Genomic DNA, 48,803 nt, shown 5'->3' with positions numbered 1-48,803 from the left:
GGGGATAGATTGTGTCCCACACTGTCACTTTCCGCAGCAGGACCGCTGCGGTCGTGGCGGTGATCGAGAGTTGGCCTGGCCGAGGGCAGTGGCGTGCCGGCGGGTGGCGGTCTGCATGGGTGACGCGGTGGCGCAGCCGCGCCGGGACGGCCCGGCGGGCGGCCCGGACGCGCAGGTATCCGCTCCGAGCGCGGCTGGACCGAGCGCGGCTGGCGCGCCTGTGCGCAACGAGATATCCGGCCGGACGGGCAGAGACGTCGTGCAGGCCCGCGATATCGGTGAGATCCACTTCCACGGGGCCGCGGTGCCCGCCGCGGGCGTGCCCGGACAGCTCCCCGCCGCGACGGCCGTCTTCGTGAACCGGGCGGCCGAGCGGGCGGTGTTCCACGACGTCGTCGGGCGGTTCGAGGAAGTGCCGAGCCCCCGGGTTGTCGTGCTCAGTGGCATACGCGGGGTGGGCAAGTCCGCGGCGGCGGCCCGGTGGGCGCACGAGATCCGGGACAGGTTCGACGGCGGCCAGCTCTACGTCGACCTCGGCCGGCAGTCGCGGCGCGGCGCCGTCGACGTCAGCGAGGTACTCGAGCAGTTCATCGAGGCGCTGGGCGGCGACCCGCACGACCATGGCGGGCGGCGGCGGGCGGACGGCTCGCCGGGCGTGGGTGCGGGCGAGGCGGCCCGGCTCAGCCGGTTGCAGGGCGAGTTCCTGCACCGTAGCGCCGGGCGGCGCCTGCTGATCCTGCTCGACGACGTGACGACGGCGGCGCAGGTGACGGCGGTCCTGCCCGCGTCCGCCGAGAGCGTGGTGGTCGTGACCAGCCACCGGCGGCTGGAGGGCCTGCTGCGGGACGGCGCCGAGCTGGTGACGCTCGGCCCGCTGGACGCCGACCACGGGGCCGAGCTGATCGGTGCGATGGTCGGCGCCGACCGGGTGAGCCGGGAGCCGGACGCCGTCGCCGAGGTGGTGCGGCTGTGCGGGGGCCTGCCGATCGCGCTGAGGGTGCTCGGTGCCCAGCTCAGGGCGCGGCCGCGGCGGCGGATAGCGGCCGTGGCCGAGCGCCTGCGCGACGAACGGCACCGCCTTGATCATTTCTCGATGGACGGGGAACGAGTGATCGAGGCCGCCTTCGAGGTCGTCTACGGAGACCTTCCCGAGGACGCCCAGGTGCTGTACCGCGTGCTGGGCGTCCATCCGGGGCCGGAGTTCGACGGCACGCTCCTTGCGGCGGCGCTGGGGCAGCCGATCGCCACGCTGGAGGAGACGCTCGATCTGCTCGTGCTGGCCAACCTCGTCGACGCGGACGAGACCGAGGGGCGTTACCGCCTGCCCGAACTGGTGCGGGTGCACGCGCTGCGCCGCGCCGAGATCGACGATCCCGCGCAGGACCGCGACGGCCTGCTGCGCCGGATGGTCGAGGTGTATCTGCGCCGCGCCGTGCTCGCTGATCGGGCGGTGCTCGGGCCGCGGCTGCGGCTGGCGGATCATCCGTGGCTGGCGGAGGCGGCGGCCGAGTTCGGCTGGTTCGCCGACCCGGCGGCCGCGCTGCGCTGGTTCGAGGCCGAACGACGCAACCTGCTGGGCTGCGTGCGGGCGGCGGCAAGGCGCGGCTGGGATACCGCCGTCTGGGTCCTGTGCGAGGCGCTGTGGGCCTTCTACTACAACCGCAAGCATTACGGCGACTGGATCGAGTCCCACGAACTGGCGGTCGAGTCGGCGTGCCGCCTCGGCCACACCGCCGCCGAGGCCAGGATGCGCAGCCAGCTCGGCCGGGCCCTCGTCGAGCTGGAGCGCTACGACGAGGCGCACGCCCAGTTCGACGCAGCGTTGCCGCTGACCCGCGCCGCGGCGGATCGGCGACTGGAGGCGTCGGTCGTGGAGTTCAGCGGGCGGGCCCGGTTCGAGCAGGGCGAGTATCCGGCGGCGATCGCGTCGTTCGAACGCTCCAGGGCGGTGAACGCCGAGATCGGCAACGCGCGCGGAGTCGCCCTGCAGACGCATCACCTGGGCCGGGCGCTCAGCCGGTCGGGCCGCCAGGACGAGGCGGTCGACGTCCTCACCGAGGCCCTTGCCGGCTTCGCGGCGGTGGGTGACGAGCGCAACCAGGCGCGGGTGCTGATCAGTCTCGGCGAGACCCACCGCGACCTCGGACGTTACCCGCAGGCCGAGCGGGCGCTGACCGAGGCGTCGTCGATCATGCGGCGGCGGGACATCCCGTTCCAGGTCGCGCTCGCGCAGGAACTGCTCGCGGACGTCGCGCGCCGCGCCGGCGACGAGACGGGGTGGCGGGCGTACCTCGAGGCCGCGTTCGCGACGTTCGCCGAGGCTGGGAGCCCGCGCGCGGAGCACGTGTGGCGGCTGCTCCACGGGGAGCAGCCCGGATCCTGACCTTGTCGTCACGTCCGGTCAGGACGTTCGGCGCGGCGGGTCGGCGTCATCGTCGCGCGGGCCGGCGGTGATCCGCGTGCGCAGCGCGCCGACGCGGACGTCGACCCCCCGGGCCAGGGCGTCGAGCGGCCGACCGCCGACCACCCAGGCGTAGACCGCGGATACGAGCGTCTCGGCTGCCACCGGGCCCGCCGACCACGCCAGCGGCCCGCCCGGCTGGTCGACCTGCCTAACCTCGTACACCTGCCCGTCGTGCTGGGCGGGTCCGACCTGGGGCGCCGGGCGGTGGCGCAGCCGTAACAGGCAGCGGCCCGCGGCGGTGACGTCGGCGGCGACGCGGCAACCCGGGTAGTCGGCCAGGACGCTCGCCGTCCACTCCTCGGCGGGGAAGCCCGCTGTCGGGGTGCGCCGCAGCAGCACGTCGGCGCTCTCGAGCATCCCGAGGTCGGACTCGGCGACGTCCACCGCCAGATGCACGTCCGCGTCCGGCCGACCAGAGTGCCCCGCCATGTCTGCGACCGGGAACCGGGATACTGCGACAGCCAGGTCGCCGGTGGCCGCCTGCGCCCGTATCTCGGTCGACACCAGCGCGGCGGTCGGGGCCCGCCCCTCCGGTGTGGGCGGATCAACGCTTCTGATCCGAACCGTCCGACGAGGCTCCGGCAGCCGCATCAGCCTGTACAGCAGGGAGCGCAGCGCTGCCAGGGACTCGCCCGGCAGGGCGAACGTGTCAGCGGCGAGCTCGGCGTAGCGGCCCGGGTCGTGCCCGCCGATCGCGTCGTCGATCTGCCGCCGCAGCGGGTAGGCCGGCGCAAGCACGGGCGCGAGGCGAAGCAGCCGGGCCGTGGATCCGGCCGGGTCCACCTCGGCGGGATCACCCGCGGCGAGTAGGACCGGCCGGTCCAGCGCCGCGGCGTACACACCGACCGACCCGTGGTCGCCGACGACCAGGTCGGCGGCGACGATCGCGGCGCGCCAGCCCTCCCGCGGCGGCAGCAGGAGCAGCCCGGCCTGCATCGCCTCGGCCAGCCAGCGCCGCACCTCGAACGCGCCGTGATGGACCCAGACGTTGGGATGGACTGCCGCGACCACCCGGTACTCGTCCATCGGCAGATCGGTGACGATGCGCGCCGGCAGCTCCACCGCCTGCTCCAGCAGCGACCCCTGCCCCCAGGTCGACGTCAGGACGATCAGCTTCTGGTCGGAGTGGACGCCCAGCACGGCACGGTACTCGCGGCGGCGGTGTCGGCTGGCCAGCATCCGGTCATAGCAGGGATCGCCGGCAACGACCGCGACGGGAAGGGCCTGCGGGCAGCTGCGGCCCAGCCGGTTCAGCTGCTCGGCGTGGGAGAGCACGATCGCGGTCGGCACGACGCGCCCGTCATGGACGAGCTGATCGTGCGCGAACCCGTAAACCTGTTTCCTGTTTCCTGTTTCCTGTTTCCTGTTTCCTGTTTCCTGTTTCCTGTACTTATTGTATCCCGCACCGTGTGGAATGACGACCAGGGGAGTGGACAGTAGATGCAGGTCGCCGCTGCGGCCCGCGGCCACCGCCAGGTCGAAACGGTTGGCCACCGCGCTTTCCCAGGGGATTACCCGGGCGCCGATGTCGGCCAGGAACTCCGCCGCACCGGGCCCGAACGGAGACCCGTCGATGATCGTGTACAGAATTCGCAGGCGAGTGTCGCCGAGAAAGGCCGGGAGAACGTCCAGCAGTCGGGTGAGCGCTGTGACGGTGTGCACGACGACCAGCACTGTGTGGGAGGCGACCCGCGTGGACCGGGAGACTCCCTCCGGTCCGAGGAGGACTTGGAGCCACCGCTGATCTATGGAGATCACCTCTCCTTGACGCAGTCCGGCCGGCCGGTGCGACCTGCCGGCCGGGGACTGCGTGCCGTCCGTGTTCGGCATACTCCCGGTGGCCAATCTATGCCGCCCGGGCGGGTGCCTTGTTGCTGGCCCGGGACATCTGGCCCCGGCCGAGAGCCGGGCGTAGGGGCTGTTCCCCCCGCGGTGGGCCGATCCGGCGGCGACGGGGCCGCTACCCCCGATTGCCGAAGGTGATGGGCCCGGAGATGTCGCGGGCCTGGACCACGTCGCCCTCGACGAGGGCCTCGCCACCGATCTGATTGGTCACGCTGTCGTTCTTTCCGGTGAAGGCGGACGCCTCGGCCGACCAGCGCCGCAGCGCCGCGGCGAACGTCGGATCGGAACCGGCCCGCTCGGACAGTTCCCGTGCTAGCACGTCGACGTCGGCGGAATTCAGATCATCGCGAACTATCCGTTCCTGAACCGGGCCCATACCGAACGAGCGGCGAACCAGACCGATCAGTGCGCGCCAGGCGGCGCTGCCCGCCTCGCTCGTCGTCCCCGCCAGTACGGCGGAGAGCACCGCGGCCAGTGCGGGCACGCTCAACGGATCGAGATCCATCGCCGCACCATATCGCCGGCGGGCGCCGGCGAACCGGACATTCCGGGACTGGGCCGTCTCGGCGTTGTGCCGGCGGCGAGGACGCACTTTGCTAGGCCGGGCGACCCCAGCCGTCGTGGTAGGTGATGTCCTCGACCGGGGGCCAGACGGCGGGGCGAAAGGTGTTGGTGGTCGTGTATGCGACGGCCAGCATCGAGATCTGGGTGACGTCGGCGGGGATGCCGAGAATGTCGGCTACCTCCTGCTCGCGGCCGATCAGGTGGTAGCCGACCATGGTGCTGCCGAGGCCGCGGGTGCGCAGGGCGAGCTGGAAGCTCCAGATCGCCGGGTAGGCCGAGCCGTAGTAGGCGCTCAGCTCCCCGTTGTCGCCGGTGGGGCGGCCCTGCATGCACGGCACGACCAGCACCGGGACGCGGTGCAGCGTGTCGATCAGGTACTCGCCCGAGGCGAGCGTCCGGGCGTCCACCAGGTGCCCGTATTTCGCCTGGGACTCGCGGCCCACCTCGCGGATCGGCGCCGCGATCTTCTCCCGCAGGGCCTGGTCGCGAACCACGATCCAGCGCAGATTCGAGCGCAGCATGCCGGCGGCCGGGGCCTGCTGGGCGATGCGCAGGCAGTCCGTCAGGACCTCGGGTTCCACCGGGCGGTCCAGATCGAGCTTGCGGCGGACCGAACGGGTGGTGGTGAGCAGGGTTTCGGCGTCCACGGAATCCTCCACTGAAGCCAGTACTTATCCCGTAAGCTTACAGGGTAAGTACTGTAATATCACGCCCGCCGACCAATGCCCTGCCAACCTCTTTTCGGAGGCGATCCGTGCCGCGTCAGACCCTGAGCCGGCGGACGGTTCTCGACGCCGCCCTGCGGCTTGCCGACGAGCGCGGCCTGGCCGATCTGACGATGCGCCGGCTCGCGGCCGAGCTCGGGGTGGAGGCGATGTCGCTGTACAACCACGTCGCGAACAAGCGTGACCTGCTCGACGGCATCGCGGCGCGCGTCTACGAGTCCGTCCCGTTGCCCGATCCCACGCTTGCCTGGGACGAGCGGTTGCGGTTGCTGGGTAATGGCACGTTCGCGGCGTTCGCGGCCCATCCGGTCGTGGCCCGGGCGGTGGTCGCCAACCAGGCCGACCCGCGTTCGGTCCGGGCGCTGCGCGTCATCGACGCGTTCTTCGGCGCGCTTCTCGACGCCGGGCTCGACGAGCCGACCGCCGTGCGCCGTTTCCGGTCACTGTCCGGGCTGCTGTTCGGCGCGGTCCTGGTCCAGACGGCGAGCCCGGCCGGAGTGCAGACGCACCAGGCCGACCTGATCGACGACTGGTTGCGCACGGCGGCGCACAGCGAGGAACTACCGCACCTGCGGCTCATCCTGCCCGTCATGGCGGCCGACGAATGCCGGCCGGACTTCGGCCCCGAGCTCGACCTCTTCATTGCCGGCCTGCGCCCGGCGCGCCCGGCCGCCCCCGCGCGCGGGCTCTGACGCGACATGCCGCTGTCGACCGATTCCCCTGGACGACCATTAGCGTAAGGCTTACGCTAAGCGCTTCCACTCTCCGGACGACGATGGGATGACGCCATGGACGGATCGGTAACGACGAGGGCCGCCAACCGCCGGCCGCCCCGCGATCGGGTCGCGGCATGACAGGCCTGGTGCAGGGCGTGCGGCGTGCCTCGGTTGCACGGACCGTCGCCGAGCTCGCCGCGATGCTGGGCAGCGAGGGCGGCACGCTCGCCCTCAGTGCGGTCGACGAGCGCACCGGCACGGTGGACCTGTCGTTCAGCCTCGACGACGCGGACTGCGGGGACAACTGCGCCCTCCCACCCGACCAGTTACGGCAGGTGGTCGAGACCCGGCTGCGCAGCGCCCTGCCGGGCCTCACGGCGGTGCGCATCGACGACTCCCGCCGGCCGGTCCGGGCCGGTGACGGCGCCGCTGTGCCCGCCGGCCCCGAGGCTCGGTCGATCACCGTGCTGGACCCCACCGGCGGCGTCGTTCCCGGTGACCCCGACCCGGGGCCGGATCTCGGCCCGCTGCGGGGCCGGCGTATCGGGGTGCGGATCGACGTGCTGTGGCAGGCGTGGGACCAGACCGTCGACGAGTGGATCGCCGAGCTGGAGCGGGCCGGTGCGATCGTCACGATGTGGCGGCGGGCCCAGGGGCTCAAGGGCGCCGAGGGCGAGAGCAAGCAGGCGGAGTACGACGCCTTCGTCGGCGGCGTCGACGCCGTCATCTCAGGCCTGGCGAACTGCGGCTCGTGCACCTCGTGGAGCGTCAGGGACGGGCTGAACGCCCTGAACCGCGGGCTACCCGCCGTGGTCGGGGTCACCGAACACTTCGTCGGCCTCGCGCGCACCCTCGCCGCGGACAACGGCCGGCCGGGGCTTCGCCTGGTAGAGCTGCCCGCGTCCCTGAACACCCTGACCGAGGAGCAGGTGCGTGCGCACGCCCGCGCCTCCTTCCCGGCCCTGCTCGACGCCATCGGGGCGGTCGTCCGATGACCACCACCACCCCGGCCACCCCGGCCGGCGCGGCGACGGCCGCCGCCCCCGCGCTGTCGAGCGTCGTTCACGAGGTCCCCGCCGATCAGGAGGCCTTCGACGTCCTCGCGCGTGAGCGGGGCTGGAGCGACGGGCTGCCACTGGTGCCGCCCACCGCGGAGCGGGTGGCGCGCTACCTCACCGAGTGGGGGACCCCGCCGGACGAAGTGATCGGCGTGCTGCCGCCGTCCAGGGCCGCCGTCACTGCGGAGAAACTCGCCGTCAACGCGGTGATGGCCGGCGCGCCGGCCGCCGCGCTGCCGCTGCTGCGCGCCGCCGTGGAGGCCGTCGCCGACCCCGGCTACGAGCTGCACGCCCTGAACGCCACGACCGGGTCGGTGACGACCGCCCTGATCGTCAACGGTGCGCAGCGGCATGCGCTGGGCATCCCGTTCGGCGCCGGCTGCCTCGGTGGGGCGGACGGGCGGGCGGCGTCGATCGGGCGCGCGTTGCAGCTGGTCATGCGCAACGTCGCCGGTCAGCGGGTCGGCGTCACCTCGCAGAGCACGTTCGGCCAGCCCGGCCGGGTCAGCGGCATCGTCTTCGGGGAATGGGAGGAACGCTCGCCGTGGGCGCCGCTCGCCGAGCGCCGCGGCGCGCCGGGCGACGCGGTGACGGCGTTCGGCACGATGGGGACGGCCAACATCTGCGAGGTGGTGGCCACCGACGCCGACGTGCTGCTCGAGTTCGTCGGGCGCGCGCTGGCCCATCCCGGCGCCAACGGCTACCTCGTCCAGCTCTCGTTCGCCGAGGTCGTCATCGCGCTCAACCCGGTCTGGGCGGCGCTGATCGGCAAGGCCTACCCGGACATCGACGACGTGCGCCGCATCCTGTGGGAGAACGCCTCGATCCCGCTGTCGGAGTTCCCCCGCCAGCATCAGCGCCAGTATGAGGACATCGGCTGGGTCGACGCACGCGGCCGGGTCCCGCTCACCCGCCGGCCCGAAGACGTCATTGTGATGGTCGCGGGCGGTCTCGGTGGCCTGCACGGGGCCGCGCTGCACAGCTGGGGCACGACGATCACCCAGACCCGGCCCGTCCGTCCGTGACGTCCGGCCCCGCCCGCAGCGCGCCCGCCCGACGTAGCTGTCGGGCGCGTCGCAGTCCTCGGGCGGGGCCGTGACAATGGCGGTTGTGCGTGAATCTGCCGAGAACACCCAGCCGCCGACCGTCGGGCGACGCCGGCGGGCGCGCGGCTCGCTGAGCAGCGGTGAGATTCTCGCGGCCGCGCGGGATCTCGCCGCGCAGGACGGCCTCGCCCGGCTGAGCATGCCGGTGCTGGCCCGGCGCCTCGGCTGCGGCGTGATGAGCGTCTACCGGTATTTCGACACCAAGGACGACCTGCTCGCGGCCCTGGCGGACCAGGTGATGTCCGACCTGCACCGCCAGCTTCCGCCCGCGGGGGACGGCCCCTGGCGCGACGAACTCATCACCTATTTCACCGCCTACCGGGATCTGATGGAGAGCTTCCCCGTCTACCGCGAGGTGGTGCTCTACGCCCCCACCTTCGTGATCCGGGCGGCCCTCACCCCGGCCCAGCTCCGCCGGCTCGACACCGGAATCGGGTTGCTGCTGCGTGCCGGCCTGCCCTTGGCCGACGCCGGCGAGGTCTACAACGTCTGCTTCAACTACACCCGTTCCTTCGTCGCCTTCGAGCACACGGTGCGGGCCACCGCCACCACCACTGGGGTCAGCGGGGTCAGCGCGGTCAGCGCGGTCAGCGGGGTCGGTGCCCCGGCCACGGCGCCGGTCCCCGGCAGGCGGTTTTCCGCAGACGAGTACCCACAGCTCAGCCGGCTGGCCGACATCGACGGCGTCCTGGGCATCGACGAGCGGGGATTCCGGCTGGGTCTGGAGCTGCTCGCCACCGGGATCGCCGGCCGCTATGACGTGGCCGACCGGTAATCCAGATTCGCGGGCCCGTCACGGTCCGGAGCTCGCGCGACGCGTCGGCTTCTTGCTCGGGAACGACGCACCGAACTACGGTGCGGGTGGGAGCAAGTGCCGACAACGCCTCGTCGGTCACGATCGACGCGGGCGGCCCTCGGTGCACGGACGGGGTGGGTTGCTGCCGTGGTCTCCTGGTCCCAGGCCGAGCCGCCCCCGGCGCCCGAGGATGGGCTGTCCCAGCTCGAGAGGACGAAGCCGGCATGACGCAGCAGGCAGATTTAGCGAGGCCCGCGCCCCCTGAAATGGTGATCGACGCGCTGAGCGCGCCGTTCTGGGCCGCGGCGCGGGAACGCAGGCTGGAGCTTCAGCGCTGTCAGGACTGCGGTCTGTTCATCCACCTCCCGCGGCCGGTCTGCCGGCGCTGCGGCTCCTTCCGCCTGGCGTTCGAGCCGGTGTCCGGGCGGGGTTCGGTGTACAGCTACACCGAGACGCGCCGGGTGTTCCATCCGTTCTTCGCCGACCGGGTCCCCTACCTGCTCGCGTCGATCGAGCTGGCCGAGCAGGCCGACCTGCGGATCCTGTCCAACCTGGTGGGGATCGCCGAGCCCGACGTCCAGTTCGGGATGGCGGTCGAGGTCACGTTCGAGGATCTCTCGCCGGACCTCACGATCCCGGTGTTCGTGCCCGCGGGGAGCCTCGCGTGAGGGGCGGGCGCCGGGTCGCCATCGTCGGTGTCGGCTACTCCGACGCCGGGCGGCGCACCGGGCTGAGTGAACGTCACCACGCCGCCCAGGCGGCCCGAGCGGCCCTCGCGGACGCCGGTCTCGAGTCGGCCGACATCGACGGGCTGACCACCTGGGGCGGCAACCCGATCGACTTCGCGCACATGCTCGGTTTCTCGCCGCTGCGCTGGCACCTCGACGTCGGCATCTCGCCGGCCTTCATCAGCCCGGCCATCCATGCCGCCCACGCAGTCGCCAGCGGCCAGGCCGACACGGTGGTGGCCATGCGGGTGATCCTGCAGCAGCCGAGCCGGGCCAACCTGTGGGCCGGCGGAACCGGGATGGCCTTCGACGCGCAGTTCCAGCACCCGTTCGGCGACCTGATGCCGGCGCAGTGGGCCGGTCTGCTGACCAACCGCTACCTGCACGAGTCCGACGCGACCGAGGAGGATTTCGCGAACTTCGCCGTCACCCAGCGCGGCTACGCCGCGCGCAATCCCGAGGCGCTGATGCGGGAGCCGATGACGGTCGAGGATTACCTCGCCGCGCCGTACATCAGCAAGCCGCTGCGGCTGCTCGACTGCGACTACCCCTGCGACTCGGGCGCGGCCGTCATCTTCACCACCGAGGAACGGGCCCGCGACCTGCGCCAGAAGCCGGTGTTCGTCGAGGCGACCGGGCTCTCGGCGAACCACGACATGACCTTCGAGCTGCTGCCCGACATGGTCCGGACGTCGCCGGTGCACTGCCTGCAGCAGCTGTGGTCCAACACCGACCTCAGCGCCGCCGACCTCGACTGCGCCCAGCTCTACGACGGCTTCAGCGTCATCACCCTGCAGTGGCTGGAAGCACTGGGGGTGTGCGAGCCGGGGCAGGCCGGTCCGTTCGTCAGCAGCGGCGGGACGAGCCTGACCGGCGCGCTGCCCACGAACACCGACGGCGGCGCGTGCAACGTGGGCCGCCGCCACGGCGCGAACTTCTGCATCGAGGCGACCCGGCAACTGCGCGGCGGCCAGTCGGGCGAACGCCAGGTCGCCGACGCCGAGGTCGCGATCTGGGCCAACGCGGTCGGCCCCTTCAGCGGCGCGATGCTGCTCACCGGCTCGTAAGCAGCAGCTCCGCCGGCCCCGGGCTCCCCGGGCTCCCCGGGCTCGCCCGCCGCGGGCGCCAGCTACATCTCCTGGCGCTCGCGGCGGATGGCAACCCGACGACCCTTGATGGTGGTTCCCCGCAGCGACGCGATCACCTCGTCGGCCGCGCCGTCGGGAACCTCGACAAGCGAGAATCGCTGAGCGATCTCGATGGCGCCGATGTCGCGGCCCGACAACTGGGTCTCCCCGGTGATCGCGCCGACGAGGTCCTGCGGCCGGACGCCGGCACCGCGGCCCGCGCCGACGAACAGCCGGGCCATGCCACCGCTCGTCGGCCGTGGCCGCCGGTCGCGGCGGCCGGCGTTGTCGCGGCCGGCGTTGTCGCGGCCGGCCCGTTCGCCGCGCCCGCCGGTCGTGGGTGGCAGGTCGGGGATGTCGTCGTCGCCGTCCGGCACGTGGCTGGCGTCGTGGGCGAGCTTCACCGCGGCGAGCGCGATCTCCATGGGATCGAACTCGTCGGTGAGCGTCTCGACGACGACCCGGAACCGCTCCAGGTCGTCCTCGAGCAGGCTCTCCTGCAGCGCCGCACGGGTCATTTCCAGCCGTCGGGCGTGCAGATCGGCGACGGTGGGCACCTTCTCGACGGCGATCCGCTGCCGGGTGACCCGCTCGATCGTCTTGAGCATCCGGTGCTCGCGCGGCTCCGCCAGGGTGATGGCCACCCCCTCGCGGCCGGCCCGCCCGACCCGGCCGATCCGGTGGACGTAGGAGTCGGGCGCCGACGGGACGCTGTAGTTCACCACGTGCGTGAGCTGCTCGAAGTCCAGGCCGCGGGCGGCGACGTCGGTCGCGACGAGCAGGTCGGCCGTTCCTGTGCGCAGGCGCTCCATCACGCGCTCCCGCTGCTCCTGGCTCATCCCGCCGTGCAGCGACTCGGCCCGGTAGCCGCGGCCGTTGAGCGAGTCGGCGAGCTGGTCGACCTCCTCCCGGGTGCGGCAGAACACGATCGCCGATCGGGGTGCCTCGACGTCGAGGATGCGGCCCAGCGCCGCCGTCTTGTACGCCCGCGGGACGACGTAGGAGACCTGCCGGACGAGCGGCGCCGCGCCTGGCTCCGGCGCCGCTCGTCCGATCTGGATGCGGACCGGATCGCGCAGGTGACGGCGGGCGATCTCGTTCATGCGTGGCGGTAACGTCGCCGAGAACAGCACGGTCTGGCGGCCCGGCGGGGCCTGCTCCAGGATCGCCTCGATGTCCTCGGCGAAGCCCATGTCGAGCATCTCGTCGGCCTCGTCCAGGACGACGGTGTGGAGGTTGTCGAGGCGGAGCGTCCCGCGACCCATGTGATCGAGCGCGCGCCCAGGCGTGGCGACCACCACGTCGATCCCCTGCACCAACGCGCGTACCTGCCGGCCGATCGGAGCCCCGCCGTACACCGGCAGGACCCGGGCACCAAGATCCCGGCCATACCGGTGGATCGCCTCGGACACCTGGACGGCGAGTTCCCGGGTCGGGACGAGGACGAGGGCCTGCGGGCCGTTGTTGCCGTCGCGGTCGTCCGTCAGGCGGTGCAACAGGGGGAGCGCGAACGCGGCCGTCTTCCCAGTGCCGGTCGCAGCCTGGCCGAGCAGGTCACGACCCGCGAGCAGAGGTGGAACGGCCTCCCGCTGGATCGGCGTCGGCTCCTCGTAGCCGAGGGCGGCGAGGCTGCGCAACAGTGCGGGCCGCAGTGCCAGCTCGGCGAAGCCGACCACGTCAGTGGTCGCCTCGGCGGCCGCGACGGCGGCCTGGTCGGCGGTCACGTCAGCCGTCACGACGGCGGCCTGGCCCGGGTCCGGGTTCCTCACCTCGGCAAGATTCCCGGCGTCGTCCGGGTTACCCACCTGGTCCGGGTTCCCGGCGTCGGCCAGCTCCGTTGCGTGGTCAGATCCAGTGGTCGAGTTCATCCGCATCCCCCTACAGCGCCCGGACTGTCCGGGCATCGGCCCTGGTGCCAAGCGGGGGCCTGGGTCCGACGGTAGTCGCTCGTCGCAGGTGGCTGCGCTCCGATCGACCGTCGAGGTCACCTGGCCGCGCTGCCGGGGCCCGATTCGTCGCCGCGGACCGCGGCGAATCGATGCTCGAACGTGCCGTGCACTTCCGTCATGACCAGGCTCCTCCGCCATAGGCGCTGCGTCTCGCTGCACGGAACCCAGGAGTCGTCGCGCGGCCAATCGGCGGCCGTGGCCATCCGGCGACGGCGCCCCCCGCGTACATCCGCTGCGCCATGCTCGGACCGTCACACCGAGGCGAAGGCCAGGCCTCGACGGGCCGATGGTCGCATTCTACTGTGGCAGGCGCAGGCTTCATATATAACTCAGTCAGCTATCAACGTCACGGATGGAGATCGTCTTCGGAACCCCGTGACGTCGCGCCAGCGCGGGTCCGCGGCGGGCGGCACCCGCAACGGTTGGGAGGTCAGACGTGGAACGCACCCTGTACGGGGAAGATCACGAGTTGTTCCGGGAGTCGGTGCGCGCATTCGTCGAGCGGTTCGTCCGGCCCGGCTACAGCCAGTTCATCGCTGACCGGGTCATCACGCGTGACGTGTGGCATGAGGCGGGGCGCGCGGGCTTCCTCGGTCTTGGCGTCGCCGACGAGCACGGCGGCAGCGGCGTCCACGACTACCGCTTCAACGCCGTATGGGTCGAGGAGCTGTCCAAGGTCAGCGCTGGTGTCGCGTCGTCCTTCAGCGTCCACACCGACATCGTCGCGCCCTATGTGGCGGATCTGACCACGCAGGAGCAGAAGAAGCGCTGGCTGCCCGCGTTCTGCTCGGGTGAGATGGTCGCCGCGATCGGGATGACCGAGCCGGCGGCCGGCTCCGACCTGGCCGCGTTACGGACGACCGCGCTTCCGGATGGCCCGGACTGGATCATCAATGGGTCGAAGACCTTCATCACCAACGGCTACTCGGCCGACTTCGTGGTGCTCGCCGCGCGGACCGATCCAGCCGCGAAGGCCGCCCGCGGCATCACCCTGTTCGGTGTCACGGCGGACACCCCGGGGTTCTCTCGGGGCCGCAAACTGCAGAAGGTCGGCCAGCCCGAATCCGACACGGCTGAGCTCTTCTTCACCGACATGCGGGTGCCCGGGGACGCGGTGATCGGCGAGGTCAACCACGGATTCCCGCTCATGATGCAGCGGCTGCCGCAGGAACGCATCAGCGTCGCGGTCTCCAGCATCGCCCACGCCACCCAGATCTTCGGCGAAACGCTCGATTACGTCACTGAGCGCAAAGCCTTCGGCGCTTCCATCGGCAGCTTTCAGCACAACAAGTTTCTGCTGGCGGAGCTCGTCACGAAGATCGATGTCACCCAGGCATTCGTCGACTCCTGTGTCGCCGCCCACAGCCAGGGAAAACTGTCTGCCGTGGACGCGGCGAAGGCGAAATGGTGGTCTTCCGAGGTCCAGAACGCCGTCCTGGACGCCTGCGTACAACTCCACGGCGGGTACGGCTACATGACCGAGTACCGCGCCGCTCAGGCCTGGATGGACGGACGGGTCACGAAGATCTGGGCCGGCACTAACGAGATCATGAAAGAGATCGTCGGGCGCAGCCTCGGCTTCTGAGCCCCGGACGGGCCCGGCGCGAACACGGCGTTGACCGGAGACCCCTCCCCGCCCGTTTTCCACAGGCTGGGAGGGGCTTCGCACGTACGTGGCCGTCCGGGCCGTGTCAGCGGACCGCCTGTCCGTGTTGAGCAGCCCGCGGACTCGGCCGCAGTGCTCGGCGGGGTGAATCCTCAGGCGTTCCGGTACACCAGGTAGATGTACTTGCCGCCGGCGCCCTTGTTCAGGTCGACGTCGATGCGTTGCCACGGCGCCTGCGGCTGAATTCCGCTGTTGTCGCCGAGGATGACATCCAGATCCTCGATCGGGCTGCCCAGATGGGCCTCACGGCTGAAGGCGGCGTAGATGTAGGCGCCGCCGGCGCCCTTGTTCAGGTCGACATCGATACGGTGATAGCTCGACGGAGCCGGCTCGTCCTTGCTCAGTAGGAAGATAATGTTGGTGATAGGCGCGCCGGCACCCTTCTCGTAGGCGAAATACAGGTAGGCGCCACCGGCGCCTGCGTTGAGGTCCTTGCCGATCTTGGTCCAACCATTCGGTGCCGGCTCGTCGTCGACGAGTACGGTCAGATTCGTGACACCACTCATGTGAACGTCCCCCTGCCTATCGGAAGATCCGGTACCGACATCGTTGCACAGAGAATCGGACCCCGTCCCCGGGAGAAGGGATATCGAGAGCTATTGGCAGTGGTCCGGCCTCGGTATTTCACGGTTGGGTAACAAAGATGCGCTGTACAGCCCGGGTCGGTCTTGAGGCCATGCGTCAGAAGAGGGTCAGTGGCTCGGCCGGCATCGGCTGCGGCAGGGGATCCAGCTCGGGTAGGCGTGCCCGCACGTCGTCGTGGAAGCGGCGGGCGAGTTCCGGCGCGTCGGCGTTGTCCGGGGTGTGGATGAAGACGGTGGGGGAGCGGCCCTCGCGCAGCCACCCGACGCTGATGTCGATCCAGCGCTGCCAGCCTTCGACCGTCCGCGCACAGGCGTCGCGGCCGAGGTAGCGGATGATGGGCCGGTCGGTCAACGCGACCGATCGCAGCGGCACGCGCGGCTTCTTGGCCCAGGCGTCTCGTTCGGCGTCGCTGGTCGGCGGGCTCCGGAAGAAGGCGGTGGTGTCGAAGGGAATCCATTCGGCGGCCGCGACGGCAAGTGCCGCTTCAAGCATCCGCACCGCACGAGGGTCGTCGAAGAATGCGGGGTGGCGGACCTCGACGGCGTACCGGTGGGACCCGGGGAGCCGGCCCAGAAAACGGGCCAACGCGGGGACGTCGGTGGGGGCGAAGGCTCCTGGGAGCTGTATCCAGAGGGCATGGATCCGCGGACCGAGCGGCTCGATCGCCGCCAGAAAGTCGTGCAGGGCCTCGTCGACGTCGGTCAGCCGGCGTTCGTGCGTGATGACCTTCGGCAGCTTGAGTACGAACCGGAAGTCGGAATCGGTCTGCCGTGCCCACGAGGCCACGGTGTCCCGAGCCGGGGTCGCGTAGAACGTCGTGTTCCCTTCGACCGCGTTGCACCAGCCCGCATAGTGCCGCAGCCGTTCGTGCGCCGGGAGCGGATGCGCAAGGAAACGCCCCTGCCACGACTTGTGCGTCCACATCGCGCATCCCACGTGCAGACGCATGACCCAGTCCCTCCGTCGCCGACCACATCCGGGGCAGCCGGGCCCGAGTTCGCCCACCAGGTCGCGACCGCCCGGGCTGCACTGTATTCGGAGCGTCGAGTCCGCTCTGACCACCAGCTCGGCCGGCTCACCGGGCAGGCGGATCCGTGGGACATTCCGAGCCGGGCAGGCGGCCGGGCGCGGAGGGCGAGGGCATCCGACGCTTGACAGGACGATCCACCAACACCATAATCGAATGTATGTTCGGTCTCCTTGGAGTCCGGCCACGCCGTCGCAGTACCTCGCCCCACTTCAGGCGGGCAGCGAGCAGGCAAGACGATGAGCTACGGACTCGGGTGCGCCAAGACCGACGACGACAACGGTGAGCATGCGGCGCGCTGCCTGGTGATCCGGGCCGGCGGCACCGGCCACCGCGGTGACCAGGGCCAGGACCTCGTTCCAGCGTAGCGAGGAGCGGACGAGGCCGCGGTCGCGTGCTCGCGTGAAGAGCGGCTTGGCAGCGGCATCGATACGCACGTGCCACTCGTTCACCTCGGCGGTCAGTTCCTCCGACGCGAGGGCGTAAGCGGCAACGAGTGCCTCGCGCAGACCCCGACTGGTCTGCATGTGGGCCATGACGACGCCGAGCCAGTCGAACAGTGCGTCGTCGTCGTCGCCTTCGACTCGAGCGGTGGCCTCGGCGCACAGCGCGTCGATGGCCTGCGCGTAGACGGCGCTGAGCAGCAGCCCACGGGTCGGAAAATGTCGGTACAACGTTGCGTTCGCGACTCCGGCCCGCGCCGCGATCAGGTCGAGGGGTGCGTCGGAACCCGCGTCACGGAAGACATCTGCCGCCGTCTCCAGCAACCTCGCCCGGTTGCGCTGCGCGTCCTGGCGGCCCGGTCGGTCTGCCATCGACCCTCCTTGCGTATTCGGGGAGTCTCCCCGTATCGTGCAACGACAGCCATCCGGGGAGTCTCCCCGTTTTAGGGAGTTGACTACGCATGACATCTTCCAGCCCGGCCGAGGTGGTAGGGGCGATCAACGCCCTCCGGGCCGCCGGGGACTTCGACGCTGCGCTGCAGCACATCGCGCCGCGATCGCTGGACCAGGGTGTCGAGTCCGACCATGAGCAGTGGCGCAGCAAGTGGGAGGCCATCGTCGCCGGCGCCCCGGACTTCACGGTCACGATCTTGCAGAGCATCGAGAACGGCGAATGGGTGGCGACCCGATACCGAGCCACCGGTACCCACACCGGGGATTTCTTCGGCAAGCCCCCGACCGGGCAGGGGTTCGAGGTTTCGGGCATGGACATGGTGCGGGTCGTCGCCGGCCGCCTGGTCGAACACTGGATGGTCGCCGAGCCCTTCTGACTGTCGGCTACCGTCGTTTTTCCGGGGCTCCGGTCGCACCCGGCGTTCGCTTTCCTGTGACCATCTTGCTCGGCTCGTCTCCGAGTTCAAGTACCTTCCCGACGGCCTCCCGGGCGGGCTGAGCGCTGTCGGGAAGGTGTTCTCTCGACCATCCCGCTCATGCTGCGATTGATCGCCGATCGCCCGTGCTGCCGACATCTGGACCCCGTAGACCGGGACCAGGCCTTGCCGCGGGGTGCCGTCTGTGTCATCCCGCCCCGCCGGCATGGGAGAACAAAGCTGAGATGGTGGCGATGAGCCGGCGGTCCTGTCCCTCGGCGTCGACGTCGACGTCGACGCCGTACCACCTGCCGTCGCGGCTCGGTCGCACGGTCGCCCTGGCGCGGAACGGGCCGACCGAGCCGGGCTTGATGAACTGGACCGTCCAGTGGTGGACCTGGAAGTCGGCGGTGCCCGTCATCCGTTGTAGGCCCGCCATCGCGGCCGCCTCGGCGATGACGTTGATCGGAGCCTGGTGCAGGGACCGGTTCGGTGCGCCCAACGCGGGCGAGAGCTCGGTGATCACCACGGAGCCGTCGACGTCGAGGTGTCCGCCGAAGGCCTCGTGCAGCGGGGGCAGCACCATCTCGTCGTCGAACTCGTCCACGGGGTTGTCGATGGGTTCGAACCCGTCGGGGACGACGCCGAGGTCGAATCCGCTCCCCGTCGTCATCGCGATCAGCCGCCCGGGATCATCGGCATCGACGACGACGGATCGGCTGAAGCCCATCCGCCGCCCGACGGCCAGGACCTCACGGCGGCATTCGAGCCGGGTCACGCCATGGGCCGCGTCCAGCACCGAGTAGGTCATCGTGACCGGTGCCACCATCGCGGCGATTCCCTGATAGTCGAGCCACCAGGGTTCCACCGCGAGCACGCACAGCGGCGCGGCCATGATTCCCCCCGCGCTGTTCCGCATGTCACGACGCAGCGGCATCGTCTCGCGGGTCACCCCACGGTCAAGATGGGGATTGACCTTCCCCAGGTACCGATAGCTCATCAGCGCCTGATAGGACTGCTCGAACAGTCGCGTTGCCTCCGTCTTGTTCAAGGTCATCGCATCGTCGCCTTTGCTCGCACGGTCAATTCCCGATTGCCACGCCCAGGAGAAGTGCGGGTGCGCTCCCGTTCGCCCCGATGCTCGACGTCGCCTGAGCCGAATATCACCAGTTCCGTCGTTCCCGGGCAAGGATTTCATCGGCAGACGCCGATTCAGGCCGTGCCGGCGCGTCCTACCGGAAGGCGGCGATGTGGCCCTGGATCCAGTCGGCAAAGGTGCGTGGCGCTCGACCGAGCACCTGCTCGACGACGGGGCTGATCCGCCGCTCGGCGGGGGTCGGCTCGCCGAGGACGGCGAGTGTCGTGTCCACCGCCCACGCGGGCATGAACCGCAGCATCTGCGCGTGGGCATCCTCGCGGGTCTGCTCGCAGAACCGGACGGGCTCGCCGAGTGCGTCGCCGATCGCGTCAGCGCGCTGTCGCGGCGTGGTGAGCGCCGGCCCGGTCAGCTCGTAGATCTGCCCGGCGTGACCATCCTCGCGCAACGTCGCAGCCGCCATCTCGGCGACGTCGGCGGGATCGATTGTCGGCATGCCGACGTTGCCGAACGGTGCGACGACCATCCGACGGGTACGGACCGATTCGGCCCAGGCGTACATGTTGGAGTTGAAACCACCTGGCCGCAGAACCGTCCAGTTCAGGCCCGACTGCCGCACGGCGTCCTCGAGGGACCGCATCAGCACGCCGTGGGAACGGGATTCCGGCCTGGTACCGACTCCCTGGGAGGACAGCAATACCACCCTGCTCGCTCCTGCGGACCTGGCCAGGTCCAGAATTTTCCGTGGCCGCAACGTCTCGGCATTGGCCCCGCCGTCGTGGAGGAACAGCGCGTCGGCGCCTTCGAGGGCGGGCCGCAGCCCCTCCGGTTCAGTCAGATCCGCCGCCACGGTCTGCACACCGTCCGGCACGGCTGCTTCGCTGACCCGGCGCGATACCGCCACCACCTTCTCGCCGGATGCCGCGAGTGCTCGGACGAGCGGTCGGCCAACGTTCCCGGTCGCCCCGGTAATCACAATCATTGAATTACTCCCCGGTCAGGTCATCGAATCCACGGCCCGCGGCCGGGAACAACGCGACGCTAACATCGCTGATATAGTAGGTACCTAGAGGAAAGTAGCTATACCCAGGGGATGTGGCGAGGTGGAGAGGAACACATGGCCGGCAAGCCGACCCGAACCGCCCGCATGCCGACCAGTCCCGGGAGCGCCTGCCCGATAAGCCCGGTCGTGGACATCGTGTTCAGCCGGTGGACCACGCCGATCCTGTGGACCCTGAACGAGCACGGCCGGCAACGCTTCGTCGAGCTGGAGCGGCGGATAGCCACGATCACGCCGAAGGTGCTGACCCAGCGGCTGCGCCAACTCGAACGGGACGGTCTGATCGTGCGCACCTACCACCCCGAGGTCCCGCCCCGGGTTGAGTACGAGATCAGCGACCTCGGTCGCAGCCTCGCCCCGCTCTTCGCGCACCTGGCCGACTGGGTCACCACCAACCTCGACACGGTCGAGCAGGCCAGACACGACTACGACGTCAGGGCGGCCCGGTAGCCAGCCGCACCGAGGCGCGTGTGGACCTGGCATGGTTCCCGCGGATGCGGCGCGGCGCGTGCGGCCAGCTCCGCCGCTGCACCGGCGAGAATGCCCACATCGTCGACTTCTACCTGTGCCTCTCCGCCACCTTCGTCACCATCCGTAGCCCCTGATGCGGGAGGGCGCTCACCTTGTCGCGCCGTGGAAGAAAGGCCGCGCCGGGTTGATGCAACGAGCGACGGCCATGCCGACCCGCTGCATGGTGGCCACGTCGGCAGGTTCCAGCGCGTCCATGAAGTAGTCGCGTACCGCGGCCACATGGTCGGGCGCGGCAGCGACCACCTTGGCGTGTCCGGCGTCGGTGAGCGTGGCATTGGTCCGTCGACCTGAACCCGGCACCCGGGAGCGGCACAGCAGGCCCTGCTTCTCCAACTTCGCCACGACGTGCGACAGTCGGGACAGCGACGCCGAGACCCCGGCCGCGATGTCGCTCATCTGCATGGTCCGGTCGTCGCGCTCGGCCAGCACGGCCAGCACCATGTACTCGAAGAACGTCAGGTTCGCTTCTTGCTGCAGCCGCGCGTCCAGCGCCGCCGGCAGCGTGATCATGATCGCCGCGGTGGCGAGCCACGCCTTGCGTTCCTCATCGCTGAGCCACCGCGGCTCTTCCGGGGCTGCCACCGTCGTCGTCTCGGAGTCGCGCCGTGGCGCCCCTGCTTCACGTCGCTCCGTCCGTGCCATCTGCCGAGCATACTTGTTGAAGCTACAACCTTGCCCTATAGTTGAAGCGTCAAGTTCAACGAGCTTCGAATCCTGGAGACACCATGCGTGCTCTTGTCCTTCCCGCCTCTGGCGAGCAGCCCACGTTCGCGGAGCTGCCTGTCCCGACACCCGGGGCCGGGGAGGTCCTGCTGCGCGTTCGCGCCGCAGCGCTCAATCCGCTGGACAACCACATCGCCGCGGGGGCGCTTGAGCAGATGTTCGAGCACCGGTACCCACTCGTGCTGGGTCGCGACGCCTCGGGCGTCGTCGAGGCGGTCGGCGAGGGTGTCGATGATGTCGCGGTCGGCGACGAGGTCCTCGGACACGTGCTGTTCGAGCCGCCGTTCCAGGCCGGCACGGTCGCCGAGTACGCGATCGTGCCCGCCAGGACGGTCGTGCCCAAGCCCGCCGATCTGGACCATGTCACCGCGGCGGCGCTGCCGTTGGCCGGGGGCGCGGCCCGGATGGTCGTCGACGCGATCAACCCGCAGCCAGGACAGGTCGTGCTCGTGAACGGCGCGTCGGGTGGCGTCGGCCGGTATGCGGTGCAGCTGCTCAGTCAGCTCGGACTCACAGTGGTGGCCACCGCCGCGCCCGCCGACGCCGAGCGGCTACGGGAGCTGGGCGCGACCGAGGTCGTCGACTTCACCGCCGGCTCGGTCGCCGAGCAGGTCCGCACCGCACACCCCGACGGGGTGGACGCACTGATCAACCTTGCCGGGTACACCCTGGCGGAGGTTCCGCTCGACGCCGTGCGATCAGCCGGCGTGGTCTGCACGACGACGCAGGTACCGGATGCAGACACTCTCGCCGCGCGGCAGCTGTCCGGCGGAGGCGTCATCGCCTCCCCGACACGCGACGTCATCGCCCCCCTGGCCGAGCAGGCCGCCAAGGGCGAGCTCCAGGTCGACGTCTACCGCGTCCTCCCGCTCGACCAGGCCCCGGACGGGCTGGCCGAGCTCGCCGCCGGACGCGCCCGCGGCAAGATCGTCGTCGATCTGTCCCTGTGACCGACTGACCCGGTGGCGGATGCCGACCTTGTCGATCACGTGGGACATGCGGTGAACCCTCAGGTCGGCACCATGTGACCGAGCCTGCCCGGCACTGTTGCGTTCCGAAGAGGCGAGGCATGCCAGCGGCCATGGTGACCGTCGGTCAGACGGCGGCGGCGAGTTCGGTGAACGCGGCGGCCAGCCGCAGATGCGGATCGGTGTGGGTGGCGGGGTCGTAGTGGCCGCGGCGAATGTTCTGGACGAGGGCGTGTCCGGCGCTGACAGTCCGGGCGGAGCGTAGCCGTTTCAGTCCGCGCATCGGCCGGAGCCGGGCTTTGAGCCGGCCGTGGTCGGCTTCGATCCGGTTGTTCCCCCGCGCGGCGTCGGCATGGCAGGCTTCGGGGAGCAGCTCGTCGAGGCCTCCACCACACGCTGGAGGAGGCGGGGCGATCAGCTCCCCGCGGCGGAGCGCGGACCCGGCGACGCGGTCGGGAGATCGGCTCGGCGCGCCGCTTCGAGAAGGCGCCTGTCGTAGGTGACGAACGCCTCCAGCCGGGTGTCGTGCGCGTCGGTCAGCCGAAGGGCGGTGGCGAGGTGAATGGCGTCAAGAAATCGCAGGAGTGGGTCATCGAAGGCGGCTGCGACGGTGCGCACGCGAGCATCGATGTCCAGGCGGTACATCCCGGTCCAGTACCCGCGGCACGCGTCCTGATGCTTCCGGGGCCGCTCGCCTGATCGCGCGCGCGACCTCCACCTCCGCCAGCGTGGAGGTGAACCATGGTAGGTCGCCGTGGGCGTTGAGCCAGTCGACGAGTGCGGGGCTTTCGGGCTCGGCCACGACCAGCTTCACCACGGCCGCCGAGTCCAAGTAGATCACCGGCGCTCCTCGTCGCGCATTGCCGTCAACTCGTCGGTTGCGTTTACGGAGGGGGCGCCGGGAAGAGGCGGCATGGGCAGAGGCCCACCTGCCGCCGGCGGGATCGCGCGCCCCTCGGCCACCAGCTGGTCAAGTGCCGCTGTGCCACGGCTGACGGGCACCAGCCGTGCGACCGGACGCCCGCGGTCGGTCACCTCGATGGTCTCGCCGCGCCGGACGCGGTCGATGACCTGGCTGGTGTTCTGATTGAGTTCCCGCACACCGACCCTGTCGGTACGTCAAATGTAGAACATAATTTTCTACATTGGGGGCGGGGGGGTCGTTCTCCCAACCGGGCAGCGTGTCATGCGGCGGTGCGGGTGCCTCCCGGCGTCCGTCGCTCTCGACACCGAAGAACAATCCTGGTTGTGTCGCCGAGGATGGCAATGACGAGCCGGTCGTCGATCTCCTGGGCCTTGCCCGTGCAGGCGCGGTGCGCCTGGTGGCGGGCCCGCTCTCACTCGGCCGCGTCGGCGCACCGGCGCGGCCACGATGCACGCTTTCACCAGCCGCGGCTTTCCCAACCTGTTCTTCGTCTCGCACATCTGGTCCGGGTTCTCCGACGACTTCCCACCCATGCTCGCCGGGCAGGCCCGCCACCTCGCCCACATCATGGCGCAGGCGAAGGAAACCCTGAACGCCCGCAACAACCCGTACGGAGGCGGACCGCAGCTCTTCGTCGACACGCTCCGCAGGTGGCGCGCCGCGGGTGACCTGGCTGGACTGGAAGTCACCCGAAGCCGAGTCGCAGGACACCGACAGTTACAGCCGCGATCCGCCGGCGCGACCGGTGTCCTCCGGAACCTCGCCTTTGCCGCCGCGACCCCAGGCCATATTAGCGGCCTCTCACGGATGCTCCGGGTACCGTGAGGGCTGACAGCCGGATCGGGGGATCGGGATGAAGGCGCAGGCTTGGAGAGTTTTCCTCAGCCATACCAGTGAGCTACGGGAACTACCCGCCGAGAGGTCGTTCGTACAGGCGTCCGAGGATGCGGTGAAGCGCCTCGAACACGCCCCCGTGGACATGGACTATTTCCCTGCCGAGGACGACGACCCGGAGCAGGTGTGCCGGCGGCGAGTGGGCAACTGTGACCTCTACGTCGGGATAATCGGGTTCCGCTACGGCTCACCGGTCGCGGGCCGGCCGGACGTCTCCTATACGGAACTGGAGTTCGACACGGCGACCGAGCTGGGAATCGAAAGGCTGGTTTTCCTGCTCGACGAGGCCCGCACGGTCGGGCTCCGTCGGCTGTTTCACGATCCGCTGTACTCGTATCGGCAGGAGGCGTTTCGGCGGCGCCTGCTCGCGGAGTCCCGCATCACCATCAAGGTGGTGGCCTCCCCGGAGGAGCTCGAGAAGGAGCTGCTGTTTTCGCTGGGTGAGGTGGCCAGGCGGCGGCAGGCGGTGCCGCCCACCCCCCGCGCCGACGCCGCCGCAGTTTTCTGGATTCCCGATCTGACCAGTCGGGTCGTGGACCGCCCCAAGCTGCTCACCCAGCTCCTCGATGCGTTGACCAGCTCGGCCGCGGGCGTGGTCGCTGTGCACGGATCCGGCGGGTTCGGCAAGACGACGCTGGCGCTTATCGCCTCCCGACACGACGATCTACGGCCGCACTTTCCGGACGGGGTGCTGTGGACCGACATCGGTCAGGATCTCGCGGACGCCCGACTGGCCGAGAAGATCAATGGTCTGTGCCGGCGTCTGGGCGATACACATCCCGGTCCCTCCGATCCCATGCAGGCCGGCATGCGGCTGGGAGAACTGCTCGCCGGCCGGCGGATGCTTCTGGTCGTCGACGACGTCTGGTCACCGGAGCAGCTGACTCCCTTCCTGCAGGGCGGCCCGAACTGCCAGCGGCTCGTCACCACCCGAGACCGGGCGACGCTGCCGCTCGGCTGCCCGACCATCGCCGTGGACCTGATGGAGCTCGACCAGGCCGTGCGGCTGCTGCTTGACCGGATACCGGATCTGGACGTGGGCGGCGCACATGCACTGGCCGAGCGGTGTGGCCGGTGGCCGGTACTGCTGCGCCTTGTCGCCGGGCACATCTATCTGCGGACCGAGGCCGGCATGCCGATCGTTGCCGCGCTCGAGGAAACCACCCGGGACCTGGACGAAGCCGGCCCCGCCGCGTTCGACGATCAGGGCAGGGCCCGGGCGGTCGCCGCGACGGTGGAGGGCAGCCTGCGGCTTCTGCACGAACCTGGCGCCGACGACGGCAGCCCGCTCGCCCGCTATCTGGAACTGGTCGTCTTTCCGCAGGGCACGATCATCCCGCGCGAGGTCCTCGAGGTCATGTGGCGGCACACCGCCGGGTGGTCCCGGCGAAGGACCGACCGCTTCTGCGACCGCCTCGCCGAACTGTCACTGATCCGCACGGTCCGCGGCGACGCCTTGGGAGTGCCGGGTGTACGCCTGCACGACGTGATGCACCGGTACATCCGGGAACGCGTGGGCCCGGAGCTGCGGTCGGCGCACGCCCGCCTGCTCGCGGCGTACCGGAGCGAACTCGTCGCGGCGACAGGCGAGGGCACGTCGTCCGCGCCACCGTCGGGCCGGGACGCCGAGCCGGGCCGCAGTCCCGTGCCATGGTGGCGGCTGTCGCCGTCGAACGGCTACTTCTGGGCGAACCTCGCCCTGCACCTGCACGAGGCCGGTGACCGGGCCGAGCTCGCCGCACTCGTGCATGATCTGCGCTGGGCGGCGATGAAGATCCAGGTCGCGGGCTCGGTGAGTCTCGAGGCGGACCTGGCCCTGTTGCCGAACGACTCCGCCGCGCAGGCGTTGGGGCGCCTCGCCCGCCAGATCGCCAACCTGCACCAGGCCACGGATTCGCCCGCGGTTACCACGACGACGTTGGCCGCCTACGCGGCCGGGGTGGACGTGCTCGCCGAGGCGGCGGGCAGAGTCTTCGCCCAGGTGCCCCGCCCCTTTCTGCGGCCCACTGTGCCGCCGTTGCCAGACCAGCCCGATCCGGCGCTCACCCGCAGCCTCACCGGCCACCTCTCGCCGGTGGCGGCACTGGTCCTCGCCCCCGACTCGTCCTGGCTCGCCTCGGGTGGCGGTGGGGAGTTCTTCGGCGGCGGTGACGGTTCCGTGCGGATCTGGAGCCCGGCCGCGGGAGTGGAACGAGCGGCGCTGCCCGGCCACCCGGGCGGGGTATCCGCCCTGGTCGCGGCACCGGACGGGACATGGTTGGCCTCGGCGGGGCGGGACGGCTCGGTGCGGGCGTGGGATGTGGCCGCAGGCACGCAGACCCTGGTGGGCACGCACGAAGGCCGGGTGTCGGCGTTGGTGATCGCGCCCGGCGGTTCGTGGCTGGCCTCCGGCGGGCTCGACGCCACCGTCCGCCTGTGGGATCCCACCGGCGGAGAACTGGCGGCGTTGACCGGGCACGAGGGGTGGGTGTCGGCCCTCGCGGTGGCGCCGGACGGCAGCTGGCTCGCTTCCGGCGGCTCGGACGGCACGGTGCGAATCTGGAGCCCCACCGACCGGACGCAGCTCGCGGTGCTGGCCGCGCACGCCAGATGGGTCCCGGCGCTCGCCGTGGCGCCCGACGGGTCGTGGCTGGCATCCGCGGGCGATGACCGCATCGTGCGCGTCTGGGATCCGGCAAACGGCGACGAGATAGCGGTGCTGACCGGTCACACCGGCCCGGTGTTGGCACTCGTCGCGGCACCGGATGGCAGTTGGCTCGCCTCCGGCGGCGGGGACGGATCGGTGCGGATCTGGGATCCCCTGCGGGGTACGGCCCAGGCCGTCCTCGAAGGCCACGCCGGGCGGGTTTCGACCCTGGCCCCCTCGCCCGACTCGTCGTGGCTCGCATCGGCGGGACCGGACGGGTCCGTGCGGGTGTGGGATCCGGCCTCCGGTGAGCAGCGCGCGATTCTCACCGGGCACTCCGCGGGTTTCGTCGCCCTAGCCGTCTCCGACCGGGGTGGATTCATGGCGTCGGCCGGCGGGGACGGCACGATCCGAATCTGGAATCCGGCCGTGGGAAGGGCCGCGCCGACCGGTCCGGCCAGCGGCATCGTCGATGTGGCGGTGCTCGCCACCGCGATCGACGGATCGTGGGTGGCCGCGGGCACCCACACCGGTGAGATCCGTCTCTGCGACCCGCGGACCGGCGCCGAGTACGCCTCGCTGGCCGGCCACACCGGTCACATCGACGTGCTCGCGGTCGCCCCGGACTCCTCCTGGATGGCGTCCGCCGACGGGGAGGGCACGCTGCGGATCTGGGACGTGCCCACCGGGTCGCCTCGGGCGACGCGAGACGGCGTGACCGGGCGTTCCCCCGCGCTCGCGGTGGCACCGGACTCATCCTGGCTGGCGACGGCCGCGGCGGATGGCACGGTCAGGATCCTGGATCCCGCGGTGGGCGGCGAGCTGGCAGTGCTGAGTGGTCACACCGGATGGGTGTCGGCACTGGTGGTCGCACCCGACGCCGCCTGGCTGGCCACCGGCGCGACGGATGGCACCGTGCGGATCTGGGATCCGGTGGGCGGACGGGAGCTGCGGGCGCTGGCGGGTCACATCAGCCGGGTGTCGGCGCTGGTAGTCGCGCCGGACGCCGCCTGGCTGGCCACCGGCGCCGTCGACGCGACCGTCCGGATCTGGGACCCCCTCACCGGGCAGCAGCGCGCCACCCTGCGCGGCCATACCGACGGTGTGGTCGGGCTGGTCGTCGCACCGGACGGCTCCTGGGTCGTGTCCGTCGGCCGGGACCGGACCCTGCGGGTGTGGGATCCCGTTGCCTGCGTCGAGCGCGCCGTGCTGGCCGGCCACACCGACGAGATATCGGCTGTGGCCGTGAGCCCGGACGGTTGTTGGATTGCGGCCGCCGGCCGTGACGGCACCGTCCGGATCTGGGCGCCGGCCGGTGGCGAGCCGGCGACGATGATCCGTCTTGGTGGACCCCTGCACGCGTGCGTGTGGACCCCGGGGAGCAGCCAGGTGATCGTCGGTGGCTCCCGCGGGCTCTACCTGCTCGATCTGGCGGCTGCTCCGCCCGCCTAGTGGCTGGCGCTGGAAGTTTGTCGAGGATCAGTGATCGCCGGGGTTCGGGGTCAGGAATCACCCAGGCGGAAGCGGAGGTGTTCCAGGGTGGCTGCCACCTCGGCGTCCTCGGCGGTCGCCGGACGCAGCCGGATCGCGTTCGCCAGGTCCTCGAGCGCCGCGGCCGGATCTCCGGACCGGGCGGTGATCAGACCGCGCAGGACGAGCGCATCGACATGCACGGGAAGGATCGTCAGCGCGATGTTGAGGAACGCCGTCGCGGCGTGGTTGTCGCCCACCGTCCGGTACGCGCGGGCCACGTCCACCCAGAGGTCGACGTCGCCGGGAAGCCTGGAGGACGCCGCCGTCAGCTCGACCAGCGCGGCCGAGGATCGCCTCGCCGCCAGCAGGAACCGGCCGTGGGTCGCCTGCACCCGGCCGACGGCAGTCGCGTCTCCGAGCATGTCGAACAGGGCGGCGGCCGCCCGGAACCGGCCCTCCGCCTCGTCGAACCGGCCCTGCATGGCGGCGAGCCGGCCGAGGAACGCCTCGGCTTCGGCGCGGGTGCGCGGATCGGCGCTGTCGCCGCCGAACTCGATCGCGTCACCGGCGTACTCCTCGGCGAGTCCGAGGTCGCCGTCGGCCAGGGCGCCTTCTGCCGTGCGCAGGTAGACCGCGGGACTGGGCTTGGGCACGGTCTGGACCGACCAGGGGCGGTTACCGCGGCGGACCGGGTCGATCAGACGGTCGTGGAGCAGCTCGTACCACAGGGAACCGGTCCTTTCCTCGGTCTTGAGGATGTGCCGCTCCTCAAGAGCCCGGGCGACCGCGTTCGGCATGTCACCGGTGGTACTGATCCCTTCGTAGACGGTTCCCCTGGTACCCAGATCCGTGATGAACACCCGGGTGAGCCAGTCCCAGACCTCCGGCTCGGGCACCCCGTGCTGGGCTGCCACCTCCGCGACCGACCGCGTACAGAAGTCGGTCAGGGCGCGCTCGATGTTGCCGTGGTCGCGCAGGTGCAGGAACGAGATCTCCTGCACCTGTTCGGGTAATGCGTCCCACAACGCCGAGCACACGACCTGTAGGTGGACCGGTTCGACCGTGTCAGTGACGGTCTCGCGGACCTCGCCGAGGCTGGTGGTGATCGTCATCGTGCGCAGGTCGTCGACAAGCCGCTCCGCCACCCCGGGAGCGAAGTGCCGCCGGGTGGACCGAAGCGGCCTGGTCACCGCCTCGAGCGCGGCCTCCCGGCGCAGCGGCCGGACCGAGAACCGCGCCCGGTCGTGCAGCCCCAGCGTGGTCTCGTAGGGCAGCAACTGGGCGATGAAGTCCTCCCGGATCGAGATGAGCAGCCGCAGCCGGGGCACCGCCTCGACCGCCTCGGCCAGTTGCCGGACGAACTCCTCCCGGTAGGACCGGCGGTGCGGCAGGTCACTGAAAAGCTCCTCGAACTGGTCGATCGCGGCGAGCATCGGCAACGGCGTGTCGTAGCGGTCGATCGTCTCGGGCAGACTCCGCAGGAAGGCCGAGATGGTCATCCCGGCCAGCGAGGCCGGGGAGCTCGCCTGCGACCAGGCGGACAGCAACGCGAACGTGTAGGGATTGTGGTGCGGCACCACCGCGGTGGGGAAGGCCGAGCCCTGCGACACCCGGCTGACCGGCAGGACGTCGGCGTCGCGCGTACCGATCCGCGGGATGACCCCGGCACGCATGAGCGAGGTCTTCCCGACGCCGGACTGACCGTAGAGAACCAGCAGGCGACTGCTCAGCCACAGCGCGCACACCTTCTGGGACTCCTGGTCCCGGCCGTAGAAAAGATCCCGATCCTCGGTCTCGTAGTAACGCAGACCGATGAAGGGGGAGATGCCCGCCATCACGACCAGCCCAGATGATCTGCCAGCTTCGCGCAGAAGTCGGCAGTACTGCCCCAGAACACGGCGACGTTCCACCGCCCGAAGTACTCGGCGACGTACTCCTCGGCCCGGCGGCGTTCCTCCCGCGGAGCGCCGGCTGCGGGCAGGGCCAGCTGTATGCTCGCGTGCCGCCTGGGCTGGACCGCGGCCACCGTGTGCAGCAGTCCACGGAAGAGCAGGCGGAAGGTCCAGTCATGGAGGCTGTAGCCGAGGAACAGCAGCGGCCGGGTGGTCAGCGCGGGCAGGATGTAGGTGGGGATGATCTGCTGGTCGTCGGCGCCGCGGTCCATCGCGAGATTCATGACGAAGTCGAGGTGGTCGTCCTCCGTCAACACCAGGGAACCGGGATCCTCCACCGTGCCGTGCAGGTGGAAGACGACTGGTTCCTCGGGGTTCGGAAAGGCTTCGGCAGGGTCGTGGTCACCACCGGCCGACGCGTTCCTGTACCAGTGACACACCGTCCGGCGCGGCCGTTTTCCCGCCTGCCGCAGTGCCTGCCCCATGAACCCGTCGGGGTTTGTCGTGAGATAGACCGGCAACGGCAGGCGAGCGAGCAGCGCGTGCGGCTCCGTCGGAACGGCGAAGTCCGGTGTGGGGCTCGCCCGGACCGCCCCGGCGACCTGGCGTCGCACGGAACCCGGCCGGCTGTCCGTGACATCGGCGTACTGCATGACACGTGGGAGATCCGCCCGATCAGCAAAAGGATATTCGACTGTTCTGGCCCAGGCCTCGCTCAGCTCCGAACCGGCAGGTCGGCCATTGCCCACGGCACCCGGGCCGACGAGTGGCGTGCAGTCACCGTTCTTGAGCTGGTCGACGAGGCGTACCCAGTCCCTGTCGTTCATCGCTGCCCCACATACGTACAAGAGGTCGGTTTACGACTTTTCCAAAGCATCGCCCCGCATCCTCCGCGTCGGGTACGTCTGGCGGGCCGGACGCTCACCTGTGCCAGCAGATGCCAGAAATGAACATACTTGTCCTTTTGGTGCGGCGTGGTCGCTCCTGCCGGGTCAGGCCCGTCGCCACGCCGGGAGATCGCCGCCGGTCCGGGGAGGAGTGGTCGATCCTCGCCTTCTGGTCGCGTCGGCCCACCACTTCATCGTGCGGGTAGAAACCATCGGCCGATACCATATTTCGACGGTTTTTCGGGATGACCGATCCTCGGCAGCCCGGCTTCGGCCACGAACAGGGGAGGCCCCGACTCGGCAGCAGGCCGGATTGCGCGTGGCCGCGACACGGTCGGGAAGGTTTCCCCGGCCCATCCCGGTCCTACACCCGGGCCGGACTACCTGCCACCCCGGACGACGATTTATGTGCGAAGATATGGGCGATACTTCGGTATGAGGCCACCAGTAAGAGGCCGGGCAGGGGTGATGGTGACATCCATACAGGTGGCGAGCACCGCGGGCCAGAACCGAGCGGTGCCGGTCGTATGGGGTAGTGTCCCGCAGCGGAACAAGAACTTCACCGGGCGGGATAGTCTGCTTGGCGAGCTGCGAAACCGAGTCACCTCGGAGGTGACGGCTGTTCTCCCCCACGCACTGCAGGGGCTCGGTGGCGTCGGCAAGACCCAGCTCGCCATCGAGTACGCCTACCGGTTCGCAGGTGATTACCAGGTCGTCTGGTGGGTCCCCGCCGACCAGGTCGCACTGGCACGCTCGGCGCTGGCGGCTCTCGCTCCGCGGCTCGGCCTGAGTGTCACCCCCGGTCGCATCGACGACGCCGTGGCGGACGTGCTCGACGCGTTGCGCCGCGGTGAGCCGTACTACCACTGGCTACTGATCTTCGACAACGCCGACCAACCGGAGATGATCAAAGAATTCCTGCCCCACGGCACCGGGCACGTTCTTGTCACCTCACGCAACCACCGTTGGCAGAGTATGGCGGACACGGTGGAGGTCGACGTCTTCAGCCGGGCCGAGAGCCTGGCGTTCCTGCACCGCCGGGTTCCCGGCATCACCGCGCCGGAGGCCGACCGGCTGGCCGAGGAGCTGGGCGACCTGCCGCTCGCTCTCGAGCAGGCCGGCGCGCTGCAGGCGGAGACCGGCATGGCGGTGGCGGACTACCTGGAGCTGTTGAGCCAGAAGGCCGTCAAGCTCCTGGCCGAGAACCCGCCCTCCGACTACCCGGTCCCCGTTGCCGCCGCGTGGAGCCTCTCGGTGACGAGGCTGCGCGAACAGATGCCCTTCGCGATGGAGCTGCTGCGCCGCTGCGCCTTCTTCGGGCCGGAGCCGATCTCCCGGGATCTGCTCATCCTCGGCCGCTACGTACTCGAATCACCGCTGCGCGAGGCGCTCGCGGATCCGATCATGGTCAGCCGTGCGATGCGCGAGCTGGGACGGTACGCCCTCGCCCGCATTGACAACAACCGCAAGACGCTCCAGGTCCACCGCCTGATCCAGAAACTCATCCGGGACGAGTTGAACGCCACCGAAAGCGTACAGATCCGGAACGAGGTCCACCGCCTGTTGCGGGCAGCGGACCCCGACGACCCGGACGACGTCCTGAAGTGGCCGGCCTACGAGACCCTGCTGCCCCACGTGGAGCCGTCCTCGGTGGTGGAAAGCACGGACCCGGATATTCGTCGGCTCTTCAACAACATCGCGTCGTATCTCTACAACGTCGGTGACACCCGGGGGTGTCTCGCCACCGCGAACAAGGCTCTCGAGGTGTGGGAGGCGGCGGCCGGTGAAGGGGTTCGCGACCGCGCCATCCTGATTGCCGGCCGCCGTAAGGCCGACGCGCTGTGGAGCCTGGGTGAGTACCAGGATGCCTACGAGATGCGCCGGACGACCATGAAGAACATGCGTCAGGTGCTGGGGGAGAATGACCAGGAGACCATTCTCGTCACGGTGGGGCACAGCGCGGACCTGCGTGTCCGGGGTGATTTCGCCGGGGCACGCGCGCTCGACGAGGACATCCTGGTCAGGACACGTGACGTGCTGGGCGAGGACCACACGGTCTCGTTTATCGCCGCCAACAATCTGGCGCTGGACTTCGAGCTGACCGGTGATTACGACCGGGCCCGTACACTCGACGAGAAGACACTGCAGGATCGTCGCGACTTCTACGGCCGGGACGACGATCCGAACGTCATATTCTCCCTCAACGCGGTGGCCCGCGACACCCGGCAGGCCGGCAAGTACCGGCAGGCCCGGAGCCTGGCCGAGCAGGCTTACCATCTGTATCAGCAGGTTACCGCGCAGATGCTGCCCAAGAACCACTCCTGGGTCCTGCTCCAGGCAAAGGACCTCTCCGTGGCCCGGCGGTTGGACGGCGACTTCAACGACGCGCTCAGTCTGGCGCGGGAGACCCACCGCCTGTATGTGGACAACTTCCTGAGCGACCATCCGGATACCCTCGCCGCGGCGATCAACCTGGGTAACTCACTGCGCCGCGTCGGCGACCTGGAAGCGGCGGCGGACCTCATCGAGAGGACTGTGGAGGGGTACCGGCGAGTTCTCATCGCGGACCATCCGTACACGCATGCCAGTATTCTGAACCTCGCCGTCATACGCCGTCAGATCGGCCGCGACACCGGCGACATGAGTCTCATCGAGGAGGCGAAGGACAAACTCGAGGACGCACTCGCCGGGCTCGACCGTACGCTCGGTTCCGCGCACCACTTCACCCTCACCTGCCAGTCGAGCCTGGCCGCCGCGGTGGCGGACCTCGGTGACGCCGAGCGGGCTCTGGAGCTGGACCAGGCCGTCCTGCCACGGCTGACCGAGGTTCTCGGCCCCGAGCATCCGCACACGTTGATGTGTGCGGCTAATCTCGCCCTCGACCTGCGGGCGGTCAAGCTTGAACGACAGGCGGATGTCCTGGCGAGCGAGACGTTGGCGCGATACCGCCAGGCACTGGGCGCGGAGCACACCGATGTACTGGAGATGGCGAAGGGCAATCGGCTCGACTTCGTCTTCGAGCCCTCACCGTTCTGACCGGGAACGGGTCCGGGCCGGTCGGTGCAGCGGGAAGATCAGTTGACCGTCCCAGCCCCCTGCGCGGCGAGCCAGGCCGCAAGACGCAGCGGATCGGGCGCGGTGCCCGACCGCCGCGCGATCTCGACCGTCAGGGCGAAGATCTCCTCAGGCAACGCGTCCAGCGGGTCGGCCTCGCCCTGCCCGGCGAGATCGCGGCGGGCGAGCGCCAGGCCTGTCCACGAGTTGATCCGGTTCGGGTCCCGGGCGATCTCCTCCCGGTATGCCTGCAAAGCCCCGCGCACATCGCCGGACACATAGCGGGCATCGGCCACCGTCGCGGGGGGCACCAGGGCGGCCAACCGGGCCGGGTCGTCGCGCAACCGATCGAAACGGCCGGGATCGAGGGCGCCCATTCGGGCGAGCCGGATGCGGCCGGTCATGTGGAACGCCGCCTCGCCGGGCACCAGCCGGGAGGGCGCGGCCCCGGGAGCCGGGCAGGCGCGCCCCGCCAGCCAGGCGTCGGCCCGCTGCGCAACGATCTCAGGTTCGGGACGCATGTTGCGCAGTCGCCACGTCATCTGATGATCGGCGGAGGCGAGCCGGGCGAAGGCCGCTGGCCGATCGGGAACCTTCACCTGGCGCAGCACTGCCGCCTGGCTCCGCATGCCGCTGACGAATCGCGTCCCCTCCGCGGTGAGATCGCCGGACGCCTCCAGTGCAGGCAGTGCCCGCCACACCTGTTCGCGCCACCGGGCGAACTCGAACTGGGCCAACGGGGCGCCGTTCTCGGTGGGCGCCGCGCGGTGGACCTGCCAGAAGTCGCACAGACCGAGGTAGGCGTATGCCCCCTGCAGGAGTCCTCGTAGCGGTCGCGGGTCGCTGCGCCACGGCGCGTAGAACAGCTGGCTGCTCGATCTACCGTGCAACGGCACCAGATCCAACAAGGCCGAGAGCTTGGCGTGTTGGAACTCGTGTACGAGAGCGCCCGCCATCGTCAGGCCGTCCGTGGGGTAGGTCAGGGCCACCGCCCCGAAGGTGTCCCTGGAGCTGGCGGACAGCTCGGGCGCGCTCTCGGTCGCCTGGAGAGGCACGAAGGCCACCACCCCATGGGCGATCGCCTCGGCCCGCATCCGATGGTCCCGGGCCAGGATGGTCCACGCCTCGTGCAACCGTGCCTGCCAGGCTGCCGCCTCCGAGCTGCTCAGCCGGCCCGCCACCGACAGGCCCTGGTGGTCACGATAAGGATCCAGATCGTCGAGAACAACGCTGATCCGCTGATCGCCGACCGTGCTGGTCAGCCGGCGCAGCGGACGCCACAGCCGGGTGTCGGGACCGTCCGTCTGGACAACGGGAATCGTTCCGACGCCGTCCAGCTCGACGCTGCCGCTGCCGGCGCGATGGCGCGCGCGCAGCGGCCCGGCATCCCGTGGCACCGTGGCCATGCCGAAGGTCGGGAACATCAGCCCGTGCGCAGTGGCACGCAACGTGATCTCGAAGTCGAGGCGCGCACGTATCGCGGCGCCAGCCGCCAGGCCGACCAGATAGGCGAGGTCGTCCTCGATCGGGGTGGTCGCGACGGTCACCCCGCGCAGCCGGCGCAGGCAGTGCGTGGCCCAGGCGCCGACGTGCGGGGAGAGCAGGACCGTCTCGGTCGCGACGCGGTCACGGCGCTGCGCGGCCGAAAGCAGGGTCAGCGCACCGCGCAGATCTGCCTGGAGCGGCGCACCCCGCTCCACTCCGTTGTCAACGACCGAACGCAGCAGCAGGACCCGCTTGCTGAGCTGGCCGCCCCGCAGCGCGCCGTGGGCACGGCCCGCTCCCGCGGCAAGCGTGTCGAACTCCGCCAGGGTGAGCACATGCTGGCGTGGCGTGTGCTCGTTCTGGTCCGCCACGGCCGGATGGTGCTGGGTCACCGGCCTGGTCAGATACTGGACTGGAACCCGGCCAGCGCCTCCTCGGGATGCTCGATGTCCCGCATGAGCCGGCGCAGCGAGCGGGACAGGACCGAACCGGGTTCACTCGTCACGACGAGGTCATCCAGATTCGCGTGAGTCAGGTCCGTCATCTCACACACGATGCCATCCGACGTCTCCACTGCTGATCCCCCTACCGCTACTGCCTGCGGCCCATGCTGCATGCCGATACCGACGAGGCCATTCAACCGGCCCGTGCCCCCGGAAGGCAAGCTCTCGGGGACTAGAGGACAACTTTTTGCGTCAGCCCGGCCAATACAAGAGGTTGGCACATTGAGGCCACCCCAGACGGAACAATTACGATGCCCCCGCCCCGAGAAGGCGGTTCTTCACATCAGGCGTCATTTTCGGCGTCAAGCCTTTCGAGATCGCCGCGGAGTCGGGTCTGTATGTGCTGTACAAGACGCAGAAGATCCGGGCAGTAGACCGACGGGTTACGAAAGCCCGAACCACGCCGATATCGGTGGGGATAGTAGCCGCCACCGCAGATCTTCACCACCGGGCAGCGCCGGCAGACCGGCGCGAGGGCGTCCAGGCCCAGTTGCCGGGCGACGATCGAGGGGTGCCGCAGGGCCTCGTTCAGCGGATGTTCCAGCACGTTGAGACCCGTCTCCGGCGCCCCCTCGTAGGTCGATTTCAGAGTGTCCACCTGCTCCATCGAGCCGTCGGTCTCGATGACGAGCAGACTCGACGGCGTGAGACCGACGGCCTCGGTGTTGCTGGCGCCCCCCAGAATCAGGTAAATGATTTCCTGAAAAAGGCGCACCTCGGGAGGATCCGGCGAGGAGTACCAGCGGTCGAAGACCGCTATCAGCCAGTCGGCATACGGCGTGCTGTCCGCTCCCGCCGCGCGCCCGGGCGGTGGGCCAGACCAGTGCCCGTGCGGCAGGAGGAGATCGATCGCGGGCGGCTCGTGGGAGAGTAGCTCCGTATACGTTGCTATCGGATCCGCGTCGAGACTCACCGTGCACAGCAGCCCGCCGAACAGGTGCCGATAGGCCGGCGACGTCACCAGCTTCACGCCCCGGACGACCTCGTCGTAGCTGCCCCGGCCGTCGGCATGGACACGGCGCCGGTCGTGCACGACGGACGCCCCGTCAAGACTGACACCGACCCGTATCCCATGCTCCAAGAAGATCTTCAGGAAGCTCTCGGTGAGCAGTACGGCATTTGTCTGAATACTGAACTGCACCGTCACGTCCGGCGGCATCACATCCTTGAACGTGGCCGCCATGTGGCCGAAGTACTCCTTCCCGGCCAGGAGCGGCTCTCCGCCGTGCAGGACCACCCGGACTACCGGAAGTCCGTGCTCCTCGGCATGCTCGGCGATACGGTGGACCGTCGCCGCCAGGGTCTCCCGGGACATAACCGTGGGCTGGCCGCGCCAACTGCTGTCGGCCATGTGGTAAACATAGCAGTAAGTGCAGGAAAGATTACAACGACTGTGCACTTTGAGTATAAACTGACGGAAGGGCCGTGGCCGCCAGCCGTTTTTCAGCATAACCTCTACGTCGATGGCCCCGTCCGGCCACTCACGTATTCGACGTACTGGCGGCGAGAGAACCTCGCCGAGTTCAGAGGCCACGAGGATCATTATCCACCATGCTCGCCGGGTCATGGTGACCGGCCCGCAGGCGGACCTCCGATCAACCGGGTCCGGCCGGGCACGGTGGGGTGGTCGGACGACCAGGTGGCCACATCGCGCGGACCGGACCGCCGACGGGATCCGGTCCGCGCGCCGCAGCGCCCGCAACGGGCCGTTGGGTTACCGCTGCGACGGCACGACGGGCCCAGAGCCCCGGTGAGGCAGTGGACGAGGTGCTGGCACGCTGAGCGCGGCAAGCTGCCCCGACCCACGAAAGCGGCGCCTTCCTCCGGGAAGACGCCGCTTTTACCGATCGATGCCGACCCCCGGAACCGGCTGGCGGCCGCCTTCACCAGGATCACCCTGGCCATCTGACCGCCCGCCCGAGACGGCTCCACCACGCGCCACCTCCGCCCAATGCAACAGCGCCGTGGATATCACCCTGGTGTCCAGGCGGCGCGGTCATGCCTCTCCTGCGATCACCGGTCGGTTGTCCGCGCACCTGTTGCGGTCGGCGGGGCGCGAGGTGGCGCAGACCACGGCGAATGTGGTTCCGCGCCGTGTGGTGCGACCGGCGCGGCCACACGACGGCCACACGACGGCCACACGGTCAATAGTCGTGATCCGAGCGGGTAGAAAATACCAACTGTGCAGGTCATGATGACTGGCTCGTTCGGGCCTATTCGAGTCCTACCGGCGGTGCGGGCGCAGGTCGACCGGGCAGCGCTGGAGCCCGAGGCCGAACTAGCCGATTTCCTCGATCATGTCGGCAAGCTGATCGAGCACACGAGTCAGTACACCGCAGATCCCGATATCGCCGCGTTGTTGTAACGAGCACGGATTGACGATGAGCAGGTAGTGGACGCCTCGGTGGTGTTACGAGGTGGTGCCGTTGGGTGGGCGGTGGGGCGGGCCGTGTGTGATGCTGACGCGGCGTGCTCGGTCGGTGGCTGATGGAGGGCGGAGATGGAGATCAGGCCGCAGGCGGTCGCTATCCCGAAGGAAACCGACCATCTGGAACAGGGGAAGTACGGTCCGGTTTTTCCGAAGACGCCGGCGTGCTACGGGTTCACGATCATCGCGCCGGTCAAGGCGGGCTGTGGTCCGACGATACGTGCGCACGGCAGGACCCTCGCTCGGGCGTTGGAGCAGGATCCCTCTCTTCTTGCGCCGCTGAAGCTGCACTATCTGCGATGGGTGCTGTTCGACGATGACACGCGTTTCATGTATCAGGGGATCTTCGACACCGATTTCGACAAGTACACCGAAGACGCGGTGGCGCTTTTCAGCAAGTCGGGTGTGACTACGACCTTCGAGAATCTTGAAGGCTTCCCTGAGGACTGGCGTACGAACCCCGAGGCCTTCGTCAGGTATGTGCGTGCGCACCAGTGCCCGAGCTTCATCGAGTACGGCGAGTATCCGTACGTGACCGCTGACGAGATCAAGAAGGCCCTGCGGGTCAGGAGCGCTCTGTCGGAAGTTCTCGACCAGATGCAATGACCACTCCCCGGCACCCGCGCGGGACCCGAGAGGACATGGCGAGACGGCCGCTGACCAGGCTCCATGGCGCGGATCGGAGAGGTTCATGAACGAGCCGCGCACGGCGCGCACGTACAACCAGAACCACGCGCGGCGCCCGTATGCCGCGGGCAGACGGCGGGTGAGCATCTACGTGGCGTGGAGCTATCCCGCCGAGGCGGGGCGGAACCCGGCGGAGCTGGACAACCGGTTCTCCACAATGACCGAAGTCCGGCGTGTCGCGTGGCCCGCCTACGAGGAACCGAGATGGTCGGACCCGGGTCAGTTTCAGCAGGGCATCGCGGGGTCGCTGGAGTTGTTCTTCCTGAACTGGCTTCCTTTCCAAGCGTTCGTCGAGGAGATCACCGGGTTTGTGGTGCCGGTGTACCAGCGGGTCGACCAGGCAGGGCGACGGACGGTGCTGGACGAGCGGGTGCTGGGCGACACCGACACCCTGTTCGTGTTCGGGCTGGACCACACGCTTACCGGCCAGCACGCCGAGCCCGCGGAGGTTGAGGCGTTGCAGTGGTTCCTGGGCCGCGAGGACGCCCGTCTCGTCCTGGGGCCTCATCACGACGTCGGGGCGTCCGATGACCTGGCCGTGCGAGACGTCGAATATCACCATCACCGGGATCCGCTGGTTCCGCGCCAGCAGCGGTTCGGCGGGTACGTCCGGAGCCTGATGGACGGGGTTGGGATTCCCGTCGAGAACCGCTACGGGCTGCGCCCGGCGGTCGGGGACCAGGACCAGACGACGAGTGCTCCGTTGGCCGCGGTCCGGGACCTGGACACCAGGGGATGGTTGGACGGGGTCGACCACTTCAACTTCCACCCGCATCTGCCGCACTACGCGGTGACGACCGACCAGCCGGACGTGGTGCACGTGCTGGCCAGGCAGCCGGTCGACCTTGCCAGGCCGCACCCGTTCACCGACGCCGGTGACACCGAGTTCAACGCGTTCCTGTGGATGCCGCCGGCAGGCGAGCGGGCCGGCGATGTGCTGCTGGCCGACTCCACGGTCTTCAGCTCCCTGTTCGGCGGCGACGAGAGCTTGCGGAACTTCTGGCGGAACGTTGCCTAGGCGTCGGCGCCTACAGGCGGCGAGACGATGAGCGGGCACACGCCGGGCGCGCTGGAGCTCGACGACATTCAGCGCGGCGTGCTCAGCCCCCGCCCGACCCCCTACGCCGCGACATACCTCGTGTTCCGCATCGATGACCGCGAGCACGGACGGGAAGTGATGCGCCGGTTGGCCGCGGTCGTGACGTCCGCGGCCGATCCGGCCGGCGCGCTGGGAGAGACGTGGGTCAGCGTCGCGGTGACCTGTCACGGGCTGCGGGCACTGGGCGTGCCGGAGGCGTCGCTGGCCACGTTCGCCTGGGAGTTCCAGCAGGGGATGGCCGCTCGCGCCAAGACGTTGAGCGACGTCGGCGACAGCGACCCGCGGCACTGGGAGGCGCCGCTGGGCTCCTCCGACATCCACGTCGTGCTCGCGGCCGTCGCACCCGACGCCCAGCGGCTCCAGGCTGCCATCGAACGGGCGCGGCCCGTCTACGACGAGCTTCCCGGCGTCACCGCGATCTGGCGGCAGGACTGCCACGCACTGCCGACGGAAACCGAGCACTTCGGCTATCGCGATGGCATCAGCCAGCCGGCCGTCGAGGGCAGCGGCATCGCCGGGTCAAACCAGCTGGAGACGCCGTTGAAGGCCGGGGAGTTCGTGCTCGGCTACCCCGACGAACTCGGCGGCGTTCAAACCCCACAACCGCACGTACTGGGACGCAACGGCAGCTACGTCACCTTCCGCAAGCTTCACCAGCGGGTCGCCGTCTTCCGCCGCTACCTACGAGACAACGCCCACGATCCGGACGACGAGGAACTGCTGGCAGCGAAGATCATGGGCCGGTGGCGCAGCGGCGCACCGCTCGCGCTCAGTCCGCTGCGCGACGACCCCGCCCTCGGGGCCGACCCCGCACGCCGCAACACCTTCGGCTACGAGCACGACGACCCGGCCGGATTCGTCACCCCCGGCGGCTGCCACATCCGCCGGGCCAACCCCCGCGACGCCGCGGTCGCCGGCGACGTACGGCTGCACCGCATGATCAGACGCGGTGCCGTCTACGGTCCGCCGCTACCACCCGGCGTTCTCGACGACGACGGCGCTGACCGCGGCCTGATGTTCACCTTCATCGGCGCCCATCTCGGCCGGCAGTTCGAGTTCGTCCAGTCCGAATGGATGAACAACGGCGTCTTCTTCGGCGCGAGCGACACCCGAGACCCCGTCCTCGGAGCCCACGACGGCACCGCCGAGCTGATCATCCCCCGACGGCCGCTACGGCGGCGCCTGTCACCCTTGTCGCGGTTCGTCACCACCCGCGGCGGCGAGTACTGCTTCCTGCCAGGGCTGCGCGCACTGCGCTGGCTCGGCGACCTGACCGACTAACGCACACGGCGAACGCCAACCCACCGTCCCCGACCCGGCGCCACCCACATCGAGGCCGCATGGACACCCTGCAACTGCTGTTCAACGCCGTGACGGTCGTCTTCATCGCGGTCACCATGTTCGCCGCCGGCCTGGGCGCCACCACCGCAGCGCTGCGCGCCGTCTTCACCGACGTCCCTCTGCTGCTGTTGGCGCTGCTCACCAACCTGGTCGTGATCCCGCTGCTCGGATGGGGGGTCGGCGCCATGTTCGGCCTTGCCACCGCGCCGTTCATCGCACTCATCCTGGTCGCCGCATCACCGGGCGGGCCGTTCGGCGTCAAGTTGGCCCTGGTGCAAAGCGGCGACGTCGTCGCGGGCGCGGCCCTGCAGGTGCTGCTCGCCGCCGTCGGAAGCCTCACCTTCGCCCCGACCGTGAACATCCTGTTGGCCGCCGCCGACCTCGGTAACGGCGTCTCCCTCGACGTCGGCGCGCTGGTGCGGACCGTCGCCATCCTGCAGCTCGTACCGTTCGCCGTCGGACTGCTGCTACGCCGCTATGCCACACCCACCGCCCTGGCCTGGCACCCCACAGCAGCGAAGGTCTCCAACATCACCTTCCTGATCGTTCTCGTCGGCATGCTGCTGGGCAACTGGCAACACGTCGTCGGACTGGTCGGCTCCCGCGCCCTGCTCGCCGGGCTCGTCCTCGCCGCCGCCGGCTTCGCCGTCGGCACCCTGCTGGCCACCGGCCCACCGCCACGACGCACCACTCTCGGCGGCGTCGCCGCGGTCCGCAACGCCGGACCGGCACTGGCCGCCATCGGCATCGCCTTCGACAACGACCCCGCCATCCTCGGCGCGCTAGCCGCCGTCCTGCTCAGCGGCCTCGCCGCGGCCCTACCGATCGCCACCGTGCTCAACCGCAGGCGAGACGTCACCCCGCAGCCAACAGGTGACGATCAACCACACACGCCAGACGGGCGGGCCGGCGAGAACCATGCACGGTGACCGGTTCGCCGTCTTGCGGACACGTCGATCGGGCCTGGGACATCGGAATCGACACCGACCCGCACGCACGGCTCACAGCCGCGTTCACCGAGCTCACCCTCGCGATCTGATCACCAGCTCGACAGGGTCACCATGCCCTGCCCTCCCACAATGCAACAGACCCGTTTACCGGGATCGGGAGCCGTGCGGGCAGGTCACGGTGATCGGCTGCACCCGACGTCGCGACTCCGGCGCGGTGCTGCATCTCGCCGAGGCGCTGCCGATCGACCTGGAGGCCGGCGTGGAGCTCGGCGAGAAGCTGCTGTCCCGCAAGCGCCTGCATGATCTACGACATGGAAGCGTGAGCATCCAGATCGCGCAGGGCGTGGACATCACCCTCGTGTCCAAGCGGCTCGGTCATGCCTCGCCTGCGATCACCGGCCGCCTGTACGCGCACCTGCTGCGCTCGGCCGGGCAAGAGGTGGCACAGACCGCTGCGAACGCCGTTCCGCGGCGTGTGGTGCGGCCGACGCGGCCACACCCCGGCCACAACGATCAACAGCCATGATCCGCGTGAGTGGGACATGCCAACCATGCAGCTAACACGCCTGTCACGGAGTGGGCCGTCAGGGACTCGAACCCTGAACTCGCCGGTTAAAAGCCGGCTGCTCTGCCAATTGAGCTAACGGCCCCGCGGGGCGATCGTACCTGGGCGGGTGTGGTCCTCGAAGCCTCCCGCCGGTCGTGGTGTGGACCGAAGTACAGTCTGGTATGACGAGGGTCACAGTGCGCTGGTCGGCTGCGTCCATCGATGATGGTGATCTACGGCTGCACCTTGAGTTTCCTTGCGTGGCAAGCAATCGCGCGTCGGGCCGGGGACGATCAGCCGCAAGTGTCGAGGAGTCCACGTGAGTGACGTCAGCCCGGCCGCCCCGGCCGACCAGAGCGCCGCGAGTGCGGGGCGCACGATCGTCTTCATCCACGGGTTGTGGCTGACGTCGGCGAGCTGGCAGCCGTGGATCGACCGGTTCGCCGCGCTGGGGCATATCGGTCTCGCCCCGGAGTGGCCGGGGATGGACCGTGACCTCGACGCCCTGCGGGCAGAGCCGACCGCCGACAACCGGGTCGGCGTGGTCGAGGTGACGGACAGCTATGCGAAGATCGTCGCGGCTCTGCCGGAGGCGCCGATCCTCGTCGGGCACTCGTTTGGCGGCCTGATCGTCCAGCTGCTGCTCGACCGTGGCCTCGGCGCGGCCGGGGTGGCGATCTCGCCGGCGCCGGTGAAGGGCGTGCTGCGGCTGCCGATCGCCACCCTGCGCTCGTCGGCGCCGGTGCTGACGAAGCCGGCGACCCGCCATCAGGTGGTGGGGCTGACCGCGGACCAGTGGTTCTACGCGTTCGCGAACACCGTCGGCCGGGGCGAGTCGGACGAGCTGTACGCGCGCCTGCAGGTGCCCACCCCGGGCCGGCCGCTGTGGCAGGCCGCATTCGCGAACGTCAATCCCAAGGCGCCGAGCAAGGTCGATTTCGGGAAGGCCGACCGGGCGCCGCTGCTGATTCTCGGCAACGACGCCGACCACACCGTTCCGGCGTCGGTGAGCCGGGAAGCGTTCACCCGCCAGCGCAAGTCGGGCGCAATCACGGCCTACCACGAGTTTCCGGGCCGCCCGCACCTGACGGCCAGCGTGCCGGGCTGGGAAGAAGTTGCCGACCTCGCCCTCGCCTGGGCGCTGGCGCCCCGATCCGGCGAGGTCTGAGGGCGGCAGCCAGCGGGGCGGCAGTCAGTGAGACAGCAGGTCAGCGGGGCGGCAGGTCAGCGGCTCGGTGGGTCAGGACGGCGAGAAGTGCACCGGCAGTGCGGACAGGCCGCGCAGCCACGGTGACGGACGCCAGACCAGCGCGTCGGGGGAGACCGCGAGGTCGGTGTCGGGTAGCCGGTCGAGCAGCACCTCGACGGCGGCCCGCACGATTGTCTCGGCGATCTCCTGAGCGGGATACGGACAGCGGTGCTCGCCGTGGCCGAACGACATGTGGGCGTGGTTACCGCCGGGGCCCTCGAAGGAGTCCGGCCGCACCTGCGGGTCGCTGTTCGCCGCCGCGCAGCTCAGCACGAGCATGTCGCCGGCCTGGATGTGCTGGCCGGCGAGCTGGGTGCTGCGGATCGCCCAGCGGCCGGACATGTTCTGCAGCGGAGTGTCCTCCCACAGCACCTCGTTGAGCGCCTGCCCGACGCTGCGCCGGCCCCCGGAGAGGGTGACGGCGAAGCGGCTGTCGGTGAGCATCAGCCGTAGCGTGTTGCCGATCCAGTCGGTGATCGGCTGCTGGCCGATCCCGACGATCAGCAGCAGGTCCCACGACGCCTCCTCGTCGGTCAGCTTCCCGGGATGGCCGAGCAGCGCGGAGGGAATGTCCGCCCGCGGGTGCGTCCGCCGGTCGGCGAGCAGCGCGTTGATGATGGCGACGAAGCGGGAGTGGCCGGCGATCGCCTCCGGGCCTGAGCCGTCCGTGGCCGCGTTCATCGCCGCGAGCAGCTCGGGCAGGGCGGTCTCGGGCACGCCGATCATGCGGCCGATCAGCAGCATCGGCATCGACTGGGCGTACTCGGCGATGAGATCCGCCTCGCCTCGCCCGGCGAAACCGTCGATCAGCTCGTCGCAGGTCCGCTCGCACAGCGCCCGCAGCTCGAACAGGTCCACGCCGCCGAGCACGTCATTCATGATCGTCGAGCGGCGCTCGAATTCGGCGCCCTCCAGGTGCATCGTGTATGGCTGGTAGCCGACGACAGGGAGCAGCGGCCAGTCCGGCGGGATGCGGTCCCAGGCGTTCCAGCGCCGCGGGTCACGCCCGTACAGCTCCGGATTGCTCGTCACGAAGTGCAGCTCGCGGTAGCCGAGTACCAGCCAGGCGGGGATGTCGCCGTCGAGCAGGATCGGCGCGACCGGGCCGTGGACGCGGCGCATCTCCCGGTACAACTGAGCCGGGTTGTGCTGGAAGCGCGGGCCGTACAGCCGGAACGCCCCCGGATGGTCGGGGAAGGCCGGCACCGGTGCCGCGAGCTCCGTCGCGGCCGGCTCCCAGCCGTCGACGCGGTCGTGGTGAGGATGTGTCACGGCGAGCTCTCCTGGGCGGTGGACAGGGCGTACAGGTGGTTGACCAGCGCGATCAGCACCGACTTGCTCGACGCGCGGTGCCGGGCGTCGCAGTCGACGAGCGGCACGTCGTCGGACAGCGACAGCGCCTCGCGTAGCTGCGGCAGCGTGTGCTCCGGTTCGTCGAAGTTGTTGCGCGCGACGATGAACGGCATCCCGTGGTGCTCCAGCCGGTCGATCGCGTACCAGGAGTCCGCCACCCGACGGGTGTCGACGAGGACGACCGCACCGAGCGTCCCCGCGAACAGCCGATCCCACAGGAACCAGAACCGCTGCTGCCCGGGGGCGCCGAACAGGTAGAGCACCTTCTGCTCGTTGAGGCTGATCCGGCCGAAGTCGAACGCCACGGTGGTCGTGGACTTCTCCCGCACGCCGCCGGTGTCGTCGATGCCGATGCCGGCGCCGGTCATCGTCTCCTCGGTGCTCAGCGGGCGGATCTCGCTCACCGCGCGGACCATCGTCGTCTTGCCGACGCCGAACCCTCCGACGATCACGATCTTCAACGCGTCGTTGACCGTGTTCGCCAACGGGGTGCGGGAGCGCGGCGGGGCCTGGCCGGCGACCTCAGAGGTTCTTGAGTCCAACGAGCACCTGCTTCAGGATCTCGGGAGGGGGCAACGGCGTTCTGCCGACAGAGGCCGAGGGATGACGCGCCGCGATCCGGCCGGTGTCGAGCAGATCGCAGAGCAGGATCTTCACCACGCTCACCGGCAGCTTCAGTTCGGCGGCGACCTCCACGACGGCGACCGGCGACCGGCACATCCGCAGGATCGCGGTGTGCTCGGACTGCATGCCCGGCGTCGGATCGCTCTCGCTGACGATCAGCGTGACGAGGTCGAAGGCGTTCTCGTCGGCGCGGCTGCGCCCGCCGGTGACGGTGTAGAGCCGGTCGGGGTTCTCCCCGTCGATGGCCTCCCGGATCACGAGGCCGCGAATCCGGGTGCGGCCGCGCGCGGCGGGGCGCTGAGATAGTCGCCGATCTGCTCGACCAGCTCGTTCATGTTGTGCCCGATGACGCCGGCGTCGGCGTCGTCGGTCGCCACGACGGCGAGGTGCGAGCCCTGGCCGGCCTCGATGATGAACAGCAGCCCCCCGTGGAACTCGGTCATGGACTGCCGCACCCCGCCGCTGCCATCGCCGAACTCCATCGACGCACCATGCGAGAGGCTCTGGATACCGGAGGCGATGGCGGCGAGCTGATCCGCCTGATCCACGCTGAGTCCGGAACTGCGGCAGAGCTTGAGCCCGTCCTTGGAGAGCACCAGGGCATGTCGAGTCCCCGGCGTCCGCTCCAACAGGTTCTCCAGCAGCCAGTCGAGGTCACGGGTTCTCGTGTTCATGCGTATCTCCGGCCGTGCGTAGGAGCGATCAGGAGTTGCCGTCTCGCCTGCTGGGGTGGCCGCCGACGTTGGTCCCGGCGGAGTCCGTCCCGCCTCGCGTCTGGAACCACAGGCCCTGATCCGGGCCGCTGGCGGTGTCCCCGGCGATGGGGTTCGGGTCCGACGGGTCCGACGGGTCCGGGGGGTCCGGCGGTTCCGGCAGCTTGGTCGGCCCCGTGAGCGACGGTGGCAGCGGTGGCAGCGGTGGCAGCGGCCGGGAACCCGCGTCGGCCTGGCCGGTTGCGCCGACGGGTGCGTCGGGCTGCTCCCCGCGGGTCGCACGACGGAAGGCGCCGAAGCGCGCGCCGGCGTCGGCGGGCGGGGAAGAGGGCGTCGACGCCGGCGCGGTGGGCAGCCGGCCCACCGCGTTCGCCATAGTCTCCCCACGACGCCGCTTCGGCAGCGTCTCGCGGGCCGTCGGCGGAGATGCCGCGGCCGGCTCGCCGGGTACGTCGGCGCGCGGAATCGGCCCGGTCGGGTTGTCCGGAACAGGGGTGCCGGGCGCGTCGGATCGGCCGGCCGCGGCATCGCCGTTCAGTCCGGTGCGGCCCAGTCCGGTGCGGTTCAGCTCGGTGCCGCCCAGCCGGGTGCCGTCCGGGGCGGGACGGTCGAGCGTGCGGACCGTGCTCCCGACCGGCGCTCCGGCTGCGCCGGCCCGCGCCGCTGTGCCCAGGGCACCCGCGGCCGCCCCGATGGTCTCGCCCATGGGCATCCCGGGCGTGGCGGGGTTCGGCCGCGGTTGGGCGATGAGCCGGCGGGGGATCATCACGATGACACCGGTGCCGCCGCGCGAGGAAGGCCGGAACGACACCGTCAGACCGTGCTTGCGGGCGAGTACGCCGACGACGGCCAGGCCCAGGCGGGTACCGGACAGCGTGGTGAGATCCAGCGGCTCCGCCGAGACCGCGGCCTCGGCGCGGCGCAGGGCGGCGGGCCCCATGACCAGGCCGCCATCCTCGATCGTCACCACGATGCCGGCCTGGACCTCCTCCACATACACGTGCACCTCCTCGGAGGGAGGCGAGAAGCTGGTCGCGTTGTCCATCAGCTCGGCGAGGGCGTGCATGACGCCCTCCGCGGCATAGCCGGCGACCGCGACCGTGCTTGTCGAATGCAGGCGGACCCGCTGGTAGGCGCTGATCCGGCCGACCGCGCCACGCAGGATGCTCTCCACCACGATCGGCTTGGTCCACCGACGCCCGGTGCGGGCGCCGGTCAGCACCGCGATGCTGTCCGCCAACCGGCCCGCCTGGGCGGTCGCGTGGTCGAGGCGGAGCAGGTCACCGAAGACCTCCTCGTCGTGGCGCTGCTCCATGTCGCGCAGGTCCGCGAGCATGCTCGTCGCCAGCGCCTGGACCCGGCCGGCCGCATTCGCGCACGCGGACATCGCGGCGGCCCGCATCCGCTCGCCGCGGCCGATCTCCGTCGCGAGTGTCCACAGGATGCGCTGATGTGTCTCGCGCGCCTCGCGGTCCCCGTCGCCGATTCCCGAACCCGCCGCGACGTCCCCGTGTCCGGCGACGCCCGCCTCTCGGACGATGCCCGTTGCGCCGGCGGCGGCGGCGGGTGCGGATACGGCGATGCCTGCGTCGGTGGTGTCCGCGGTGCGCAGGCCGCTGGTTTCGATCATCCCGCCGGCCTCGATCAACCCTTCGGCCTCGGCCACATCTGCCAGCACGGCGTCGGGCGAGGCGCCGTCACGCAGCCGCTTCACCACCGCGGGCAGGATCTGGTCGGCGAGCTGGGTGGCGCGGATGTTCTGCGTCTGGACCTGCATGTGCGCGCCGGCGAGCCGGTTCTCCAGGTCGGCGACCCTGCTGCGCAACCGCCGCACGGCCCGCCCGCGGCCGAGCGCGAGTGCGACGGTGAGCAGCACGATGGCGGTGGCCGCCACCGCAGACACGATCACCGGCGCCCGGTCCGGGCCGGCGGTCGCGGCGCTCGCCCACGCACCCACGCCGACGACGGCCAGCACGGCGATCAGCAGGACGAGGGACCTCTGATCGGTCAGGGTGTGGGGGCCGCGG

44 protein-coding genes, 1 tRNA gene and 1 pseudogene are annotated in these 48,803 nt (G+C 70.1%); 22 read left to right on the top strand and 24 right to left on the bottom strand.

The features are described from left to right. Positions 1 to 259 precede the first annotated feature (259 nt). Entirely contained in the window at positions 260 to 2,383 is a 2,124-nt protein-coding gene (locus tag NBZ83_RS05630; RefSeq protein WP_261574470.1) for a tetratricopeptide repeat protein, read from the top strand. A gap of 18 nt (positions 2,384 to 2,401) precedes the next feature. On the opposite strand, the gene NBZ83_RS05625 is transcribed toward NBZ83_RS05630, so the two are convergent. The 3 genes from NBZ83_RS05625 to NBZ83_RS05615 form a co-directional block, all read right to left on the bottom strand. Beyond that, positions 2,402 to 4,222 (bottom strand): hypothetical protein, encoded by a 1,821-nt coding sequence (locus tag NBZ83_RS05625; RefSeq protein WP_261574469.1) that lies wholly within the window; start codon positions 4,220 to 4,222, stop codon positions 2,402 to 2,404. Between the two features lie 202 nt (positions 4,223 to 4,424). Beyond that, positions 4,425 to 4,814, bottom strand: a complete 390-nt coding sequence (locus tag NBZ83_RS05620) for a hypothetical protein (RefSeq protein ID WP_261564543.1) — start codon at positions 4,812 to 4,814, stop codon at positions 4,425 to 4,427. Between the two features lie 91 nt (positions 4,815 to 4,905). Further along, positions 4,906 to 5,520 (bottom strand): nitroreductase family protein, encoded by a 615-nt coding sequence (locus NBZ83_RS05615; protein WP_261574468.1) that lies wholly within the window; start codon positions 5,518 to 5,520, stop codon positions 4,906 to 4,908. Between the two features lie 107 nt (positions 5,521 to 5,627). Between NBZ83_RS05615 and NBZ83_RS05610 the strand changes: the two genes are divergently transcribed. The 6 genes from NBZ83_RS05610 (at position 5,628) to NBZ83_RS05585 (ending at position 11,069) form a co-directional block, all read left to right on the top strand. After that, a complete protein-coding gene (locus NBZ83_RS05610; RefSeq protein WP_261564540.1) occupies positions 5,628 to 6,290 on the top strand; it encodes a TetR family transcriptional regulator in 663 nt (220 codons plus the stop codon). Positions 6,291 to 6,448: 158 nt separating this feature from the next. Then, a complete protein-coding gene (locus tag NBZ83_RS05605; protein ID WP_261574467.1) occupies positions 6,449 to 7,309 on the top strand; it encodes a UGSC family (seleno)protein in 861 nt (286 codons plus the stop codon). After that, a complete protein-coding gene (locus NBZ83_RS05600; RefSeq protein WP_261574466.1) occupies positions 7,306 to 8,397 on the top strand; it encodes a hypothetical protein in 1,092 nt (363 codons plus the stop codon). Before NBZ83_RS05605 ends, NBZ83_RS05600 begins: the two co-directional genes overlap by 4 nt. Positions 8,398 to 8,473: 76 nt before the next feature. Then, complete coding sequence (locus NBZ83_RS05595; RefSeq protein WP_261574465.1) at positions 8,474 to 9,253, top strand: TetR/AcrR family transcriptional regulator; 780 nt, start codon at positions 8,474 to 8,476, stop codon at positions 9,251 to 9,253. 245 nt (positions 9,254 to 9,498) lie between these two features. Then, positions 9,499 to 9,942: a Zn-ribbon domain-containing OB-fold protein gene (locus NBZ83_RS05590; protein ID WP_261564536.1), complete on the top strand. Its 444-nt coding sequence runs from the start codon at positions 9,499 to 9,501 to the stop codon at positions 9,940 to 9,942. Next, the gene (locus NBZ83_RS05585; RefSeq protein WP_261564534.1) at positions 9,939 to 11,069 is read left to right on the top strand and encodes a thiolase family protein; all 1,131 of its coding nucleotides are present in this window, start codon (positions 9,939 to 9,941) and stop codon (positions 11,067 to 11,069) included. Before NBZ83_RS05590 ends, NBZ83_RS05585 begins: the two co-directional genes overlap by 4 nt. 62 nt (positions 11,070 to 11,131) lie before the next feature. On the opposite strand, the gene NBZ83_RS05580 is transcribed toward NBZ83_RS05585, so the two are convergent. Next, a complete protein-coding gene (locus NBZ83_RS05580) occupies positions 11,132 to 12,997 on the bottom strand; it encodes a DEAD/DEAH box helicase (protein WP_261564533.1) in 1,866 nt (621 codons plus the stop codon). Between the two features lie 517 nt (positions 12,998 to 13,514). Here NBZ83_RS05580 and NBZ83_RS05575 point away from each other — a divergent pair. After that, positions 13,515 to 14,663, top strand: coding sequence for an acyl-CoA dehydrogenase family protein (locus NBZ83_RS05575; RefSeq protein WP_261564531.1), 1,149 nt, complete (start codon positions 13,515 to 13,517; stop codon positions 14,661 to 14,663). Between the two features lie 173 nt (positions 14,664 to 14,836). On the opposite strand, the gene NBZ83_RS05570 is transcribed toward NBZ83_RS05575, so the two are convergent. From NBZ83_RS05570 to NBZ83_RS05560, 3 genes are all read right to left on the bottom strand, one after another. Then, a complete protein-coding gene (locus NBZ83_RS05570) occupies positions 14,837 to 15,250 on the bottom strand; it encodes a hypothetical protein (RefSeq protein WP_261564530.1) in 414 nt (137 codons plus the stop codon). Between the two features lie 175 nt (positions 15,251 to 15,425). Next, a complete protein-coding gene (locus tag NBZ83_RS05565; protein WP_261564529.1) occupies positions 15,426 to 16,277 on the bottom strand; it encodes a DUF72 domain-containing protein in 852 nt (283 codons plus the stop codon). A 291-nt stretch (positions 16,278 to 16,568) separates the two neighbouring features. Next, positions 16,569 to 17,171, bottom strand: a complete 603-nt coding sequence (locus NBZ83_RS05560) for a TetR/AcrR family transcriptional regulator (protein WP_261564527.1) — start codon at positions 17,169 to 17,171, stop codon at positions 16,569 to 16,571. A gap of 89 nt (positions 17,172 to 17,260) precedes the next feature. Here NBZ83_RS05560 and NBZ83_RS05555 point away from each other — a divergent pair, with 89 nt between their 5' ends. Further along, a complete protein-coding gene (locus NBZ83_RS05555; protein WP_261564526.1) occupies positions 17,261 to 17,629 on the top strand; it encodes an ester cyclase in 369 nt (122 codons plus the stop codon). Between the two features lie 247 nt (positions 17,630 to 17,876). Here NBZ83_RS05555 and NBZ83_RS05550 read toward each other — a convergent pair whose 3' ends face one another. Both NBZ83_RS05550 and NBZ83_RS05545 read right to left on the bottom strand, forming a co-directional pair. Further along, complete coding sequence (locus NBZ83_RS05550) at positions 17,877 to 18,725, bottom strand: hypothetical protein (RefSeq protein WP_261574464.1); 849 nt, start codon at positions 18,723 to 18,725, stop codon at positions 17,877 to 17,879. Positions 18,726 to 18,900: 175 nt separating this feature from the next. Beyond that, positions 18,901 to 19,746 (bottom strand): SDR family oxidoreductase, encoded by an 846-nt coding sequence (locus NBZ83_RS05545; protein ID WP_261574463.1) that lies wholly within the window; start codon positions 19,744 to 19,746, stop codon positions 18,901 to 18,903. A gap of 207 nt (positions 19,747 to 19,953) precedes the next feature. On the opposite strand from NBZ83_RS05545, the gene NBZ83_RS05540 reads away from it, so the two are divergent. Next, a complete protein-coding gene (locus NBZ83_RS05540) occupies positions 19,954 to 20,274 on the top strand; it encodes a winged helix-turn-helix transcriptional regulator (protein WP_261564522.1) in 321 nt (106 codons plus the stop codon). Between the two features lie 20 nt (positions 20,275 to 20,294). Then, positions 20,295 to 20,429 carry a hypothetical protein gene (locus NBZ83_RS05535; protein ID WP_261564521.1) on the top strand — a complete coding sequence of 45 codons (135 nt, stop codon included), beginning with the start codon at positions 20,295 to 20,297 and terminating at the stop codon, positions 20,427 to 20,429. 13 nt (positions 20,430 to 20,442) lie between these two features. Here NBZ83_RS05535 and NBZ83_RS05530 read toward each other — a convergent pair whose 3' ends face one another. Beyond that, complete coding sequence (locus tag NBZ83_RS05530) at positions 20,443 to 20,937, bottom strand: MarR family winged helix-turn-helix transcriptional regulator (RefSeq protein WP_261574462.1); 495 nt, start codon at positions 20,935 to 20,937, stop codon at positions 20,443 to 20,445. Between the two features lie 143 nt (positions 20,938 to 21,080). Here NBZ83_RS05530 and NBZ83_RS05525 point away from each other — a divergent pair, with 143 nt between their 5' ends. Beyond that, positions 21,081 to 22,028 (top strand): NADP-dependent oxidoreductase, encoded by a 948-nt coding sequence (locus tag NBZ83_RS05525; protein ID WP_261564518.1) that lies wholly within the window; start codon positions 21,081 to 21,083, stop codon positions 22,026 to 22,028. 145 nt (positions 22,029 to 22,173) lie between these two features. On the opposite strand, the pseudogene NBZ83_RS05520 reads toward NBZ83_RS05525, so the two are convergent. From NBZ83_RS05520 to NBZ83_RS05510, 3 genes and pseudogenes are all read right to left on the bottom strand, one after another. Further along, positions 22,174 to 22,428, bottom strand: a pseudogene (locus tag NBZ83_RS05520) (DDE-type integrase/transposase/recombinase); the annotation flags it as partial. 32 nt (positions 22,429 to 22,460) lie between these two features. Then, complete coding sequence (locus tag NBZ83_RS34470) at positions 22,461 to 22,664, bottom strand: PIN domain-containing protein (protein ID WP_261574461.1); 204 nt, start codon at positions 22,662 to 22,664, stop codon at positions 22,461 to 22,463. A 219-nt stretch (positions 22,665 to 22,883) separates the two neighbouring features. After that, positions 22,884 to 23,147, bottom strand: coding sequence for a type II toxin-antitoxin system Phd/YefM family antitoxin (locus NBZ83_RS05510; protein ID WP_261574460.1), 264 nt, complete (start codon positions 23,145 to 23,147; stop codon positions 22,884 to 22,886). A 271-nt stretch (positions 23,148 to 23,418) separates the two neighbouring features. Here NBZ83_RS05510 and NBZ83_RS05505 point away from each other — a divergent pair, with 271 nt between their 5' ends. Then, complete coding sequence (locus tag NBZ83_RS05505) at positions 23,419 to 23,796, top strand: hypothetical protein (protein WP_261574459.1); 378 nt, start codon at positions 23,419 to 23,421, stop codon at positions 23,794 to 23,796. A gap of 28 nt (positions 23,797 to 23,824) precedes the next feature. After that, a complete protein-coding gene (locus tag NBZ83_RS05500; protein ID WP_261564514.1) occupies positions 23,825 to 27,943 on the top strand; it encodes a DUF4062 domain-containing protein in 4,119 nt (1,372 codons plus the stop codon). A 50-nt stretch (positions 27,944 to 27,993) separates the two neighbouring features. Here the strand turns inward: NBZ83_RS05500 and NBZ83_RS05495 are convergent, their stop codons facing one another. Both NBZ83_RS05495 and NBZ83_RS05490 read right to left on the bottom strand, forming a co-directional pair. Next, positions 27,994 to 29,799, bottom strand: coding sequence for an nSTAND1 domain-containing NTPase (locus tag NBZ83_RS05495; protein WP_261564513.1), 1,806 nt, complete (start codon positions 29,797 to 29,799; stop codon positions 27,994 to 27,996). Continuing rightward, complete coding sequence (locus NBZ83_RS05490; RefSeq protein WP_261564512.1) at positions 29,799 to 30,683, bottom strand: SIR2 family NAD-dependent protein deacylase; 885 nt, start codon at positions 30,681 to 30,683, stop codon at positions 29,799 to 29,801. Before NBZ83_RS05490 ends, NBZ83_RS05495 begins: the two co-directional genes overlap by 1 nt. Positions 30,684 to 31,259: 576 nt before the next feature. Between NBZ83_RS05490 and fxsT the strand changes: the two genes are divergently transcribed. Next, the gene (fxsT, locus tag NBZ83_RS05485; RefSeq protein ID WP_308203766.1) at positions 31,260 to 33,779 is read left to right on the top strand and encodes an FxSxx-COOH system tetratricopeptide repeat protein; all 2,520 of its coding nucleotides are present in this window, start codon (positions 31,260 to 31,262) and stop codon (positions 33,777 to 33,779) included. Between the two features lie 38 nt (positions 33,780 to 33,817). On the opposite strand, the gene NBZ83_RS05480 is transcribed toward fxsT, so the two are convergent. The 3 genes from NBZ83_RS05480 to NBZ83_RS05470 form a co-directional block, all read right to left on the bottom strand. Beyond that, positions 33,818 to 35,653, bottom strand: coding sequence for an HEXXH motif domain-containing protein (locus NBZ83_RS05480; protein WP_261564509.1), 1,836 nt, complete (start codon positions 35,651 to 35,653; stop codon positions 33,818 to 33,820). A 29-nt stretch (positions 35,654 to 35,682) separates the two neighbouring features. Continuing rightward, positions 35,683 to 35,826, bottom strand: coding sequence for an FxSxx-COOH cyclophane-containing RiPP peptide (gene fxsA, locus NBZ83_RS05475; RefSeq protein ID WP_261564508.1), 144 nt, complete (start codon positions 35,824 to 35,826; stop codon positions 35,683 to 35,685). Positions 35,827 to 36,068: 242 nt separating this feature from the next. After that, positions 36,069 to 37,328 carry an FxsB family cyclophane-forming radical SAM/SPASM peptide maturase gene (locus NBZ83_RS05470; RefSeq protein ID WP_261564507.1) on the bottom strand — a complete coding sequence of 420 codons (1,260 nt, stop codon included), beginning with the start codon at positions 37,326 to 37,328 and terminating at the stop codon, positions 36,069 to 36,071. Between the two features lie 651 nt (positions 37,329 to 37,979). Here NBZ83_RS05470 and NBZ83_RS05465 point away from each other — a divergent pair. The 6 genes from NBZ83_RS05465 to NBZ83_RS05440 all read left to right on the top strand — a co-directional run bounded on the left by NBZ83_RS05465 (position 37,980) and on the right by NBZ83_RS05440 (position 42,816). Further along, a complete protein-coding gene (locus tag NBZ83_RS05465) occupies positions 37,980 to 38,150 on the top strand; it encodes a hypothetical protein (protein WP_261564505.1) in 171 nt (56 codons plus the stop codon). A gap of 135 nt (positions 38,151 to 38,285) precedes the next feature. Continuing rightward, entirely contained in the window at positions 38,286 to 38,819 is a 534-nt protein-coding gene (locus NBZ83_RS05460; protein WP_261564504.1) for a hypothetical protein, read from the top strand. Positions 38,820 to 38,904: 85 nt separating this feature from the next. Then, the gene (locus NBZ83_RS05455) at positions 38,905 to 39,918 is read left to right on the top strand and encodes a hypothetical protein (RefSeq protein WP_261564503.1); all 1,014 of its coding nucleotides are present in this window, start codon (positions 38,905 to 38,907) and stop codon (positions 39,916 to 39,918) included. A 27-nt stretch (positions 39,919 to 39,945) separates the two neighbouring features. Next, positions 39,946 to 41,280: a Dyp-type peroxidase gene (locus NBZ83_RS05450; RefSeq protein WP_261574458.1), complete on the top strand. Its 1,335-nt coding sequence runs from the start codon at positions 39,946 to 39,948 to the stop codon at positions 41,278 to 41,280. Between the two features lie 59 nt (positions 41,281 to 41,339). Continuing rightward, a complete protein-coding gene (locus tag NBZ83_RS05445; RefSeq protein ID WP_261564500.1) occupies positions 41,340 to 42,269 on the top strand; it encodes a bile acid:sodium symporter in 930 nt (309 codons plus the stop codon). 199 nt (positions 42,270 to 42,468) lie between these two features. Next, positions 42,469 to 42,816 carry a tyrosine-type recombinase/integrase gene (locus tag NBZ83_RS05440; protein WP_261574457.1) on the top strand — a complete coding sequence of 116 codons (348 nt, stop codon included), beginning with the start codon at positions 42,469 to 42,471 and terminating at the stop codon, positions 42,814 to 42,816. Positions 42,817 to 42,867: 51 nt separating this feature from the next. Here NBZ83_RS05440 and NBZ83_RS05435 read toward each other — a convergent pair. Beyond that, positions 42,868 to 42,940 (bottom strand) — tRNA-Lys (locus tag NBZ83_RS05435). A 216-nt stretch (positions 42,941 to 43,156) separates the two neighbouring features. Between NBZ83_RS05435 and NBZ83_RS05430 the strand changes: the two genes are divergently transcribed. Further along, entirely contained in the window at positions 43,157 to 44,005 is an 849-nt protein-coding gene (locus NBZ83_RS05430; protein ID WP_261564497.1) for an alpha/beta hydrolase, read from the top strand. A 72-nt stretch (positions 44,006 to 44,077) separates the two neighbouring features. Here the strand turns inward: NBZ83_RS05430 and NBZ83_RS05425 are convergent, their stop codons facing one another. From NBZ83_RS05425 to NBZ83_RS05405, 5 genes are all read right to left on the bottom strand, one after another. Further along, a complete protein-coding gene (locus NBZ83_RS05425; protein ID WP_261564496.1) occupies positions 44,078 to 45,358 on the bottom strand; it encodes a cytochrome P450 in 1,281 nt (426 codons plus the stop codon). Next, the gene (locus tag NBZ83_RS05420; protein ID WP_261564495.1) at positions 45,355 to 45,981 is read right to left on the bottom strand and encodes a GTP-binding protein; all 627 of its coding nucleotides are present in this window, start codon (positions 45,979 to 45,981) and stop codon (positions 45,355 to 45,357) included. Before NBZ83_RS05420 ends, NBZ83_RS05425 begins: the two co-directional genes overlap by 4 nt. Beyond that, on the bottom strand, positions 45,962 to 46,321 hold the full coding sequence (locus tag NBZ83_RS05415) for a DUF742 domain-containing protein (protein WP_261564493.1): 360 nt from the start codon (positions 46,319 to 46,321) through the stop codon (positions 45,962 to 45,964). Before NBZ83_RS05415 ends, NBZ83_RS05420 begins: the two co-directional genes overlap by 20 nt. Beyond that, on the bottom strand, positions 46,318 to 46,737 hold the full coding sequence (locus NBZ83_RS05410) for a roadblock/LC7 domain-containing protein (RefSeq protein ID WP_261564492.1): 420 nt from the start codon (positions 46,735 to 46,737) through the stop codon (positions 46,318 to 46,320). The genes NBZ83_RS05415 and NBZ83_RS05410 overlap by 4 nt, the downstream gene beginning before the upstream one ends. 28 nt (positions 46,738 to 46,765) lie before the next feature. Further along, a partial coding sequence (locus NBZ83_RS05405) for an ATP-binding protein (protein WP_308203765.1) occupies positions 46,766 to 48,803 on the bottom strand: 2,038 nt, incomplete at its 5' end.

Origin of the sequence: Frankia gtarii (assembly GCF_025403375.1) — a bacterium.
In the GTDB taxonomy this organism is placed as follows: domain Bacteria; phylum Actinomycetota; class Actinomycetes; order Frankiales; family Frankiaceae; genus Frankia; species Frankia gtarii.
Note: the sequence above shows the minus strand (reverse complement) of the source record. Positions and strands in the feature narration are given on the sequence as shown.

What these genes read in the sequence shown, in the direction of transcription:
- fxsA (WP_261564508.1), bottom strand. Translation starts at nt 35,826, where the DNA reads ATGACGGACCTGACTCACGCGAATCTGGATGACCTCGTCGTGACGAGT.
- NBZ83_RS05560 (WP_261564527.1), bottom strand. Translation starts at nt 17,171, where the DNA reads ATGGCAGACCGACCGGGCCGCCAGGACGCGCAGCGCAACCGGGCGAGG.
- NBZ83_RS05550 (WP_261574464.1), bottom strand. Translation starts at nt 18,725, where the DNA reads ATGACCTTGAACAAGACGGAGGCAACGCGACTGTTCGAGCAGTCCTAT.
- NBZ83_RS05620 (WP_261564543.1), bottom strand. Translation starts at nt 4,814, where the DNA reads ATGGATCTCGATCCGTTGAGCGTGCCCGCACTGGCCGCGGTGCTCTCC.
- NBZ83_RS05410 (WP_261564492.1), bottom strand. Translation starts at nt 46,737, where the DNA reads ATGAACACGAGAACCCGTGACCTCGACTGGCTGCTGGAGAACCTGTTG.
- NBZ83_RS05525 (WP_261564518.1), top strand. Translation starts at nt 21,081, where the DNA reads ATGCGTGCTCTTGTCCTTCCCGCCTCTGGCGAGCAGCCCACGTTCGCG.
- NBZ83_RS05445 (WP_261564500.1), top strand. Translation starts at nt 41,340, where the DNA reads ATGGACACCCTGCAACTGCTGTTCAACGCCGTGACGGTCGTCTTCATC.
- NBZ83_RS05470 (WP_261564507.1), bottom strand. Translation starts at nt 37,328, where the DNA reads ATGATCCTCGTGGCCTCTGAACTCGGCGAGGTTCTCTCGCCGCCAGTA.
- NBZ83_RS05460 (WP_261564504.1), top strand. Translation starts at nt 38,286, where the DNA reads ATGGAGATCAGGCCGCAGGCGGTCGCTATCCCGAAGGAAACCGACCAT.
- NBZ83_RS05450 (WP_261574458.1), top strand. Translation starts at nt 39,946, where the DNA reads ATGAGCGGGCACACGCCGGGCGCGCTGGAGCTCGACGACATTCAGCGC.
- NBZ83_RS05555 (WP_261564526.1), top strand. Translation starts at nt 17,261, where the DNA reads ATGACATCTTCCAGCCCGGCCGAGGTGGTAGGGGCGATCAACGCCCTC.
- NBZ83_RS05600 (WP_261574466.1), top strand. Translation starts at nt 7,306, where the DNA reads ATGACCACCACCACCCCGGCCACCCCGGCCGGCGCGGCGACGGCCGCC.
- NBZ83_RS05565 (WP_261564529.1), bottom strand. Translation starts at nt 16,277, where the DNA reads ATGCGTCTGCACGTGGGATGCGCGATGTGGACGCACAAGTCGTGGCAG.
- NBZ83_RS05570 (WP_261564530.1), bottom strand. Translation starts at nt 15,250, where the DNA reads ATGAGTGGTGTCACGAATCTGACCGTACTCGTCGACGACGAGCCGGCA.
- NBZ83_RS05580 (WP_261564533.1), bottom strand. Translation starts at nt 12,997, where the DNA reads ATGAACTCGACCACTGGATCTGACCACGCAACGGAGCTGGCCGACGCC.
- NBZ83_RS05595 (WP_261574465.1), top strand. Translation starts at nt 8,474, where the DNA reads ATGGCGGTTGTGCGTGAATCTGCCGAGAACACCCAGCCGCCGACCGTC.
- NBZ83_RS05455 (WP_261564503.1), top strand. Translation starts at nt 38,905, where the DNA reads ATGAACGAGCCGCGCACGGCGCGCACGTACAACCAGAACCACGCGCGG.
- NBZ83_RS05465 (WP_261564505.1), top strand. Translation starts at nt 37,980, where the DNA reads ATGACTGGCTCGTTCGGGCCTATTCGAGTCCTACCGGCGGTGCGGGCG.
- NBZ83_RS05605 (WP_261574467.1), top strand. Translation starts at nt 6,449, where the DNA reads ATGACAGGCCTGGTGCAGGGCGTGCGGCGTGCCTCGGTTGCACGGACC.
- NBZ83_RS05545 (WP_261574463.1), bottom strand. Translation starts at nt 19,746, where the DNA reads ATGATTGTGATTACCGGGGCGACCGGGAACGTTGGCCGACCGCTCGTC.
- NBZ83_RS05590 (WP_261564536.1), top strand. Translation starts at nt 9,499, where the DNA reads ATGACGCAGCAGGCAGATTTAGCGAGGCCCGCGCCCCCTGAAATGGTG.
- NBZ83_RS05495 (WP_261564513.1), bottom strand. Translation starts at nt 29,799, where the DNA reads ATGGCGGGCATCTCCCCCTTCATCGGTCTGCGTTACTACGAGACCGAG.
- NBZ83_RS05505 (WP_261574459.1), top strand. Translation starts at nt 23,419, where the DNA reads ATGCACGCTTTCACCAGCCGCGGCTTTCCCAACCTGTTCTTCGTCTCG.
- NBZ83_RS05490 (WP_261564512.1), bottom strand. Translation starts at nt 30,683, where the DNA reads ATGAACGACAGGGACTGGGTACGCCTCGTCGACCAGCTCAAGAACGGT.
- NBZ83_RS05500 (WP_261564514.1), top strand. Translation starts at nt 23,825, where the DNA reads ATGAAGGCGCAGGCTTGGAGAGTTTTCCTCAGCCATACCAGTGAGCTA.